This window comes from Bradyrhizobium glycinis (genome assembly GCF_016031655.1).
Taxonomy (GTDB): domain Bacteria; phylum Pseudomonadota; class Alphaproteobacteria; order Rhizobiales; family Xanthobacteraceae; genus Bradyrhizobium; species Bradyrhizobium glycinis.
Genome location: NZ_JACCHQ010000015.1, coordinates 110,330 through 164,727, shown reverse-complemented (window position 1 = coordinate 164,727; position 54,398 = coordinate 110,330). Strand labels below are relative to the sequence as shown.

General features: G+C 65.2%; 59 protein-coding genes and 1 pseudogene (2 of these 60 running past the window's edge). 31 read left to right on the top strand and 29 right to left on the bottom strand.

Annotated features, from left to right (window positions below; genetic code table 11):
- The 3 genes in view from HZZ16_RS21970 to HZZ16_RS21960 are tightly spaced (each overlapping or abutting the next) and all read right to left on the bottom strand, a layout consistent with a single transcriptional unit that may run on beyond the window.
- Positions 1-467: the 5' end (the start) of an ABC transporter ATP-binding protein gene (locus HZZ16_RS21970; RefSeq protein WP_197951598.1), read on the bottom strand. 472 nt of this gene lie to the left of the window's left edge; 467 of the gene's 939 nt are visible here — the first part of the coding sequence; its start codon is at positions 465-467; its stop codon lies beyond the left edge, outside the window.
- Positions 464-1,267: an HlyD family secretion protein gene (locus HZZ16_RS21965; protein WP_197951596.1), complete on the bottom strand. Its 804-nt coding sequence runs from the start codon at positions 1,265-1,267 to the stop codon at positions 464-466. The genes HZZ16_RS21970 and HZZ16_RS21965 overlap by 4 nt, the downstream gene beginning before the upstream one ends.
- Positions 1,264-1,959 carry a TetR/AcrR family transcriptional regulator gene (locus HZZ16_RS21960; protein ID WP_197951594.1) on the bottom strand — a complete coding sequence of 232 codons (696 nt, stop codon included), beginning with the start codon at positions 1,957-1,959 and terminating at the stop codon, positions 1,264-1,266. Before HZZ16_RS21960 ends, HZZ16_RS21965 begins: the two co-directional genes overlap by 4 nt.
- Before the next feature lie 110 nt (positions 1,960-2,069).
- Here HZZ16_RS21960 and HZZ16_RS21955 point away from each other — a divergent pair, with 110 nt between their 5' ends.
- From HZZ16_RS21955 to HZZ16_RS21945, 3 genes are read left to right on the top strand one after another with little or no spacing between them, the layout of a single operon-like run.
- Positions 2,070-2,405: an ArsR/SmtB family transcription factor gene (locus tag HZZ16_RS21955; protein ID WP_197951592.1), complete on the top strand. Its 336-nt coding sequence runs from the start codon at positions 2,070-2,072 to the stop codon at positions 2,403-2,405.
- Positions 2,402-2,863, top strand: a complete 462-nt coding sequence (locus tag HZZ16_RS21950; protein WP_197951590.1) for an SRPBCC family protein — start codon at positions 2,402-2,404, stop codon at positions 2,861-2,863. The genes HZZ16_RS21955 and HZZ16_RS21950 overlap by 4 nt, the downstream gene beginning before the upstream one ends.
- Before the next feature lie 15 nt (positions 2,864-2,878).
- Positions 2,879-3,292 (top strand): GFA family protein, encoded by a 414-nt coding sequence (locus tag HZZ16_RS21945; protein ID WP_197951588.1) that lies wholly within the window; start codon positions 2,879-2,881, stop codon positions 3,290-3,292.
- Positions 3,293-3,529: 237 nt separating this feature from the next.
- Here HZZ16_RS21945 and adhP read toward each other — a convergent pair whose 3' ends face one another.
- The 11 genes from adhP to HZZ16_RS21890 all read right to left on the bottom strand — a co-directional run bounded on the left by adhP (position 3,530) and on the right by HZZ16_RS21890 (position 12,716).
- Entirely contained in the window at positions 3,530-4,555 is a 1,026-nt protein-coding gene (gene adhP, locus HZZ16_RS21940; RefSeq protein WP_197951586.1) for an alcohol dehydrogenase AdhP, read from the bottom strand.
- 140 nt (positions 4,556-4,695) lie between these two features.
- Positions 4,696-5,106, bottom strand: a complete 411-nt coding sequence (locus HZZ16_RS21935; protein ID WP_197951584.1) for a DUF2000 family protein — start codon at positions 5,104-5,106, stop codon at positions 4,696-4,698.
- Positions 5,107-5,238: 132 nt separating this feature from the next.
- Entirely contained in the window at positions 5,239-5,628 is a 390-nt protein-coding gene (locus HZZ16_RS21930) for a DUF4189 domain-containing protein (RefSeq protein ID WP_197951582.1), read from the bottom strand.
- 202 nt (positions 5,629-5,830) lie between these two features.
- Positions 5,831-7,435 carry an NTP transferase domain-containing protein gene (locus HZZ16_RS21925; protein ID WP_197951580.1) on the bottom strand — a complete coding sequence of 535 codons (1,605 nt, stop codon included), beginning with the start codon at positions 7,433-7,435 and terminating at the stop codon, positions 5,831-5,833.
- Positions 7,432-8,133 (bottom strand): XdhC family protein, encoded by a 702-nt coding sequence (locus tag HZZ16_RS21920; protein ID WP_197951578.1) that lies wholly within the window; start codon positions 8,131-8,133, stop codon positions 7,432-7,434. Before HZZ16_RS21920 ends, HZZ16_RS21925 begins: the two co-directional genes overlap by 4 nt.
- Before the next feature lie 2 nt (positions 8,134-8,135).
- The gene (locus HZZ16_RS21915; RefSeq protein WP_025037240.1) at positions 8,136-8,459 is read right to left on the bottom strand and encodes an XdhC family protein; all 324 of its coding nucleotides are present in this window, start codon (positions 8,457-8,459) and stop codon (positions 8,136-8,138) included.
- A 10-nt stretch (positions 8,460-8,469) separates the two neighbouring features.
- Entirely contained in the window at positions 8,470-9,672 is a 1,203-nt protein-coding gene (locus tag HZZ16_RS21910; protein ID WP_197951576.1) for a vWA domain-containing protein, read from the bottom strand.
- Between the two features lie 130 nt (positions 9,673-9,802).
- A complete protein-coding gene (locus HZZ16_RS21905; protein ID WP_197951574.1) occupies positions 9,803-10,741 on the bottom strand; it encodes an AAA family ATPase in 939 nt (312 codons plus the stop codon).
- A gap of 59 nt (positions 10,742-10,800) precedes the next feature.
- Complete coding sequence (locus tag HZZ16_RS21900) at positions 10,801-11,607, bottom strand: FAD binding domain-containing protein (RefSeq protein ID WP_197951572.1); 807 nt, start codon at positions 11,605-11,607, stop codon at positions 10,801-10,803.
- Between the two features lie 27 nt (positions 11,608-11,634).
- On the bottom strand, positions 11,635-12,120 hold the full coding sequence (locus HZZ16_RS21895; protein ID WP_197951570.1) for a (2Fe-2S)-binding protein: 486 nt from the start codon (positions 12,118-12,120) through the stop codon (positions 11,635-11,637).
- A gap of 149 nt (positions 12,121-12,269) precedes the next feature.
- A complete protein-coding gene (locus tag HZZ16_RS21890; RefSeq protein WP_197951568.1) occupies positions 12,270-12,716 on the bottom strand; it encodes an SRPBCC family protein in 447 nt (148 codons plus the stop codon).
- A 172-nt stretch (positions 12,717-12,888) separates the two neighbouring features.
- Here HZZ16_RS21890 and HZZ16_RS21885 point away from each other — a divergent pair, with 172 nt between their 5' ends.
- From HZZ16_RS21885 to HZZ16_RS21875, 3 genes are all read left to right on the top strand, one after another.
- Positions 12,889-14,244: a 3-carboxy-cis,cis-muconate cycloisomerase gene (locus HZZ16_RS21885; RefSeq protein ID WP_197951566.1), complete on the top strand. Its 1,356-nt coding sequence runs from the start codon at positions 12,889-12,891 to the stop codon at positions 14,242-14,244.
- 98 nt (positions 14,245-14,342) lie between these two features.
- Positions 14,343-15,125, top strand: a complete 783-nt coding sequence (gene pcaD / locus HZZ16_RS21880; protein WP_197951564.1) for a 3-oxoadipate enol-lactonase — start codon at positions 14,343-14,345, stop codon at positions 15,123-15,125.
- A gap of 109 nt (positions 15,126-15,234) precedes the next feature.
- A complete protein-coding gene (locus HZZ16_RS21875; RefSeq protein ID WP_197951562.1) occupies positions 15,235-15,627 on the top strand; it encodes a carboxymuconolactone decarboxylase family protein in 393 nt (130 codons plus the stop codon).
- Here HZZ16_RS21875 and HZZ16_RS21870 read toward each other — a convergent pair.
- Positions 15,589-16,128, bottom strand: a complete 540-nt coding sequence (locus tag HZZ16_RS21870; RefSeq protein WP_197951560.1) for a hypothetical protein — start codon at positions 16,126-16,128, stop codon at positions 15,589-15,591. The genes HZZ16_RS21875 and HZZ16_RS21870 overlap by 39 nt on opposite strands.
- 261 nt (positions 16,129-16,389) lie before the next feature.
- Entirely contained in the window at positions 16,390-16,554 is a 165-nt protein-coding gene (locus tag HZZ16_RS21865) for a hypothetical protein (RefSeq protein ID WP_197951558.1), read from the bottom strand.
- 262 nt (positions 16,555-16,816) lie between these two features.
- Between HZZ16_RS21865 and HZZ16_RS21860 the strand changes: the two genes are divergently transcribed.
- The 5 genes from HZZ16_RS21860 to HZZ16_RS21840 all read left to right on the top strand — a co-directional run bounded on the left by HZZ16_RS21860 (position 16,817) and on the right by HZZ16_RS21840 (position 21,899).
- Positions 16,817-17,734, top strand: coding sequence for an ABC transporter permease subunit (locus HZZ16_RS21860; RefSeq protein ID WP_197951555.1), 918 nt, complete (start codon positions 16,817-16,819; stop codon positions 17,732-17,734).
- 10 nt (positions 17,735-17,744) lie between these two features.
- Positions 17,745-19,064 (top strand): high-affinity branched-chain amino acid ABC transporter permease LivM, encoded by a 1,320-nt coding sequence (gene livM / locus HZZ16_RS21855; protein WP_197951553.1) that lies wholly within the window; start codon positions 17,745-17,747, stop codon positions 19,062-19,064.
- Positions 19,061-19,894 carry an ABC transporter ATP-binding protein gene (locus HZZ16_RS21850; RefSeq protein WP_197951551.1) on the top strand — a complete coding sequence of 278 codons (834 nt, stop codon included), beginning with the start codon at positions 19,061-19,063 and terminating at the stop codon, positions 19,892-19,894. The genes livM and HZZ16_RS21850 overlap by 4 nt, the downstream gene beginning before the upstream one ends.
- The gene (locus tag HZZ16_RS21845; RefSeq protein WP_197951549.1) at positions 19,891-20,628 is read left to right on the top strand and encodes an ABC transporter ATP-binding protein; all 738 of its coding nucleotides are present in this window, start codon (positions 19,891-19,893) and stop codon (positions 20,626-20,628) included. The genes HZZ16_RS21850 and HZZ16_RS21845 overlap by 4 nt, the downstream gene beginning before the upstream one ends.
- A gap of 152 nt (positions 20,629-20,780) precedes the next feature.
- Positions 20,781-21,899, top strand: coding sequence for a branched-chain amino acid ABC transporter substrate-binding protein (locus HZZ16_RS21840; protein WP_025037254.1), 1,119 nt, complete (start codon positions 20,781-20,783; stop codon positions 21,897-21,899).
- 109 nt (positions 21,900-22,008) lie between these two features.
- Here HZZ16_RS21840 and HZZ16_RS21835 read toward each other — a convergent pair whose 3' ends face one another.
- Positions 22,009-22,395: a response regulator gene (locus tag HZZ16_RS21835; protein WP_197951660.1), complete on the bottom strand. Its 387-nt coding sequence runs from the start codon at positions 22,393-22,395 to the stop codon at positions 22,009-22,011.
- Between the two features lie 235 nt (positions 22,396-22,630).
- Between HZZ16_RS21835 and HZZ16_RS21830 the strand changes: the two genes are divergently transcribed.
- The 3 genes from HZZ16_RS21830 to HZZ16_RS21820 are packed head-to-tail and all read left to right on the top strand — an operon-like array spanning position 22,631 to position 26,764.
- Positions 22,631-25,444 carry a PAS domain S-box protein gene (locus HZZ16_RS21830; protein WP_197951547.1) on the top strand — a complete coding sequence of 938 codons (2,814 nt, stop codon included), beginning with the start codon at positions 22,631-22,633 and terminating at the stop codon, positions 25,442-25,444.
- Positions 25,445-25,499: 55 nt separating this feature from the next.
- Complete coding sequence (locus tag HZZ16_RS21825) at positions 25,500-26,498, top strand: P1 family peptidase (protein WP_197951545.1); 999 nt, start codon at positions 25,500-25,502, stop codon at positions 26,496-26,498.
- A gap of 53 nt (positions 26,499-26,551) precedes the next feature.
- Positions 26,552-26,764 (top strand): KTSC domain-containing protein, encoded by a 213-nt coding sequence (locus HZZ16_RS21820; protein ID WP_197951543.1) that lies wholly within the window; start codon positions 26,552-26,554, stop codon positions 26,762-26,764.
- 13 nt (positions 26,765-26,777) lie between these two features.
- Here HZZ16_RS21820 and HZZ16_RS21815 read toward each other — a convergent pair whose 3' ends face one another.
- Positions 26,778-27,533 (bottom strand): EF-hand domain-containing protein, encoded by a 756-nt coding sequence (locus HZZ16_RS21815; protein ID WP_197951541.1) that lies wholly within the window; start codon positions 27,531-27,533, stop codon positions 26,778-26,780.
- Positions 27,534-27,787: 254 nt separating this feature from the next.
- Here HZZ16_RS21815 and rpe point away from each other — a divergent pair, with 254 nt between their 5' ends.
- The 4 genes from rpe (at position 27,788) to HZZ16_RS21795 (ending at position 29,177) form a co-directional block, all read left to right on the top strand.
- Positions 27,788-28,489, top strand: a complete 702-nt coding sequence (rpe, locus tag HZZ16_RS21810; RefSeq protein WP_197951538.1) for a ribulose-phosphate 3-epimerase — start codon at positions 27,788-27,790, stop codon at positions 28,487-28,489.
- Positions 28,490-28,641: 152 nt separating this feature from the next.
- A complete protein-coding gene (locus tag HZZ16_RS21805; RefSeq protein ID WP_197951536.1) occupies positions 28,642-28,782 on the top strand; it encodes a hypothetical protein in 141 nt (46 codons plus the stop codon).
- 5 nt (positions 28,783-28,787) lie between these two features.
- Positions 28,788-28,967 (top strand): hypothetical protein, encoded by a 180-nt coding sequence (locus HZZ16_RS21800; RefSeq protein ID WP_197951534.1) that lies wholly within the window; start codon positions 28,788-28,790, stop codon positions 28,965-28,967.
- A gap of 21 nt (positions 28,968-28,988) precedes the next feature.
- The gene (locus HZZ16_RS21795; RefSeq protein ID WP_197951532.1) at positions 28,989-29,177 is read left to right on the top strand and encodes a hypothetical protein; all 189 of its coding nucleotides are present in this window, start codon (positions 28,989-28,991) and stop codon (positions 29,175-29,177) included.
- A 24-nt stretch (positions 29,178-29,201) separates the two neighbouring features.
- Here HZZ16_RS21795 and HZZ16_RS21790 read toward each other — a convergent pair whose 3' ends face one another.
- The 5 genes and pseudogenes from HZZ16_RS21790 to HZZ16_RS21770 form a co-directional block, all read right to left on the bottom strand.
- Complete coding sequence (locus HZZ16_RS21790; RefSeq protein WP_197951530.1) at positions 29,202-30,635, bottom strand: bifunctional serine/threonine-protein kinase/universal stress protein; 1,434 nt, start codon at positions 30,633-30,635, stop codon at positions 29,202-29,204.
- Positions 30,636-30,641: 6 nt separating this feature from the next.
- The gene (locus HZZ16_RS21785) at positions 30,642-31,382 is read right to left on the bottom strand and encodes a metallophosphoesterase family protein (RefSeq protein WP_197951528.1); all 741 of its coding nucleotides are present in this window, start codon (positions 31,380-31,382) and stop codon (positions 30,642-30,644) included.
- A gap of 117 nt (positions 31,383-31,499) precedes the next feature.
- A complete protein-coding gene (locus HZZ16_RS21780) occupies positions 31,500-32,105 on the bottom strand; it encodes a hypothetical protein (protein WP_197951526.1) in 606 nt (201 codons plus the stop codon).
- The gene (locus tag HZZ16_RS21775) at positions 32,098-32,784 is read right to left on the bottom strand and encodes a DUF2135 domain-containing protein (protein WP_197951524.1); all 687 of its coding nucleotides are present in this window, start codon (positions 32,782-32,784) and stop codon (positions 32,098-32,100) included. Before HZZ16_RS21775 ends, HZZ16_RS21780 begins: the two co-directional genes overlap by 8 nt.
- Positions 32,781-33,567, bottom strand: a pseudogene (locus tag HZZ16_RS21770) (MotA/TolQ/ExbB proton channel family protein). The gene HZZ16_RS21775 and the pseudogene HZZ16_RS21770 overlap by 4 nt, the downstream one beginning before the upstream one ends.
- Positions 33,568-33,762: 195 nt before the next feature.
- Here HZZ16_RS21770 and HZZ16_RS21765 point away from each other — a divergent pair.
- Together HZZ16_RS21765 and HZZ16_RS21760 are read left to right on the top strand one after the other, a co-directional pair.
- The gene (locus HZZ16_RS21765) at positions 33,763-35,142 is read left to right on the top strand and encodes a sensor histidine kinase (RefSeq protein WP_197951522.1); all 1,380 of its coding nucleotides are present in this window, start codon (positions 33,763-33,765) and stop codon (positions 35,140-35,142) included.
- Between the two features lie 7 nt (positions 35,143-35,149).
- Positions 35,150-35,803, top strand: a complete 654-nt coding sequence (locus tag HZZ16_RS21760) for a response regulator (protein ID WP_197951520.1) — start codon at positions 35,150-35,152, stop codon at positions 35,801-35,803.
- Positions 35,804-36,253: 450 nt separating this feature from the next.
- On the opposite strand, the gene HZZ16_RS21755 is transcribed toward HZZ16_RS21760, so the two are convergent.
- On the bottom strand, positions 36,254-36,841 hold the full coding sequence (locus tag HZZ16_RS21755; protein ID WP_197951518.1) for a TetR/AcrR family transcriptional regulator: 588 nt from the start codon (positions 36,839-36,841) through the stop codon (positions 36,254-36,256).
- A gap of 560 nt (positions 36,842-37,401) precedes the next feature.
- Between HZZ16_RS21755 and purB the strand changes: the two genes are divergently transcribed.
- Together purB and HZZ16_RS21745 are read left to right on the top strand one after the other, a co-directional pair.
- On the top strand, positions 37,402-38,709 hold the full coding sequence (purB, locus tag HZZ16_RS21750) for an adenylosuccinate lyase (RefSeq protein WP_197951516.1): 1,308 nt from the start codon (positions 37,402-37,404) through the stop codon (positions 38,707-38,709).
- A 151-nt stretch (positions 38,710-38,860) separates the two neighbouring features.
- The gene (locus HZZ16_RS21745) at positions 38,861-40,033 is read left to right on the top strand and encodes a M20 aminoacylase family protein (protein WP_197951514.1); all 1,173 of its coding nucleotides are present in this window, start codon (positions 38,861-38,863) and stop codon (positions 40,031-40,033) included.
- A gap of 17 nt (positions 40,034-40,050) precedes the next feature.
- Here the strand turns inward: HZZ16_RS21745 and HZZ16_RS21740 are convergent, their stop codons facing one another.
- Complete coding sequence (locus tag HZZ16_RS21740) at positions 40,051-41,907, bottom strand: caspase family protein (protein ID WP_197951512.1); 1,857 nt, start codon at positions 41,905-41,907, stop codon at positions 40,051-40,053.
- Positions 41,908-42,077: 170 nt separating this feature from the next.
- A complete protein-coding gene (locus HZZ16_RS21735) occupies positions 42,078-43,985 on the bottom strand; it encodes an acyl-CoA synthetase (protein ID WP_197951510.1) in 1,908 nt (635 codons plus the stop codon).
- Positions 43,986-44,207: 222 nt separating this feature from the next.
- Between HZZ16_RS21735 and HZZ16_RS21730 the strand changes: the two genes are divergently transcribed.
- On the top strand, positions 44,208-45,284 hold the full coding sequence (locus HZZ16_RS21730) for a SecDF P1 head subdomain-containing protein (protein ID WP_197951508.1): 1,077 nt from the start codon (positions 44,208-44,210) through the stop codon (positions 45,282-45,284).
- A 228-nt stretch (positions 45,285-45,512) separates the two neighbouring features.
- Entirely contained in the window at positions 45,513-46,319 is an 807-nt protein-coding gene (locus HZZ16_RS21725; protein WP_197951506.1) for a Crp/Fnr family transcriptional regulator, read from the top strand.
- Positions 46,320-46,328: 9 nt separating this feature from the next.
- Here the strand turns inward: HZZ16_RS21725 and HZZ16_RS21720 are convergent, their stop codons facing one another.
- Positions 46,329-46,970, bottom strand: a complete 642-nt coding sequence (locus HZZ16_RS21720) for a glutathione S-transferase family protein (protein WP_197951504.1) — start codon at positions 46,968-46,970, stop codon at positions 46,329-46,331.
- Between the two features lie 220 nt (positions 46,971-47,190).
- Between HZZ16_RS21720 and murI the strand changes: the two genes are divergently transcribed.
- The 7 genes from murI to HZZ16_RS21685 all read left to right on the top strand — a co-directional run bounded on the left by murI (position 47,191) and on the right by HZZ16_RS21685 (position 52,407).
- Positions 47,191-47,988 (top strand): glutamate racemase, encoded by a 798-nt coding sequence (murI, locus tag HZZ16_RS21715; RefSeq protein WP_197951502.1) that lies wholly within the window; start codon positions 47,191-47,193, stop codon positions 47,986-47,988.
- 59 nt (positions 47,989-48,047) lie between these two features.
- Positions 48,048-48,821 carry an HpcH/HpaI aldolase family protein gene (locus tag HZZ16_RS21710; RefSeq protein WP_197951499.1) on the top strand — a complete coding sequence of 258 codons (774 nt, stop codon included), beginning with the start codon at positions 48,048-48,050 and terminating at the stop codon, positions 48,819-48,821.
- Positions 48,822-48,885: 64 nt separating this feature from the next.
- A complete protein-coding gene (locus HZZ16_RS21705; RefSeq protein WP_197951497.1) occupies positions 48,886-49,269 on the top strand; it encodes a cupin domain-containing protein in 384 nt (127 codons plus the stop codon).
- Between the two features lie 107 nt (positions 49,270-49,376).
- Positions 49,377-50,144, top strand: coding sequence for an acyltransferase (locus tag HZZ16_RS21700; protein ID WP_197951495.1), 768 nt, complete (start codon positions 49,377-49,379; stop codon positions 50,142-50,144).
- Between the two features lie 298 nt (positions 50,145-50,442).
- On the top strand, positions 50,443-51,060 hold the full coding sequence (gene rpsD / locus HZZ16_RS21695; RefSeq protein WP_122402498.1) for a 30S ribosomal protein S4: 618 nt from the start codon (positions 50,443-50,445) through the stop codon (positions 51,058-51,060).
- A gap of 112 nt (positions 51,061-51,172) precedes the next feature.
- Positions 51,173-51,340, top strand: coding sequence for a hypothetical protein (locus HZZ16_RS21690; protein WP_197951493.1), 168 nt, complete (start codon positions 51,173-51,175; stop codon positions 51,338-51,340).
- Positions 51,340-52,407 (top strand): threonine aldolase family protein, encoded by a 1,068-nt coding sequence (locus HZZ16_RS21685; protein ID WP_197951491.1) that lies wholly within the window; start codon positions 51,340-51,342, stop codon positions 52,405-52,407. The genes HZZ16_RS21690 and HZZ16_RS21685 overlap by 1 nt, the downstream gene beginning before the upstream one ends.
- Positions 52,408-52,470: 63 nt before the next feature.
- Here the strand turns inward: HZZ16_RS21685 and HZZ16_RS21680 are convergent, their stop codons facing one another.
- Together HZZ16_RS21680 and HZZ16_RS21675 are read right to left on the bottom strand one after the other, a co-directional pair.
- Positions 52,471-53,730: a serine hydrolase domain-containing protein gene (locus HZZ16_RS21680; RefSeq protein ID WP_197951489.1), complete on the bottom strand. Its 1,260-nt coding sequence runs from the start codon at positions 53,728-53,730 to the stop codon at positions 52,471-52,473.
- 1 nt (position 53,731) lies between these two features.
- A protein-coding gene (locus HZZ16_RS21675; RefSeq protein ID WP_197951487.1) for a serine hydrolase domain-containing protein crosses the window boundary here: on the bottom strand, positions 53,732-54,398 show its 3' portion. The gene runs 620 nt beyond the window's last position; 667 of the gene's 1,287 nt are visible here — the last part of the coding sequence; the start codon falls outside the window, past its right edge — the gene reads right to left on this strand; the stop codon is at positions 53,732-53,734.

Sequence of the window (54,398 nt, the reverse complement as noted above, 5' to 3'; positions counted from 1 at the left end):
GGCAGCGTGCAGGCCCCCAGCGCCAGCCGCTGCTTCCAGCCGCCGGAGAGCTCGCCGGCGAGCTGCTCCTCGCGCCCCGAGAGCCCGAGCCGCTTGATCATGTCGCGCGCGGCACCGCGCGCGTCGGCGAGGCCGTAGAGCCGCGCCACGAACTCGAGGTTCTCGCGCACGGAGAGGTCCTGGTACAGGCTGAAGCGTTGCGTCATGTAGCCGACCTGGCGCTTGATCTTCTCGGCATCGCGGCGGATGTCGTAACCGAGGCAGGTGCCCTCGCCGCTATCGGGCGTGAGCAGGCCGCAGAGGATGCGGATGGTGGTGGTCTTGCCCGAGCCGTTGGGACCGAGGAAGCCATAGATCGAGCCGCGCTTCACCTGCATCGACAGATCGTGCACGACCTCGCGGCCGCCGAATGACTTCGTCAGGCCTTTGACGTCGATGGCGATGCCGTTGCCGTTGCCGTTGCTCATCGCTTGTCCGCCACCGGTGTCTTGGACTCAGGAGTTTTGGGATTGAGGTGGACGTCGATCGGCTGTCCGACGCGCAAGGCATCGGGCCGCGAGGGTCGCGCCTGGATCAAATAGACCAGCTTGTTGCGCTCATCGAGGCTGTAGATGACCGGCGGCGTGTATTCGGCCGAGGTCGCGATGAAATAGATCTTCGCGGTGAGGTCGGCTGCGCAATTGTCACAGGAGACGCGCACCGTGTCGCCGATCGCGAGCTTCGGCAACTCGCTCTCCGGCACGAAGAAACGCAGCTTCATGTTGCCGGGCGGCATGATCGAGAGCACCGGCCGCTGCGCCGCCACCATCTCGCCTTCGCGGAAATAGATCTGCTGGATGGTGCCGGCGACCGGCGCAAAGCCCTTGCGTCGCGCCATCCGCGTCTGCGAGGTCGCCACCCGCGCCTCCGCGACGCGCAAGGCGGACACCGCGGAATCGAGATTGGCCTGCGTGCCCGCACCGGTCTTGCTCAACGAGGCCGCACGGTCATAGGTCTGCTGCGCGTTCGCGAGCGTCGCCTTCTGCTGGTTGAGGTCGGCAAGCTGGAGATCGTCATCGACGGAATAGAGGTGATCGCCGACCTTGACCTCGTCGCCTTCGCGGACGTTGAGCTTGGTGACGCGCCCGGCTTCGTCCGGACTGACGAAGATCATGTCGGCCTCGACCCAACCCTGGAAGCCCGGGTCGCGCTTCTCCTTGCACCCGGCAAGCCCGGTTGCGAGCACAGCGAGCAATGCCAAGACAGAAATTGTTTGCGACGACCTCATGTCGTCCTCCGTTCGCCAAAAATCAAATCGAGATGAACGCGCAGCATCTCCTGCGCGTCGAGCGGCGCATGCCGCGCAAACAGGCTCTGCCAGATCACGGCGATCATCGCCGGCGCGACCAGAATCTGCGGATAGCGCGCGAGGTCCTTCTGCCGGATCTCGCCGCGGGCGATGCCGAGCTCGATCAGCGCGCGCATGGCAGTGATCCCGCGCGAGACCACCTCGCGGTAGTAGAAGTCGGCGACGGACGGAAAGCGCGGCCCCTCCGCCACGATCAGACGCACCAGATCGCCGCGCCTCGTGCCGATCACTTCCTTCAGGAAGTTGCCGGCGAACGTCTCGATGAGGTCGCGCACCGAGCCCGCGGGCGGCGGCAGCGTGGTCAGCCGTGCGACCACGGGAACGATGACGATGCGCACCAACTCCTCGAACATCGATTCCTTGTCCTTGAAGTGCAGGTAAATGGTGCCCTTGGCGACGCCGGCGCGCTTGGCGATGTCGTCGAGCCTGGTGGCGGCAAAGCCGCGCGCGATGAACTCCTCCATCGCCGCCTCCACGATCGCCGCACGCCGCTCCGCCGCGCGCGAGGCTCGGTTCGAGGCAGGCGCCGCAGCGGGGCTTGCAGCCACGGGGGCGCTTGCGCGGGTGGGAGCCGTAGAGGGCGAGGCGGCTTTGGTCTGCTTCTTCGTCATTCAAAATATATGACTGACTAGTCAGTCATAGTCAAGAGCCTACCAGACAACCCGAATGGCGTAGACGAATTAGCCTTGACTAATGTATTAGCATCCACTAATTTGACCTCATGATTGAAGCCACTCCAAACCCCGTCACCACCGTGATGCGCGCCCTTGCCGATCCGACCCGCCGCGCCGTGTTCGAGCGTGTGTTCGAGAGCAAGGAGATCAGTGTCGCCGAGCTGACGCGCGGCAGCGGCGTCACGCAAGGAGCCGTCTCGCAGCACCTGAAGTCGTTGAAGCAGGCGGGCCTCGTCGCCGAGCGCGCCGAGGGCCGCAATGTCTATTACCGCGCCGCGCCACAGGGACTCGAGCCGCTGGTCACCTGGTTGGACCATTACGGCGTCTTCTGGCGCGAGCGTTTCCAGACCCTGCGTGACCTCTTGAAGGAGATCGACCCGTGAGTGCTGCCGCGTTGAAAGCCGACACAAGAGACATCGTCATCGACGAGGTCTTCCCTCACACAGCCGAGACGATCTGGAAGGCGCTGACCAGCGCGCAGCTGATCGGGCGCTGGCTGATGCAGCCGACCGGCTTCGAAGCCGTCGAAGGCAAGGCCTTCACCTTCCAGACCAATCCGGGGGGCAATTGGGACGGCGTGATCCATTGCCGGGTTCTGGAGGTCGTGCCGCATCGCCGCCTCGTCTACGCCTGGAAAGGCGGCGACGAGCGCAACATAGGCTATGGCGCCCCGCTCGACACCGTCGTGACCTGGTCCCTCACTCCGGTCGAAGCCGGCACGCGGATCCGCCTCGTCCATGCGGGCTTCGTCCTGCCCAGGAACGAGTCGGCCTACACGGTGATGAGCGGCGGCTGGAAGAAGGTCGTCCGCAAGCTCGATGAGATCAGCGGCGAAGATTGAGTGGGAGATATTGCGATGGAGAAGCCCTATTCCGGCGGCTGCGCCTGCGGCGCGATCCGCTATTCGATCGAAGGGGAGCCCCTCTTCAGCAATCACTGCCAATGCCGCGACTGCCAGCGGGAAAGCGGCAGCGGCCATGGCTCGTACGCGACCTTCGCGCGCGCCGGCGTCACGCTGACGGGCGATGCCAGGCACTGGGACATGGTCGCCGACAGTGGCAAGGTGAAGACGCGCGGCTTCTGCATACAATGCGGCGTAGCTGTCTACATGACTTTCGCGGCGCAGCCTGACGTCTTCACGATCCGCGCGGCAAGCCTCGACGAGCCCGCCCGCTACAGGCCGCAGGCGGTGACCTTCGCCGCGCGCGGCCATGAGTGGGATCCTCTCGATCCTGGCCTGGTGAAATTCGACGGCATGCCGCCGGGGTGAGCAGCAGGAGAGTGACGCTTCTTTGCCAGAAGCCTTCGCCGCGAACTCGATTGACCTCTCCCGCTTGCGGGGGAGGTCGGCGCGGAGCGCCGGGTGGGGGCTCTCTCCGCGCTGGGATTTCTTCCGCACACTTCAGACAGTCCCGACGCGGAGAGAGCCCCCACCCCAGCCCTCCCCCGCAAGCGGGAGAGGGAGCGCACCTCCGTCTTGGAAGCACTTGAGCCTTCGCTCGCGATACTAGCCAAAATCCAGCACCATGCGGCCGTCGATCTTGCCGGCCTTCATGCGGTCGAAGACGTCGTTGATCCCTGCGAGCGGCACTTTCGTCACCTCGGCCTTGACCTTGCCGTCGGCGGCAAATGCGATGGCTTCGTCGAGGTCGCGGCGGGTGCCGACGATGGAGCCGCGCACGGTGATGCGCTTGAGCACGACGTCGAAGATCGGCGTCGGGAATTCGCCCGGCGGCAGACCAACGAGGCTGATGGTGCCCTTGCGGCGCACCATCTTGAGCGCCTGCGCGAAGGCCGGCGTCGAGACCGCGGTCACCAGCACGCCGTGGGCGCCGCCTCCGGTCGCCGCCAGCACCTTGTCCACAGCATTGGCTGCAAGCGCGTTCACGGCGAGATCGGCGCCGGTCTCACGAGCGAGCTCGAGCTTGTCTTCGGCGATGTCGATGCCCGCAACCTTCAGTCCCATCGCCTTGGCGTACTGGATCGCGACATGGCCGAGCCCGCCGATTCCGGAGATCACGACCCACTCGCCTGGCTTGGCCTCGGTTTCCTTCAATCCCTTGTAGGTGGTAACACCGGCGCAGAGGATCGGCGCGATGGTCGCGAAATCGATCGTCACCGGCAGCTTGGCGGCGAAGGCAGCCGAGGCGATGACATATTCGGCAAAGCCGCCGTTCACGCTGTAGCCGGTGTTGTGCTGGTGCTCGCACAGCGTCTCCCAGCCGGTCTCGCAATATTCGCACGACATGCAGGCGTCGTGCAGCCAGGCGACGCCGACCGCGTCGCCAACTGTCAGATTCTTCACGCCGGGCCCGAGCGCGGCGACGATGCCGGCGGCTTCATGCCCGGGGATGAATGGCGGCACCGGCTTCACCGGCCAGTCGCCGGAGGCGGCATGCAGATCGGTGTGACAGACGCCGCAGGCCTTGACCTTGACCAGAACCTCGCCCGGACCGGGCTGTGGCACCGGCACCTCCTCGATCACCAGCGGCTTGCCGAATTGCTTGACGATTGCGGCTTTCATGGTCGGCATCGGTCTGCTCCTCTGTGCTTTGTGAAGCAGAATAGCGACGCCGCCCGGCGCACCCTTGACGGGAGTCAAACAGCACAAAGTTTGCGCAAGGGCGGGTCCATCATGACACCCCGATGACGCCGCGCGGTGCTCTCGATCTGTCAGCTATGGAACTTGAGACCGTCGACGATCTTGTCGATCACCTTCCGCTCGGCGCGCATCGCAATGCCGACGAGATTGAGGTCGCTACGCGCAACCGCCCTCACCGCCTCACGGTTGGCGGCGTCGTGCGTGGTCTTGAACATGTCCTCGGTATAGACGGCCGGCGTAACGTTACGCGTCAGCGCGCGGTCCAGCGCGCGCGACAACGCCGGACCGTCGGCGCCATAGATCAGGATCGGCTGGCCGATCAGTGCATGATATTTCGTGCCTGAGGCGTCTTCATAGGCCTCGCCGATGCAGTCCGGAAAAGCCGCGGCGATGCCGCTGGTGAGAAAGGACGCGACGTTCAGCTTCTGCCAGGCCTGAAGATCGGTGCGGATCACAACGGCGATCTTGGTATCGAACTGCATGTGGTTCCTCAGATTGTCCTTCCGGGGCGCGCCACTCGGCGCGAGCCCGGAATCCATTCGTCCACCTACTCGGCAGCTCAATGGATTCCGGGCTCGATGCTACGCATCGCCCCAGAATGACGGCAAGAAAAATCAGCCCTTTGCGTCACAGGCCCAGGCGCGGATCACGCATTCCTTGCCGCCGTATTTGTAGCACTCGCGCGTGGCGGCATTGAGCGAGGCGGAAATCTTCGGCTTGACGGCATAGCCATAGGCGCCGCAGGGATTTGTCATATCGACCGACATCGCGGCACAGGCGCGCTTCATCGTCACGGTGGTGCAATCGCCTTTGCACTGCTTCTGCGCGGCGGCGCGGGCCTCGTGCTCGTGGCCATAATCATAGGCCTGGCCATAGGCACCGCACTTGCCGACCGCGATCGCGCCGGCGGCGTGGGCATCGGCGATGTAACGGGCACCGGCGACACAGATGGACAGTGCAAAGAAAAACATCGCGCAACGGCGCGCGACGGCATTCGAAGTCATGGAAGAACCCCTCCCCCCAAGGCAGGTCGGGGAAACTCTAAGCGGCGCTCGTTTCCAGATGGTGAACGGGTGGTTGAAATCGGCAGGCTTGGAGGATGCCGTAGTCCCGTAGGGCGGATTAGCAAAGCGTAATCCGCCTCCTTTTTTCCGCGGAGCAACACAGCGGCTGATTACGCCTTCGGCTAATCCGCCCTACGCACCTTCACCCCCGCCTTGCCGCCTCCAGCGCCTGCGGCGTGTCGATGTCGAGGAAGGCGCTCTCGCCGTCGACTGGCACTTCGGCGACGGCTTCGGTGTGCTTGGCGATCAGATGTCGCGCGCCGATGTCGCCGTCGAGCGTCATCAACTCCCCAAAGAAGCGGCGCGACCACAGCACCGGGTTGCCGCGGCGGCCCTCGCTGACGGGCACGACGATAAGATTGCCGCGGTCGGGCGCGAAACTGTCGATGAGCCGGTCGATCAGGCTGGCGTCGATCAGCGGCATGTCGCCGAGACACACCAATGCGCCGTCGCAGGTCTCCGGCACGGCCGCGATGCCGGCCTTCACAGAACTGGCGATGCCGCCGGCGAACTCCGGATTGCGGACGAACCTCACCTTGAGGCCTTGCAGCGCCTGCTCGACGAGCTCGGCCTGGTGGCCGGTGACGACGATCACCTCGGATGCTTTGGAGGCCAGCGCCTGCTCGGTCGCGAGGCGCACCAGCTTCTTGCCATCCAGCTCGGCGAGCAGCTTGTTCGGCCCGCCCATCCGGGTCGAACGGCCGGCCGCGAGCACGATGGCCGCGACCTGGCTGTTGCCCTCGGTTTCCGGCTTGGCGCGCGGCTGCGGCCGCGTCACGATCTCCATCAAGAGGCCGCCGACGCCCATGCCCATCAGCTCGGAGCGGGTCACCTTGATGCCGGCGAGAAGCCGCATCAAGACCCAGTCGAAACCGTTCTCGACCGGCGAGCGCGCGCAGCCGGGCGCGCCCAGCACTGGCACATCGCCGGCGCGGGCGATCAGCAGGAGATTGCCGGGGTCGACCGGCATGCCGAAATGCTCGATCTCACCGCCGATGCCGGCGACGGCCGCCGGAATCACGTCGCGGCGGTCGGCGATCGCAGACGCGCCGAACACGATCACGAGCTCGGCGCCGAGGCCGAGCAATTCCTTGATAGCGGCCGACAGCGCCTGCTCCTCGTGCGGCACCCGGCGCTCGGCGATGATGCCGGCGCCGGCCGGCGCCAGCCGTTCGGCGGTGACGCGCAACGTCTTGTCGATCACCTTTGAGGACAGGCCCGGCAGCAGCGTCGAGACCACGGCGACGCGCTTGATCACGTAAGGCGCGACCTTCAACACATCCTTGCCCGCCGCCTTCACCGCGGCATCGCGCAAACTCGCTTCGATGCCGAACGGGATGATCTTGACGGTGCCGACCATCTCGCCCTCGACCACCGGCTTGTAGGCGGGGAGCGTGGCAAAGGTGATGGTTTCGTCGATATTGTTGATGCGGTCGACCGCGGCGCGGTCGATCACCAGCACGCCCGCTCGCGCGGCGAACAGATTGGCGCGGCCGGTGAAGGCGCGCTCGACATGGATGCCCTCGCCGCCGATGGCGAGCGCGATGCTGGCGGCCGCAACGTCCTCGGAGACGTCGCCCGCCTCCATGCGCACCACGACGATGTCCTTGATGCCGGCGCGCTCCAGCGCCTCGACCTCGGCGGGTCCGATCGTCGTGCCCTTCTTCAGCACCAGCGCGCCCTGGCGCAGCGTGTGGACGGTTACCCCACCGATCGCATCCCTCGGGCTCGCCGGGCCGAACTTCATGCCGCTTCTTCTTTTTCCTTGGGAGGCAGCCGAAGCACGGCCGTGATCTCGGCCATGATCGCCACCGCGATCTCGGATGGCGAGACCGCGCCGATCGCTAGCCCAATGGGCGCGTGGATGCGCGCGATGTCGCTCTCCCTGGCGCCCTGCGCCCGCAACCGGTCGGCACGCTTGGCATGCGTCTTACGCGAGCCGAGCGCGCCGATGTAGAAGCAGTTGCGCTCGAAGGCGTGCAGCAGCGCGGGATCGTCGATCTTGGGATCGTGAGTCACCGCCACGAACGCCGTGTAGGCATCGACATTGAGCGGCGGCAGCGCGGTATCAGGCCATTCGGCGATCAGCGGAATGTCGGGAAAGCGCTCGGGGCTCGCAAAGGCCGTGCGCGGATCGACCACGGTGACGTCATAACCGAGCGAGCGCGCCAACGGCGCCAGCGCCTGGCTGATATGGACCGCGCCGATGATGACGAGCTTTGCCGTCGGCGCGTAGACGTTGAGGAACAGCTTCTTGCCGCCGGCCTCGACGCTGGCGCTCTTGCCCATGCGAAGCTGCTTCTCCAGTTCGGCGCGCAGCGGATCCTTGGCGAAATCCTTCGCCTTCACCAGCCGCTGCTCGCCGCTCTCGGTGTCCGTCACCAGAATGACCGGCCGTCGCGCGGCGCGCTCGGCATTGAGTTCGTGCAGGATATCGAGCTTCACGGCTAGCCGACCTTCTCGACGAAGACGCGGATGGTGCCGCCGCAGGACAGCCCGACGTTCCAGGCGGTCTCGTCGGCAACGCCGAACTCGAGCATTTTCGGCTTACCGCTCTGGATCACATCCATGGCCTCGGTGACCACGGCGCCCTCGACGCAGCCGCCGGACACGGAGCCCAGGAAGGTGCCCTCGTCGTTGATGACGAGGCTGGAGCCCGCCGGGCGCGGCGCCGAGCCCCAGGTCTCGACCACCGTCGCGAGCGCGACGCCACGGCCGGCCTTCTGCCAGTCCTCCGCCGCCTTCAGGATGTCCTCGTCGCGATCAAGCATGGCTGGCCTCTCAAGCTGCGGAGCGGATCAGGCTGCGGTGATGCGGCGGCAGCGGCTGGGAGAGCGTCGTGATCAGCTCCTGGATCGAACTCAAATTATGCACGGGCCGGAATTCGTCAACGTGGGGCAGCATCATTTTGATGCCCTGCGCCTTGGCCTCGAAGCCGCCAAACCGCAGCAGCGGGTTCAGCCAGATCAGCCGCCGGCAGGACCGGTGCAGCCGGTCCATCTCGAAGGCGAGCCTGGAATCGGCCTCCCGTTCCAGCCCGTCCGAGATCAGGAGCACGATGGCGCCCTGGCTCAGCACCCGGCGCGCCCACAATTTGTTGAAGTTGTGCAGCGAGGCCGAGATGCGGGTGCCGCCGGCCCAGTCCTCGACCGAGGCCGAGCAGCTCGCCAGCGCCTCGTCTGGATCGCGCTGGCGCAGCGCGCGGCTGACATTGGTGAGGCGCGTGCCGAACAGGAACACCGAGACGCGCTTGCGGGCATCCGTGATCGCATGCAGGAAATGCAGGAACAGGCGGGTGTATTCGCTCATCGAGCCCGAGATGTCGAGCAGCGCCACGATCGGCGCCGGCTTCTCGATCCGTCCGAGGCGATGGATGTCGATGATGTCGCCGCCGGTGCGTAAGGAGGCGCGCAGCGTGCGGCGGAGGTCGAGGCGCAGGCCGCGCGCATCGGGCCGGCGCCGGCGCGTCAAGAGCTCGGCCTGCGGCAGATGCATCTTCTCGATGGCACGGAGCGCCTCGGCGATCTCCGCCGCGCTCATCTGCGCAAAGTCCTTCTTCTGCAGGATCTCCTTATCGGAGACCGACAGGCGCAAATCCTGCTCCTGGTGCTGCGGCGTCTCGGTCATTCGGGGTTGCGCCATCGCCTCCTGGACGCGGCGGGCGCCGGCCTGGGGCTTCTTCTTGGCCTCGTCCGGCAGCGGCACCGAATCCAGCATGTGCTTCCATTCTTCGGAAGCGCGGAAGAACAGGTTGAAGGCTTGGCTGAAGATCAGCGCATGCTCGTGGCGCTTGACGAAGATCGCCTCCAGCGTGGTGAAGACGTCGGATCGGCTGCCGATGTCGATCACCTGCAGCGCGCTCATGGCATCGATCACCGCGCCCGGCCCGACCGGCAGGCCGGCGGCACGCAGCGCGCGAGCGAAGCCGACGATGTTGTCGGCGAATTGCTCGGTCTTTTCGGGGGCAAGGTGGTTGATGGCCATGCGTCCACACTCTCGGTCGTCATTCCGGGGCGCGCCCTCTTCGGCGCGAACCCGGAATCCATTCATCCACCAACTCTGCGGCCCGATGGATTCCGGGTTCGCGCTGCCGCGCGCCCCGGAATGACAGGAATCAATTCTCGCTCGTCGCGTCCTTCAGCACCTTCTGCAGCGTGTCGCCCTGCATGCGGGTGATGTCGTCCTGGTACTTGAGCAGCGCACCCAGCGTGTCGCCGACCACTTGCGGGGTCAGCGAGCGGGCATCTAGCTCGGACAGGGCGGTGGCCCAGTCGATGGTCTCGGCGACGCCTGGCGACTTGTAGAAGTCCTGGTTGCGCAGCGCCTGCACGAAGCGCACGACCTGCTGCGACAGCTTGGTGGAGATGCCGGGCACGCGCGTCTTGACGATCGCAAGCTCGCGCTCGGCGGCGGGATAATCGACCCAGTGATACAGGCAGCGCCGCTTCAGCGCGTCGTGGATCTCGCGGGTGCGGTTGGATGTGATGATGACGATCGGCGGATGCGGCGCCTTCACGGTGCCGAATTCGGGGATGGTCACCTGGAAGTCGCTGAGGATTTCGAGCAGGTACGCCTCGAACGCCTCGTCGGCGCGGTCGAGCTCGTCGATCAGCAGCACCGGTGGGCCGGCAACATCAGGCTCCAGCGCCTGGAGCAGCGGCCGCTTGATCATGTAGCGATCCGCGAAGATGTCGCTCGAGAGCTGATCGCGATCGGTGTCGCCGGCCGCTTCCGCCATCCGGATCGCGATCATCTGCGCGGCGCTGTTCCACTCGTAGACGGCCGAGGAGACGTCGAGGCCTTCATAGCATTGCAGGCGGATCAGCTTCCGCCCCAGCGCCGCCGAGAGCACCTTGGCGATTTCGGTCTTGCCGACGCCGGCCTCGCCTTCCAGGAACAGCGGCCGGCCCATGCGCAGGGACAGATACGTCACCGTCGCCAAGGAGCGTTCGGCGAGGTAGCCGCGTGCGGTCAGGAGTTCGACCATCGCATCGACCGATGCCGGCAATCCAACTGAAGTATTGGCACCGGAAGGTGTGGCCGCTGAAGTCATGAAAGGCCAGTCTCGTTTGCGCCCTCACCGGGCAAGTATCGGGCGAAGGCGTGAGCCCTTCATTGCTTGGCATTGGCGGCATCGACGGCGCGCCGCGTCAGCACGCCGATGAGATGCGCGCGGTATTCGGCGCTGCCGTGAATGTCGCTGTTGAGGCCTTCCGCCGGCACCGAGATGCCCTCCAGCGCCTTCGAGGCAAAGCGCTTCTTCAGGGCCTCCTCGAATGCGGTGACGCGGAACACGCCTTCGGAGCCCGCACCGGTGACGGCAACGCGCACGTCGGAAGGACGCCGCGCCACGAACACGCCGACCAGCGCATAGCGCGAGGCCTGGTTGCGGAACTTGATGTAGGCAGCCTTCTTCGGCAGCGGGAACATCACCTTGGTGATGATCTCATCCGCTTCGAGCGCGGTCGTGAACAGGCCCTGGAAGAATTCTTCCGCCTTGAGGCGGCGCTTGTTGGTGACAATGGTGGCGCCGAGCGCGAGCACCGCGGCCGGATAGTCGGCAGTCGGATCGTTGTTAGCGAGCGAGCCGCCGATCGTGCCCCTGTGACGCACGGCGGGATCGCCGATCCCGCCGGCAAGGTTCGCGAGCGCCGGGATCGCCTCGCCGACGATGGCGGAGGTCGCGACCTCGGCATGCTTGGCGGTGGCGCCGATCACCAGCGAGCGGCCCTTCATCTCGATCGCGTTGAGCCCCTCGATGTGGGAGAGATCGACCAGATGCGGCGGGCTGGCGAGGCGCTGCTTCATGACGGGAATCAGCGTGTGGCCGCCGGCGATCACCTTGGCGTCCTCGTTCTTCACCAAGAGGTTGGCCGCCTGGCGAACGGTCCCAGGGCGATGATATTTGAATTCGTACATCTGTATGTCCTGATCGCGGGGTGCGCGTTACGCGAGGTCGGATTTGGCCATCGCCTTGGCGCCGGCCGAGATCGAGGCGACGATGTTCTGGTAGCCCGTGCAGCGGCAGAGATTGCCTTCGAGCTCCTCGCGAATGGTGTGGTCGTCGAGCTCGTGGCCCCTGCGGTGCACGATGTCGATCGCGGTCATGATCATGCCGGGCGTGCAGAAGCCGCACTGCAGGCCATGGTGCTCGCGGAAGGCTTCCTGCATCGGATGCAGCGGCGCGCCGTCCGCAGCCAGTCCCTCGATCGTCTTGACCTCGTGGCCATCGGCCATCACCGCAAGCGTGGTGCAGGACTTCACGGCCTTGCCGTCGAGATGCACGACGCAGGCGCCGCACTGCGAGGTGTCGCAGCCGACATGGGTGCCCGTCAGCCGCAGATTCTCGCGCAGGAATTGCACCAGAAGCGTGCGGGGATCGATGTTCGCCGTCACAGGATTGCCGTTCACGATGAGGGAGATTTTTGCCATAAGCACTCTCTGTCAGCGCCCCGACGGGTCCCGTCGAAGCGGTTCTTATAATTATTCCAACCCATCATATGGGCCATTATCCCCCGGGGCAACATCGCCCCGGGCGCAAGGCGCCATGCCGAAGGCGCTACTCTAAAGGTATTGGACCTTCAGCTCTGTACGGCCTTGGCGAAGTTCGCGAAAAACTCGTCGGCCAGCTTCTTGGCGGCACCGTTGATAAGGCGCTGGCCGAGCTGCGCCAACTTGCCGCCGATCTGCGCCTCGACGTCGTAGGACAGCAGCGTGCCGCCGTCCTTCTCGGCGAGCTTGACCGCCGCGCCGCCCTTGGCGAATCCGGCCACCCCGCCCTCGCCCTCACCGGAAATCTTGTAGCCGTTCGGCGGGTCGAGATCGGACAGCGTGATCTTGCCCTTGAAGCGCGCCGACACCGGGCCGACCTTCATTTTCGCCGTCGCGCGGAAGCCGCCGTCGTCGGTCTTCTCCAGCTCCTCGCAGCCGGGGATGCAGGCCTTCAGCACCTCGGGATCGTTGAGCTTGGCCCACACGGCCTCGCGCGGCGCCGCAAGCTGGACTTCGCCGTTCATCGTCATGGCCATGAGGGTGCCTCCCGGATCGCGCAACTATAGTGCTGATCAAGTAACGCAGCGACGCGGCAAAGAAAAGGCCGGCGGCCGGTCACGTGCAATGCATATTCGCAACTGCAAAATGACGTGTGCAGGCTGTGGGGGATTGGCATGGCCGGGCCATGATGATTAGGTCGCGCGCAACATGAGCACATCCATCTCCCCCCTGCTCGCACCGATGCTGTCGAGCGCCGCCATGCGCGTGGTCTGCGACGACCGGTCTACCTTGCAGAACATGCTCGATTTCGAGGCAGCCTTGGCACGCGCCGAGGCGGCCAGCGCGGTGATTCCGGCATCCGCCGTCGGACCGATCGAGGCTGCGTGCAAGGCCGATGGCTTCGACATGGCTGCACTGGCCGACGCCGCGACGCGGTCGGGCAATCTCGCGATTCCCCTGGTCAAGATGCTGACCGCCAATGTCGGCAAGACTGACGCGGAGGCCGCACGCTACGTGCATTGGGGCGCGACCAGCCAGGACGTCATCGACACCGCCACCATGCTGATGCTTCGCGCCGGCATCGCGGCGCTGGATGCCGACCTCAGCCGCGCCATCAAGGGCTTTGCCGCGCTGGCGCGCAGCCATCGCAACACCGCGATGGTGGCGCGGACCTGGCTCCAGCACGCGCTGCCGATGCCGTTCGGGTTGAAGGCAGCCGAATACGCCTCGAGCCTGGCCCGCGCCCGCTGCCGCCTGCGGCGGCTCTCCCGCGAGGGCCTCGCGCTGCAATTCGGCGGCGCTGCCGGCACGCTCGCGGCCCTCGGCGACAAGGGGCTCGCGGTCGCCGAACGGCTGGCACAGGAGCTCGATCTGCCGCTGCCCGAGGCGCCCTGGCATACCCATCGCGACCGCATCGCCGAGGCCGCATCCTGCTTTGCCATTCTCGCCGGCAGCTGCGGCAAGATCGCGCGCGACGTCTCGCTGCTGATGCAGACCGACGTCGCCGAAGCGTTCGAGGCCGCCGGCGAAGGCCGCGGCGGCTCCTCGACCATGCCGCACAAGCGCAACCCGGTTGCCGCCGCAAGCGCGCTGGGCGCCGCGACCATGGCCCCGCAGCTCGCCGCGACCATCTTCGCCGCCCAAGTGCAGGACCACGAACGCAGTGCCGGTCCCTGGCACGCGGAATGGCCGACGCTGCCGCAATTGATGCTGGTCACATCAGGCGCGCTGGCTGCCGTCGTCGACATCGCCGAGGGTCTCGAGGTCGATGCGGCGCGCATGCGCAGCAATCTCGATGCGACGCACGGCTTGATCATGGCCGAGGCCGTCACCTTCGCGCTCGCCGAAGCCATCGGCAAGAGCGATGCACATCATCTGATCGAGGCCGCGAGCAAGCGCGCCGTCGCCGAGAAGAAGCATCTGCGCGAGGTGCTGTCTGCCGATTCGCAAGTCACCGCGCACCTGTCGCCGGAAAAAATTGCGGCATTGTTCGAGCCGATGGCCTATCAAGGCGCGTCACAGGCGCTGATCGACCGACTGCTGGATTCTCTGGATCTCTCCTGATGTCATTGCCGGGCTTGACCCGGCAATCCATCATCTGGGAAAGATTCTTTTTCTAAATGGATGCGCGGGTCAAGCCAGCGCATGACGAGGGACATGCCATGCCCATGATCGATGCCGACGGATGCCTGCTGAACGTCTCCGTCGAAGGCCGCGACGGCGGGCCGACCTTGATGCTGTCGAACTCGCTCGGCTGCACGCTGCAGATGTGGGAGCCGCAGATGAAGGCGCTGACGCAGGTGTTCCGCGTCATCCGCTACGACCGCCGCGGCCACGGCAAGTCCAACGTCCCGCCCGGCCCCTACACGATGGAGCGCTTCGGCCGCGACGTGCTCGCGATCCTCGACGATCTCAACATCGAGAAGGTGCATTGGTGCGGCCTGTCGATGGGCGGCATGGTCGGGCAATGGCTCGGCGCCAATGCGCCCGAAAGGTTCGGCAAGCTCATCCTCGCCAACACCTCCTGCTATTATCCCGATCCGACAAACTGGCACAACCGCATCAAGGCGGTGAAGGAGGGCGGCATTGCTGCCGTCGCCGATGCCGTGATCGCGGGCTGGCTCACCCAAGATTTCCGCGAGCGCGAGCCTGCGATCACCGCGAAGATGAAGTCGATGCTGCTGGCGTCCCCGGTTGAAGGATATCTCGCCTGCTGCGAGGCGCTGTCGACGCTGGACCAGCGCGCGCTGCTGCCGAAAATCAAGAGCCCGACGCTGGTGATCGCCGGCCGCCACGACGCGGCGACGCCGATCTCGGCGGCCGAATTGATCCGCTCCAGCATTCCCGGCGCCAGCATGACCATCATCGACGCCGCGCACATTTCGAACGTCGAGCAGCCGCATGCGTTCACGGATGCCGTGGTGGGGTTCCTGACGCAGCGTTAGCAACAGCCGTCATTGCGAGGAGCGTAGCGACGAAGCAATCCAGTCCGTCTCCGCGGACACATATTCTGGATTGCTTCGCTGCGCTCGCAATGAGGGAGAGGAGGATAGAATGGACGACCAGAAGCGCCGCGATGCCGGCATGGACGTGCGCCGCAAGGTGCTGGGCAATGCCTGGGTCGACAAGTCGATCGCGAACCGCAATGCCTTCAACACCGACTTCCAGGACCTGATCACCCGCTACGCCTGGGGCGAGATCTGGACGCGGCCGCATTTCGAGGAGCGCACGCGCCGGGTGCTGGTGATCGGCACCATGGTCGCGCTCGGGCAATGGGACGAATTCCGCCTGCACGTGCGTGCGGCGCTGGCCGAAGGCGGCTTCACGCCCGACGACATAAAGGAGATCCTGCTGCAGCAGGCGATCTATTGCGGCGTGCCGGCGGCGAACCACGCCGTCAAGGAAGCCTCAGCGATTGTGCAGGAGCTCGGCCTGCTCAAGACCTAAAGGCTGAAGATTCGGCGGCGCGGCGGCTTCGGCCGCCTTCGGCGCAGCCACCGGCTTCTCGATCACGAGCACGACCGCGGCGCCGAGCAGGAGCAGGAGTTCGGTGGCGTGCAGCCGAAGCGCGGCCAGCTCTCCGACCTTGGAGGCCATCACCATGCTGGCAAAGGAGATCAGGCTGCCGATCGCCAGCGCAATACCGAGCGCCTCGTCGCTGCCGCCGCCCTTGCGGGTGCGGGGAATGCAGAGCAGCACGAGGTAGATCGCGAAGAACGCCACCACGGTCAGCCGTCCGAGCGCCAGCAGCCAGGCGGCACGCACCGTGTCCATGCCGGCCATCTGCAGATGGTCGCTGAGGTACAGCGCCACCGCGACGCTCGGCCGCTCGTAGAGGCCGTGCACGGGCGCGACAATGATGTTGAAGACGACGAGGCTCCACACGGGAATGAAATAGGCCGCCAGCAGCGCGCCGTTGACCGAGCCGATCCGCCAATTCCTGAACATGCCGCTTCCCGCGTGGTTTACCGAGCCTCCGATGGAAGGCGACGGCCTGCCGGAGCTAACTCGCAACAGACTGCGGCGGCAATTTAAACCCTTTGTTTACCTTAACTGGGCCGGACCTAGCTCTGCATTCCGGGGCGGCTCGGAGAGCCGAACCCGGAATCTCGGGATTCCGGGTTCGATGCTTCGCATCGCCCCGGAACACACCAAGCACAAAAAAGGCCCCGCCTTATGGCGGGGCCCTCCTGCTCACGGGCTCCCAAACTATTCGTCCTGGCTGCGCTGGCCGCCTTGCTGGCCGGGCCGATCACCCTGGCGCGGGTCCTGCTGCTGCTGTCCGGGTTTCTGACCGCCACCCTGCTGCTGCGGGTTGCGCTGGCCGGGATTCTGACTCTGCTGACCGGGCTGCTGGTTCTGCTGCTTCGTCATTCGGGAAACTCCCTTGTTGGACGTCAGAACCAACATAACGACCGGCATTCGCTTTGGTTGCCTCGGGAACCGGGTTCCTCGCAGCGCGAGGAACCCGGCGGCAAAATGATCTCTGTACAAGCCTTAAGGCGGAGACCAGGCCAGTTGCAGCCGCCAGTTCCCTCCTGTTACAAAACCAGGTGAACGCTCAAGGGCTGCCGGGGCCCAAGAACTCTCTGCAAGAGCTCCCTTTGAGCCGCGTCAAGTTTGGGTACGGCAGCTTATGGATTATTTCGCCCAGCAGCTCATCAACGGCCTCGTGCTCGGCTCCATCTACGGCCTGATCGCGATCGGCTACACGATGGTCTACGGCATCGTCGGCATGATCAACTTCGCCCATGGCGACGTCTTCATGATCGGCGGCTTCATCGCCCTCATCACCTTCCTGATCCTGATCTCGCTCGGCCTCACGGCTATTCCGGTGATCCTGCTCGTGGTGCTGCTGGTGTCGATGGCGATCACGGCGCTCTATGGCTGGACCATCGAGCGCATCGCCTACCGGCCGCTGCGCCATTCGTTCCGCCTCGCCCCGATGCTGTCGGCCATCGGCATGTCGTTCGTGCTGACGAATTATTCGCAAGTGGCGCAAGGCGCCCGCGTCAAGCCGATCCCGCCCTTCATCACCGGCGGCTACACCCTGCATGAGAGCCAGGACGGCTTCGTGATCCAGCTCTCCAACATCCAGATCATGGTGGTCATCACCACCATCGTGCTGCTCGCGATCTTCACCTGGCTCGTGTCGCGCACCCGGCTCGGGCGCGACATGCGCGCGTGCGAGCAGGATCAGACCATGGCGGCTCTGCTCGGCGTCAACGTCGACCGCACCATCTCCATGACCTTCGTGATCGGCGCGGCGCTTGCCGCCGTCGCGGGCCTGATGTACCTGCTCTATTACGGCCTGGTCGATTTCTTCATGGGCTTCGTCGCCGGCATCAAGGCCTTCACCGCCGCCGTGCTCGGCGGCATCGGCTCGCTGCCCGGCGCCATGCTCGGCGGGCTTGCGATCGGCCTGATCGAGACGTTCTGGTCGGCTTATTTCTCGGTCGAGTACAAGGACGTTGCGGCATTCTCGATCCTGATCGTCGTGCTGATCTTCATGCCGACCGGCCTGCTCGGCCGTCCCGAAGTCGAAAAAGTCTGACGGAGCGCGCGTGACAGCTCCCTCGACCCAGACGACCAAAACTGCATCGGGCATCCCCGCTCTCCTCAAGACCGCCTTCATCAACGCAGTGATCGCGTTGGTGCTGTTCTCGCTGATGGTCGGCATCCGCACCGAGGCGGGTTCCGAGGGCCAGCTCACCTACTGGACGCGATTCGGCGAGCTCGCCTCCCTCGTCGCCGCGGTATTCGGCGGCTCGATCGTGATCGAGCTGCTCAGGCAATGGATCGGCCCGGCCGGCACCGAGAAGCTGGTGCCGCCAGCGTTGCAGAAGGGCATGTCGCTGGTCGGCCGCTACCTTGCGCCCGCTCTGCTGATCTTCACGCTGCTGGTGCCCGTCATCTTCTATAACCAGCGCTACATCCTCGACCTCGCCATTCTCGTGCTCACCTATGTGATGCTGGGCTGGGGCCTCAACGTCGTGGTCGGGCTCGCCGGCCTGCTCGATCTCGGCTACGTCGCATTCTATGCGGTCGGCGCCTATTCCTACGCGCTGCTCGCCACCAATTTCGGCTGGTCGTTCTGGATCTGCCTGCCGCTCGCCGGCATCCTCGCCGCATTCTGGGGCGTGCTGCTCGGCTTCCCCGTGCTGCGCCTGCGCGGCGACTATCTCGCCATCGTGACGCTCGCCTTCGGCGAGATCATCCGCCTCGTCCTGATCAACTGGCAGAGTCTGACCGGCGGACCGAACGGCGTATCCGGTATTCCGCGTCCGACCCTGTTCGGCATTCCGCTCAACAACAGCGACGATGGGCTGGCCGCCAAGCTCGGCATCGAGTTTTCGCCGACCCACCGCATCGTCTTCCTGTTCTATCTGATCCTGGCGCTGGCGCTGCTCACCAATTGGGTGACGATCCGCCTGCGCGGGCTGCCGATCGGGCGTGCCTGGGAAGCCTTGCGCGAGGACGAGGTCGCCTGCCGCGCGCTCGGCATCAACACCACGACGACCAAGCTCACCGCGTTCGCGACCGGCGCGATGTTTGGTGGCTTCGCCGGCGCCTTCTTCGCCACCCGCCAGGGCTTCATCAGCCCGGAATCCTTCACCTTCCAGGAATCGGCGCTGGTGCTCGCCATCGTCGTGCTCGGCGGCATGGGCTCGCAGCTCGGCGTCGCGCTCGCGGCGCTGACCATGATCGGCGGGTTTGAGCTGTTCCGCGGCCTCGAGACCTATCGTATGCTGGTGTTCGGCTGGGCGATGGTGCTGATCATGATCTGGCGGCCACGCGGCCTGGTCGGCCATCGCGCGCCGACCGTTTATCTGAAGAAGGCGCAGGCCATCTCCTCCGACCTCGTCAAGGAAGGCCACGGATGAGCGGCGAACGTATCCTCAACGTCGATCAGCTCACCATGCGCTTCGGTGGCATCGTCGCCGTGCAGGACCTGTCGTTCGCGGCGGAGCGGCGCAAGATTACGGCGCTGATCGGACCGAACGGTGCCGGCAAGACCACCGTGTTCAACTGCATCACCGGCTTCTACAAGCCGACCGGCGGCGCCATCCGCCTCACCCACGCCGACGGCAGGGAAATCGCGCTCGAGCGGCTCAACGACTTCCGTATCGCCAAGCAGGCCAAGGTCGCGCGCACGTTCCAGAATATCCGCCTGTTTCCCGGGATGACCGTGCTCGAAAACCTGATGGTGGCGCAGCACAACATGCTGATGCGCGCCTCGGGCTTCACCTTGCTCGGCCTTGTCGGCGCACCCACCTATCGCGACGCCGAAAAACGCGCGATTGATCTCGCCACCGACTGGCTGAAGCGGGTCAACCTGCTCGACCGCGCCGACGATGCGGCCGGCAATCTCGCCTATGGCGATCAACGCCGCCTCGAGATCGCGCGCGCGATGTGCACCGAGCCCGCACTCCTGTGCCTTGACGAGCCGGCTGCCGGCCTCAACGCGCGAGAGAGCGCCGCGTTGAACGAGCTCCTGCTTTCGATCCGCGACGACCTGGGAACGTCGATCCTCCTGATCGAGCATGACATGTCGGTCGTGATGGAGATCTCCGACCACATCGTGGTGATGGATCACGGCGTGAAGATCGCACAAGGCACGCCGCGCGAGGTGCGCGACGATCCCAAGGTGATCGCCGCCTATCTCGGCGCCGACGAGGAAGAGGCCATGGCCGTCATGGAGAGCGGATCGTGACGGCGGCATCCCCCCTGCTCGCGATCCGGGGCCTGCGCGCGGCCTACGGCAAGATCGAGGCCCTAAAGGGCGTCGACGTCGACATCAATGCCGGCGAGATCGTGGCGCTGATCGGCGCGAACGGCGCCGGCAAGTCGACGCTGATGATGACGATCTTCGGCAAGCCGCGCGCCCGCGCCGGGCAGATCCTGTACGAGGGCAAGGACATCACGGCCGTCCCGACCCACGAGATCGCCCATTTGCGCATCGCGCAGTCGCCCGAAGGCCGCCGCATCTTCCCGCGTATGAGCGTCGCCGAGAATCTCCAGATGGGGGCCGACGTCACCGAGAGCACGCCGGCGGAACGGGAGAGCACGCTCGAGCGCGTATTCGCCCTGTTTCCCCGCCTGAAGGAACGTTTCACCCAGCGCGGCGGAACCCTGTCCGGCGGCGAGCAGCAGATGCTCGCAATCGGCCGCGCCTTGATGAGCCGCCCCCGCCTGCTCCTGCTCGATGAACCCTCGCTGGGGCTCGCCCCGCTCATCGCGCGGCAGATTTTCGACGCCATCCGCACGCTGAACCGGCAGGACGGCCTGACCGTGCTGATCGTCGAGCAGAACGCCAACCACGCCCTCAAGCTCGCCCATCGCGGCTATGTCATGGTCAACGGCCTGATCACGCTGGCCGGCAGCGGCGCCGAATTGCTGCAGCGCCCCGAAATCCGCGCCGCTTATCTGGAAGGCGGCCGGCACTGACCGGCCCCGCCCTGCGCGAGAATGCGGCTAGATATCTTGACGTATGCCCGTATTTTGCCGGTGACTTCTCCTCGAATTCATTCAAGAATGGCGCCGGTTTGAACCGGGGCGTGCCCGGCAACTTCCACAGGCGACCACCCGCGAGGTATCTCATGAAATCACTGAAGCTCATCGGTCTGGCATTCGGCGCATCGCTCGCGCTGTCGAGCGCGGCATTTGCGCAGGATGTCACCGTCGCAGTCGCAGGCCCGATGACCGGCGGCGAGTCCGCCTTCGGCCGCCAAATGAAGAACGGCGCCGAGATGGCCGTCGCCGACATCAACGCCGCCGGCGGCGTCAACGGCAAGAAGCTCGCGCTCAACGCCGAGGACGACGCCTGCGATCCGAAACAGGCCCGCTCGGTGGCGGAAAAGATCGCCGGCGCCAAGATCCCGTTCGTCGCCGGCCATTTCTGCTCGTCGTCTTCGATCCCGGCCTCTGAAGCCTATGCGGACGGCAACGTCCTGCAAATCACCCCGGCTTCGACCAACCCGCTCTTCACCGAGCGCAAGCTGTGGAACGTGGCGCGGGTCTGCGGCCGCGACGACCAGCAGGGCCTGATCGCGGCGCAGTACATCGCCAAGAACTACAAGGGCAAGAACATCGCGATCCTCAACGACAAGACCACCTACGGCAAGGGTCTTGCCGACGAGACCAAGAAGGCGCTCAACAAGGCCGGCATCACCGAGAAGATGTACGAATCCTACAACAAGGGCGACAAGGACTTCAACGCGATCGTCTCGCGCCTGAAGAAGGAGAATGTCGAGCTCGTCTATGTCGGCGGTTACCATCAGGAAGCCGGCCTCATCCTGCGCCAGATGCGCGATCAGGGCATGAAGACGGTGCTGATGTCGGGCGACGCGCTCGCCGATAAGGAGTACGCCTCCATCACCGGTCCTGCCGGCGAAGGCACGCTGTTCACCTTCGGTCCCGATCCGCGCAACAAGCCGACCGCAAAGAAGATCGTCGAGGCGTTCAAGGCCAAGGGCATCGATCCGGAAGGCTATACGCTCTACACCTACGCTGCGCTGCAGGTCTGGACGCAGGCGGTCAAGAAGGCCGGCACCACCGACGCCAAGAAGGTCATGGAGACCATCAAGGCCGGCAAGTGGGACACGGTGCTCGGCCCGATCGAAATTGACGCCAAGGGCGACCTCAAGCAGATCGACTATGTCGTCTACAAGTGGGACGCCAAGGGCAATTACGCCGAGCTCGGCGCCAAGGGTTCCTGATCAAGGGTTCCTGATCCAGGATGCTCTTCGGGGATCCCGATCAGCGATATCCCGAAGGCTCCCGCCATCGCGACCACGCCCCGGCTTGCCGGGGCGTTCTTTTGCCCGGTCAGACCGCGGCCGAGATCTCGCCGCCGGCCGCGGCCTGGGCCTTCCGCAGGGCCTGCAGCAGATCGTTCGGCCGAAACGGCTTTTGCAGGCCGACCACGTTGGCGAGGTGGGGCGATTGGTCCATGAAATCGAGTGCCGTCATCCCGGAAACCGCAATCACTGGCAGCGCCGGCGCGCGTTCGCGCAAGGCGGTGATGACGTCGACGCCGCTGGTATCGCCGAGGAAGATGTCCACAATCGCCGCGTCAAAAGGGCTTTCCGCAAAGGCTTTCAGCCCCGCCGCGCCACTTTCGGCCTCCACGACCTCGAAATGGTTGACCCGAAGCACGATTGCCACCATCGCGCGGACGTCCTTCTGGTCGTCGATGATGAGAACGCGGGGCATGGGGCAAACTCCCGATCTCGAAATCAAAATCGCCTGTTTCAAGCCTGGAACCGGCCGCAGTGGCAAGGCATTATGACACCGCCCAGTAAAGCGCCCCTTACCAATCCCTGTTCCGTGCTCTCACCGAAATTAGGTAAGCTGTAACCCTCGGTTGAGTCGTAACCCGGTTCCGTTGACCACCCGCGCCCAGAACCCGCTACGATGAACGGACTGCCGGCGAATGAGACTAGCGGAGATGCTCAAGCCCACCGACTCGCGCGAAATGGACGTGCCTGCGCCGATCGACCGAAGCACATTTCTGTCGACCCTGCCGGCCACCTCGACCGATCGCACTGCAGCATTGACGATCGTCGGTGTGTCTTCGCTCCTGTTCGCCGTAGCCGTGCCATTCGCTGGTACCCCGCTGCTGCCGGTGCCAGCCTTCGTCGCCAGCTACCAATCGGCGCTGGCCGTGAGCGACATCGTCACGGCGGTGCTGCTGCTGTCGCAATTTGCGATTCTGCGGACCCGCGCGCTGCTGTGGCTCGCCGGCGGCTATCTCTTCACCGCCGCGGCGGCGCTGGTTCACGCCCTCACCTTCCCAGGGCTGTTCGCCCCGACCGGACTCCTGGGCGCGGGCCGGCAGACCACGGTGTGGCTCTACATGATCTGGCACGCCGGCTTCCCGCTCTGCGTGATGGCATATGCCTGGCTGAAGGAAAAGGACGGGGGGCCCCGGATCCGCGGCGCGGCAAGCAACGCGATCTATGCCTGCGGGCTCGGCGTCGTCGCCGCGATGGCGGTCTTCGCCTGGATCGTCACCGCGCAGCACGATCTGTTGCCGGTCCTGTTGAGCGAGGGCCGCTACACGCCGACCATGATCGGCGTCGTGTCCTTCGTGTGGTCGCTGAGCTTTGCCGCGCTGGTCTCGCTCTGGTTCCGCAGGCCGCATACGGTGATCGACATCTGGCTCATGGTGGTCATGTGCGCCTGGCTGTTCGACATCGCCCTGTCGGCGATCGTCAACGTCGCGCGCTTTGATCTCGGATTCTATGCCGGCCGGCTCTACGGGCTCGCCGCGGCGACCTTCGTGCTCGCGGTGCTTCTGATCGAGAATGTGCGCCTCCAGGCGCGTACAGTGGGCCTCGTCGGAAAGTTGCGCCAGCAATCGGCCTCGGAACGCGACTATTTCGGCAAGCGCCTCGCGCTTTACGGCGCCGTGGTCGAATCGTCCAATGACGCGATCATCACCAAGTCGCTCGACGGCATCATCACCAGCTGGAACAAGGCCGCCGAGAACCTGTTCGGCTACTCCGCCGCCGAGGCCGTCGGCAAGCCGATCGACATCATCGTGCCGCCAGATCGCAAGGGCGAAATCAGAAGCATCCTCAACCGGATCGCCAGCAACGAGTCGATCGCCCAGCACGAGACGGTCCGAATTCGGAAGGACGGCCGCCCTCTCGACGTCGTCCTGAACATCTCACCGCTGCGGACCGACGATGGAGAGATCATCGGCGTCTCCAAGATCGCCCATGACATCACGGAAGAAAAGCAGGCCAGAGAGAAGCTGCGCCGCGAGACCGAGGAACGCCAGCGCATCTTCGAGACATCGCAGGACCTGATCCTTGTCACCGACGGCTATGGCAATTTCATCCAGGTCAGCCCGAGCGTGCGGAACATTCTCGGCTACAGCCCCGAGGACATGGTCGGGCACAACGCGATCGAGTTCATCCATCCCGACGATCTCGAGAACACGCGGAACGAGATGCGCGCAGCCCGTCGCGGCGCGGTCAAGCGCAGCTTCGAGGCGCGCTACTACCATTACGACGGTCACGAGGTCACGCTGAACTGGATGGGCACGTGGTCGGAACCGGTGAAACGCCACTTCTTCATCGGCCGCGACCTCACCGACAAGCAGGCCGCCGAAGCCCAGCTCAGGCAGGTCCAGAAAATGGACTCGATCGGCCAATTGACCGGCGGCGTCGCCCACGACTTCAACAACGTGCTGACCGTGATCACGGGCACGATCGGCATTCTCAGCGACGCGGTCGCCGACCGGCCCGAGCTTGCCGCGATCACCAAGCTGATCGACGACGCCGCCGAGCGCGGCGCGCAGCTGACCAAGCATCTGCTCGCCTTCGCCCGCAAGCAGCCGCTCCAGCCGCGCGAGATCGACGTCAACGCACTGGTGCTCGAAGCCGCCAAGTTGCTGCATCCGACGCTCGGCGAGCAGATCACCATCATGCCGCAGCTCACCGAGGATGCCTGGCCGACGCTGGTCGACCCGGGCCAGCTCTCCACCGCGATCCTCAATCTCGCACTGAACGCGCGCGACGCCATGCCCGAGGGCGGCACCCTGGTGCTGGAGACGCGCAACATCTTTCTCGACGACGGCTATGCCAGCATGAACCCCGACGTGGTTGCCGGCAATTACGTGATGATCGCGGTCAGCGATACCGGCAGCGGAATTCCTGCCGAGCTGATCGACCGGGTGTTCGATCCGTTCTTCACGACCAAGGAGGTCGGCAAGGGCACTGGCCTTGGCCTCAGCATGGTGTTCGGCTTCGTCAAGCAGTCGGGCGGGCACATCAAGATCTACAGCGAGGAAGGCCACGGCACGAGCGTGAAGATCTACCTGCCGCGCTCGACCGGGGTGCAGGACACCGAGTTCGAATCGCTCCAGAACGCGCCAATCACCGGCGGTAGCGAGAAGATCCTGATCGTCGAGGACGATGCCTTGGTGCGGCAGTATGTCGTGACGCAGGTCAAGAGCCTCGGCTATACCGCGCTCGAGGCCGCCAACGGGGCCGAGGCGCTCAATATCATCGACAGCGACGAGACCATCGACCTGCTGTTCACCGACATCATCATGCCCGGCAACATGAACGGCCGCCAGCTGGCTGACGAAGCGCACAAGCGCCGCCCCGACCTGAAGACGCTGTTCACCTCTGGCTACACCGAGAACGCGATCGTCCATCATGGCCGGCTCGATTCCGGCGTGCTGCTGCTGGCCAAGCCCTACCGCAAGTCCGAGCTCGCCAAGATGCTGAGGACCGCGCTCGCCGGTTGAGCCTGCGGCATTGCTGCGCTATCGCAGATCGTGAATTCTCGACGACGAGGCCGCCTTGAAGAACCTTCTCACCGATATCGCCGGCGTCCGGGTCGGCCACGCCGAAGATCCGAGAGTGGGTTCCGGCGCGACCGCGATCATCTTCGATTCGCCTGCGATCGCCGCGATCGACGTGCGCGGCGGCGGCCCCGGCACGCGCGAGGATGCACTGCTCGATCTCGCCAACACGGTCGAGCGCATCGACGCCATCGCGCTGTCGGGCGGCTCGGCCTTCGGCCTCGACACCGGCGGCGGCGTGCAGGCCTGGCTCGCCGAGCAGGGCCGCGGCCATCGGGTGCGCGAAGCGCTGATCCCGATCGTACCGGGGGCGATCCTATTCGACCTGCTCAATGGCGGCGACAAGGCCTGGGGACGCTTCTCGCCCTATCGCGACCTCGGCTATGCCGCGGCGACCGCGGCCACCAGGGCGGATTTCGCGCTTGGCAGTGCCGGCGCCGGCTTCGGCGCCACCACCGCGACGTTCAAGGGCGGTCTCGGCTCCGCATCGGCGGTGACGCCGAGCGGAATCAAGGTCGCGGCGATCGTCGCCGTCAACGCCGTGGGCAGCGCCACCGTCGGCGATGGTCCGTGGTTCTGGGCGGCGCCGTTCGAGGTGCACGGCGAATTCGGTGGACGCGGCCTGCCGGACAAGTTCACCGAGGACATGCTCCGCATGCGTATCAAGGGCGGCCCTGCCGCGAGCGCGCGCGAGAACACCACCATCGGCGCCGTCGTGACCAACGCGGTGCTGACCAAACCCCAGGCCAAGCGGCTGGCGATGATCGCGCATACCGGCTTCGCCCGCGCGATCTATCCGGTGCATGCGCCGACCGACGGCGACGTTCTGTTCGCCGCCGCCACCTGCGAAAAGCCGATCGAGCCGCTGGTTGGCCTCACCGAGCTCGGCACGATCGCCGCAAACGTGGTCGCACGCGCGATCGCCCGCGGCGTCTACAGCGCGACGGCCCTGCCGTTTCCGGGCGCGCAGCCGGCTTGGCAGGACCGGTTCGGCTAGGAGAGAAACGAAACGGCCCCCAACGCGTTACCGGGCGGACAAGGTGCGCGACCATGCCCTCTTCCGTGATCCGGTTCTTTCGCTATGCGCCCGAGAAACGCGAGCTGAAGGTGACGTTCGTCAGCGGGCGCCTCTATGACTATGAGGATGTTCCGCCCGAGGTCGCTGCCGCGTTCAGGGATTCGCGCGCAAAAGGAACGTTCTTCAATCGCGAGATCCGCGACCGCTATGCCTGTCGTGACATCACGCACGAACCCGCCGGCTAGCTTCGGGATGCGCTCACACGCTGATCGACATCGATGAAGCTGCTGATCCCGCAGTGGCCTGCGCCTGGCGCTGCATCATCTGCCCGAACCAATCATAGGGCGAATTGCCGCCACCTTTCGCATTCGACGAGCTGGAGGCGCCCGGCACCGTGGTCGACATCTTGAAGCCGTCTGCATAGGTGACGGTGGTGGTGGTCGAGCCGTCGGCATTGGTCGTCGTGGTCGACGTCGAACCGCGGCTGGATTGCGACGAGGACTCCGAGCCATCGCCCGCGCCTTCCGCGTGATCACGGCCGTGACCGCCCCTCAGCGCCTTCGTCATCTCGCCGAGATTGATGCTGCCATCCGCATTCGCGTCCATCTTCGAGAACACGTCGTCGGCCTGGGCCAGGTTGGTGCCGCCCGCGCCGAGCGCGTCCTCGAACTCCGACTTGGTGATCTTGCCGTCGCCGTCCGCGTCGATCTGCGAGAACAGATCCTTCAGCGCAGCCTCCCGGCCCTTCGACGTCGAGGATGTCGCCCCCGCGGCTTCGTCCGATTGGCTCTGCGCCGCGAACAGCGCATTCATCGTCTCCGCCGATATCTGCGGATATTTACCTGCATTGACCGACGAGGTCGCGCCGGTCGTGCTGCCGCTATCGATCGCGAACGGATTGACCGGCGCGCTCTGCGAGGAGCCCGTTTTGTGCGCCGCCGACGACGATTTCGCGTTCGTCAGCGACTGGATCGCATCGAGTGCGCTCGATACCGCACTAAGGGCGAACAACATTGCACAACTCCAACGGAATGCGGCATGCCGCGACCAATGTTCTGCGGCTGAAGTCAGCAAGCGCCGTGCCACCGCGAAAAGCTCAACGAAATCCGCATCCGCACCGTCGTGCAGGCCGCGGGAACATCGGCAATTCATGCCGCCGGCGGCAGAAATTTCCGCCCACAGGAAGCCCGCCCCTCCTGCATTGCCCGGCACAAGAGCCCATGTTAGGCGAGGCCATTCGTCGTCGGTCCGCCCCGGGAAAACGCGCCATGACCCAAGCTTTCGTCCCTCGCCCCCTCGCCATCGCGCCTTCGATCCTGGCCTCGGACTTCTCGAAGCTCGGCGAGGAGGTGCGCAGCGTCGATGCCGCCGGCGCCGACTGGATCCATCTCGACGTGATGGACGGGCATTTCGTTCCGAACATCTCCTACGGTCCTGATGTCATCAGGGCGATGCGCCCGCACACCAAGAAGATCTTCGACGCGCATCTGATGATCTCGCCCTGCGATCCCTATCTCGAGGCCTTCGCGAAGGCCGGCTGCGACCACATCACCGTGCACGCGGAGGCAGGTCCCCACCTGCACCGCTCGCTCCAGGCCATTCGCGCGCTCGGCAAGAAGGCCGGCGTCTCGCTCAATCCGGCGACGCCGATCAGCGCGCTCGAATACGTCCTCGACCTCGTCGACCTCGTGCTGGTGATGTCGGTCAATCCCGGCTTCGGCGGCCAGGCCTTCATCCCCTCCGCGATCGGCAAGACCCGGGACATCCGCGCGATGGTTGCGGGCCGTCCGATCGACATCGAGGTCGACGGTGGCGTCGGGCCCGATGTTGCGGGCGCGCTCGCCGCGGCCGGCGCCAACGCTTTCGTCGCCGGCACGTCGGTGTTCAAGGGCGGCACGCAGGACACCTACAAGGCCAACATCGCCGCGATCCGCAACGCGGCACTTGGGGCACGCGGCGAGGCGATCTGACGGCTGCCTCGGCGCTCCGCAGCTGCGCGGTTGTTACGGGGTTGCGGCGCGCAATTGCTTAAAATTGCAACCTCGATCCGTACTCATCCGGGCTTCCCTGATTCGCGCAAATCACTGCAAGTGATTCCTGCCTGTTTTCGCGGGAGCACATCATGACGACGATCCTGGTTTGGACTGGCGTGGCGTTGTGGATCGGTTTCAGTGCGTTTGTCGTGTTCGGTCCGTCGGCCGGACCGGTCGAGGCCCCGGCACGTCCGGCCCGCAACATCCGTCGCGACCGCCACAGGGGCTGACGTCCATGCAGATCGCCCTCGTGAAGCGTCAGCAGAAGCGCCGGTGCCGTATTCCACGGCGCCCGCATCCGAGCCTCGACTATTTCTTCGGCCGCCTCGAGCGCGCCGATGGCACGCTGGACGACGATGCCGGGCTCGACAATTCGGACCTCGACCGTTCGCTCGGCTCGCCGCGCCGACACTGAGACTTCTCTTCCGGACCGCCCATGAAACCGCATTGCCCGAACTGCCTGAAGGAAATGACCAAGGCGTCCGCGTCGCGTAACCTGTTCAATTGCGAGCCCTGCCGCGAGATCATCCAGTATTTCGGCGGCAGCGCGGATCACGGCGAGCCGGGACCGCAATTCTCCTGGCCGATCCGCCGCAAGCGCGCTATTGCCGTCCACGCGGCCTGATCCGGCCCGCAAATCGTCCCGGGCCTAACCTTCGCCGGGCTCCGGGCCGCCGCCGTCCCCAGCCATCCGCGGCGGCCGCACCACTGTGACGGTGCAGCTCGCCTCCGAGGCCACCTTGGCCGAGACACTGCCGAGCAGCGTGCGCCGGAATGAGCTCTGCCGCGCGCCGATGATGACGTGGTCGACCTGATTGGCCTCGGCAAATTCCAGGATTGCGGCGGCGGGATCGACCGCCTCCAGCACATGAGCCGACAGCCGGCTCTCGTCCAGCTTGAGCGGCGTTGCCCAATGTCTGAGCGCGACCAGGCGATCGATATGCTTGTTGGAGCCCTGCTCGTCCAGTGTCCGATCGATCGCAATCCGGTTCAGCTTGAGCACGTTGACGCAGGCAAGCCGCGCCGAGGGCAAGGTGGCTAGGATGCGCTCGGTGGTCACGCGCAGCGCTTCGTTCAGCTCCGGAGCACCCTCCGCCGTGTCGAGCGCAACGGCAAGGATCGGGCTCGATGCAATCTGGGCTGCAACATCCGATTTCGCGCGCGGCGCCATGACGCCCTGGTTGAAGCGCCGGCGCCAGGCGACGCCGAGGGAATCGCGTTTCACCCGCTCCGAGCGCGCGGTGAGCTTGACCTGGTCCGGATAAGCGAGGTCGAAGGCGAGCTGGGATGCGGTCGGATAGCGCCACACCGGCTCGATCTCCAGACACCGCAACACCACCTCCTGAAGCCAGGGCGGATAATCCGCGCGGAGCTTCCGCGGCGGATGCGGATCGCGCCATAGCCGGCGCCGCATCGCCCGCAGCGTCTCGCCCTCGCCGAACGGCCGCTCGCCCGTGGTGAAGAAATAGAGCAGCACGCCGAGCGAAAACAGATCGCTGCGCGGATCGTCGCGCACCCCGAGCAGCCGCTCGGGTGCCATATAAGGCGCGGTGCCGTAAGGCAGGCGGAATTCCTCCTGCAGGAGGTCCGGCAGGTGGTTGTGATGCGACAAGCCGTAGTCGATCAGCACCGCCTCGCCGCTCTCGCGGAACATGATGCTGCTCGGCTTGATGTCATGGTGGATCACGTTTTGCCGGTGCAGATCGGCTAGCGCCGTTGCGATCCTGGCGACGAGCTGCCGCGCCTCCTCATAAGGCAGCGGCAGGTCGGGGAGCCACTTGTACAGCGTGGCACCCGGAATGCGCTCGATCACGACATAGGCTTGGCGGGCGAAATCGCCGGTGCCGAAGCAGGCCGGCACGTGCGGTCCCGCAAGCCGCGGCAGGATCATCATCTCCATCTCGAAGGAGACGATCGCGGCGGGGTCCTCGCCCTCCGACACCCGCGGGATCTTCATCAGTAAGGGCACGTCGATGCCGGGATGGGTGACGGTCCACAGCGTCGCCATGCCGCCAGCATGAACGCATTCGCCGATCGTAAAACCGTCGATCTCCGCGCCTGATTGAACCAGGGGTTTGGGCATCGGCCTCTAGCGCCCCTGCGAAAGCCGGTCGGCCAGCCAGGACGGCAGCCCGTTGTCGCGGATCCTGCCTGCCGCGGTCGCGACGTCGTAGGGCGCGCGGCAATAGGTGATCTGGCCCGAATCGGTGTCGAACAGCGCGAAGGCCGCCGACGGATCGCCGTCACGGGGCTGGCCGACCGAACCGAGCACGGCGAGCCATTGCCGTCCGCGCAGCAGCTGTACGGGGACGTCGGTCTTCGGCACGAAGCTCGTCATCTTTGCCGTCACCGACATCGAATAGAGCGCCGGCCTGTGGATGTGGCCGCAAAAGGTGACGTGGGCCCGTGTCGCAATCAGGCTCTTGGCGGCGTCCACGGTCGAGCGGACATAGTGCCAGCGCTGGGGATGCGAGGCTTCCGCATGCACGAACAGGCGGCCATCCTCCTCCACCTGCATCGGCAATTCAGCCAGAAACCGCCGCTGCGCGGTGTCGAGGCGGCCGCGGGTCCATTCGATCGCGATCTGCGCCTCGGCGTTCATGGTCTCGGCCGTGGAATTGATCGCCTGGTCATGATTGCCGCGCACCGCGACGGCGCCCTGTGCGACCAGCTCCATCGCGGTGTCCACCACCCATTCCGGATCGGCGCCATAGCCGACGAAGTCGCCGAGCAGGACGAAGCGCTCCGCGCCCTTCGCACGCGCGATCTTCAGGCAGGCCTCGAACGCCTGCCTGTTACCATGGATATCCGAGAAGACAGCGAGAAGCACGCACCCTCCACCCTCAAATTCTTATTGGAAGCCGATGAGGCCAAATTGAGGGAGGTCAACAGGATGCGCCAGCATTGGGCCGTTTGCCAGCGCTGCTCTGCGGTGATGGTGAAGGGCCTATTGCTCGTCTTTCGGCGGCATTCGGGGCGGTGGAATTGGGGTGAACACCGCGCCTTCCGCGCCGGCGGGCGGGGCATTGAATTCGCCGGTCGAGGAATCGCCGCCGCTGGTTTCCAGGATGGTCTTCGGGGTCACATATTCCCGGACCATGTCGATCAGGCTGCCGTCGCCGCCGCCGAAATCCGCCGCGCGTCCTCCTTGCGGATGGCCGGCCGCGATCTCGTTCTCGGCGGCGTGGGTCTTGTCGGCCAATCGGTCATTGTAGGGCACACGAAAGGCGCGCGGGATGCCGCTCGGGCGATTGTCCTCGTCCAGCGCCTCGACCCAGAGATAGATCGAGCCGGGATCGCCTTGAAGCGAATGCGGCTCGACGATGCGCGCTTTCAGGAGCTTGAACGTGGCCGGCAGCCGATCCGTGCTGGCCCAACCGAGCAGGCCGCGCATTTCGGTGAAGCTGACGATGTAGAAGCTGCTGGTCACGACCACGGCGACCGCTTTCAGCGACCAGTGCAGACGCGCATAGACCAGAACGACCAGCAGCAGCGCGCCGATGACGGCATAAGCGACCGACAGCGTCAGGATGACCGTTTGCGGGCTAGTCACGGCGTATCCTCGTTGCGTTCCTGCTCACGCCGGTCCTGGGATCGAGATCGCCGCCGTTGCGCCAGCTGCTGCGAAACGTCTCCAGCAGCGATTTCGGCCGCTGATCGACATTGACGACCTTGCCTTCGGCATCGATCCGGAATCGGACCGCGGTCTTCTCGTCGCCGGTGTGGTCGAGCGTGAACTTGTTGTCGAAGATCACCTGCGCCGTCGGATTGAGCTTCTGCACCTTCACGTTGGCGGTCACAGGCTCGCCCGTGGTGGCGACGAAATGCGAGACGTTGACGGTGTACTCGCCGGCGAGGATGCCACGCACGGTGACGATTTCCTCGCGGATGGGCGAGGCGATCTTCTTGCCGTTGACGATGATGAAATCGTTGGCCCCGCCGCGGTCGTCGCGGTCGAGCGTGAGGAAGCCGGCCTCGCGGTGGCGATACCAGGCGATGTTGCCGGCGGGATCCTGCACGAACAGGTCGAGATCGTCGGGGTGATTGTCCGGCCAGTCCAGCGTGATCATGAACTCCGCCTTGGAGTCGATCTTGCCGTCCTTCGCGTCTGGGGAAACCGCGAGCAGCGCCAGGAAGAACAGGAAGGCGATCACCTGGAGCGCCTTGAACAGCATCACGCCCAGCGGGTCGAATGGCTCCTCGCGTGGATAGAGACCGAAATCATCCATCATGACGGCGTTCCGGCGCCTTTAATTCCAGCGCCTTTGCGCTCCAGCACCGGCGTCACATAGGTCTCGGTCAGGACCACCGCATCCGAGAACACCCGCTGGGTTGCGGCATCCAGCGATGTAGTACTGGATGCGGACCAGGATCGAGCCGACGAGGCCGGCCAGCGTCGTGTACATCGCGACCGCCATGCCGTCGCTCATCAAGCCCATCGAGGAGCGCATCGCGACCTTGTCGGCGGCGTCCAGCCCCGCGATCGGCGCCAGCATGATGATGAAGCCGATGATGGTGCCGAGCAGACCGAGCTTCATCAGCGTATCGGAGACGAAGGCCCCGAATCCGTTGGAGCCGCGCAGGCGGTCGGCGAGCGTCCGCAGCAGCAGCGTCTGATCGACCGGGCGATAGTCCTGCGCGGCGGCCTTCGTCACCAAGCTTTCGATATGGTCGCGCACCAGGCCGCGCGGCAGCGCCGCGGCGCTCGCATCGAGCGCCTTGCTGCCCCCGGCTGCCGACAGCACCGCGCGGCAACGCCGCCCCGCCGCCCCTTCTCGCGCGATCGCCCGCGTCCGCAGGAAGCAGTGGCCGCAGGTGACGACATAAAGCGCCGCGATGACGCTCGAGATGTAGGTGCGGTCCGAGGTCAGCATCAGATGAATCAGGCCGAAACGCCACAGCAGCACGACGGCGAAGATCGAGAGGCCGGTGAAGATCATCCAGAACAACAGCGCGCTGCGCTCGGATGGATCGGCAGCCTGGCTCGCGATTGGTCCAATCGTCATCGAACTCATGCTGCACCGCTCCTTGCAAGCACCGGCCTGCAACGTGTCCTCACCGATTAGATCAAAGCCGCCGTTTCAGGTCCAAAGACCCATGCCCAATCCGGCTTGGGAAATTTGCCCGAGCTGCAATCCCGGCGTTCCCTGCGATTGGCAAGGCACGGCGGCGTTGTTAGGCTGACCTTAGCAAACGTCGGGGGTGATCGCATGCGCCTCGTGCTTCAGCTTGTAGCCCGCCTGCTTCTGATCGTGGCGCTGTGCCTGGGAGCCGCGACCGTATGGGCCACCTTCGACGCCTATCGCAGCGTCGATCGGGCGACGGCGGCGTCGGCGCAGCGGGTCGCGCAGGCGCTTCAGGCGCTGTATTGGCGCGAGCTGTTGTTGCGCAGCAGCAGGGCACGCGAGCATCTCCTGCCGGTTCCGGACTGGCGCACGCTGGAGACGATGAAGCTGATCTCGCCCGGCGTCTGCGTCGAGTTCCAGCCGGCCGCGGCCTTCGAGAAGCCGCTCTGCGGCCAGAGCGAGGGGCTGGGCAAGACGCCGCCGCGCTGGTTCGCCGCCATCGTGCCGACCTTCCTCGGCAGCCACGCCGAAGTGGTGCGGCCCGTCAGTCCCCGCGCCGCAGCCGCCGGCACCGTGGTTGCGACGCCCGATGCGGCCGCCGCAATCGCGCTCGCCTGGGACTACATCCTCAACGTCGTCGACGTCGCGCTGCTGATGGCGGCGGCGATCGCCCTGCTCGCTTCGCTCGCCATCGCGCATGCGCTGGCGCCGGCGCGCGCGATCGTCACTGCGCTTCAGCGCATGGCGCGCGGTCAATATCGCACCAGGCTGCCGCGCTTCCGCTCCATGGAGCTGGCGATGATCGGCAGCGCCGTCGGCGAGCTCGGCGGCCGGCTTGAGGAAGCGACCGAGCAGCGCGCCGCGCTGACGCGCCGCCTGATCGAGATCCGCGACGACGAGCGCCGCGCACTCGCCCGCGAGCTGCACGACGAGTTCGGACAGAATCTGTCTGCCATTCTCGCCTTCGCCAACACGATCGAGACGGCGAGCACGAAGCAGGACAAGGATAACAAGAATCTTGGGATCGCGCAGGACGCGCGCATGATCTCGCAGGCGACGCACCATCTGATGGCCTCGCTGCGCGACGCGCTGAACCGGCTGCGCAATCCGCTGCCGGAGGAGCTCGGGCTCGAGGCGAGCCTCGTCAATCTCGTCGACAGCTGGCGCTCGCACAGCACGGCGCGGCCGGCGATCCAGCTCGATCTCAGGGGCGACCTCACCGACATCAGCGGCCCGGCCGCCACCACGGCCTATCGCGTCGCACAGGAATGCCTGACCAACGCGCTGCGCCACAGTGCAGCGCGCGAGATCTCGCTCCGCGTCGAGCGGCGCGCCGGCGAGGACGATACGCTGCTGATCCGCGTCGAGGACGACGGCGGCGGCGATGCGGAGCGTGTCGCGCAATCGGCCGGCTTCGGCCTTACCGGTATCCGCGAGCGCGTCACGGCGGCCGGCGGCTCGCTGTCGATCCTGCCCGCCCGCGGCGGCCTCAGCGTTGCCGCGACCATCCCGCTCGCTGCGTGAGGCGGGAATGAGCGAGATTGCGGCAACAGGCATCTCCGTGCTGCTGGTCGACGACCATCCGATCGTCCGGCAAGGCTATCGCCGCGTGCTGGAGAGTCAGGGCGATCTGCATGTCGTGGCGGAAGCCGACAACGCCGCCGACGCCTACGGGGCGTTCAAGGCGCATGACCCCGACGTCGTCGTGCTCGACATTTCGATGCCCGGCGCGAGCGGGCTGGAGGCGATCCGCAACATCCGCGCCCGCAGCCCGCGAGCGCGCATTCTCGTTTTCACCATGCACAACGAGGCCGTGCTGGTGAAGTCAGCCTTTGCCGCCGGCGCCTCCGGCTTCGTCACCAAGAGCAGCGAGCCGTCCGCGGTCGTGAATGCCATCCGCAGCGTGGCGCGCGGCGAGCGCGCCATGAGCGACGACATCGCGCACGTGCTGGCGGAGGACAGCCTGTCACCGACCGGCTCGGTGCTGGACCAACTGGGTGAGCGCGAGATCGAGATTTTACGCCAGTTCGCCGGCGGCGCCACCACCGAGGAGATCGCGACGCACCTCAATCTCAGCGTCAAGACCGTGCAGAACTATCACTACCTGATCAAGTCGAAGACCGGCGCGCGCACCGATGCGCAGCTGGTGCGGCTCGCCGCGACCTGCGGGTTGACGAGGATCTAGCAGCAAAGCTGCCGCACGGCCTCATCCCTCGAGGTCCCTCAATCTGCCGAACGAAATTGGAACGGTTCCGATCCGGCTCCGGTTAGTACGGCAGAGAAGGAGTAAAGGGTCATGAGTAAGGGTCACCCCAAAGCAGTCGACCATCCCCCGATCATCACAGTAGGCGAGCTCATTGACGAACTTTGCCGCCTGCCGGACACCGCCATCGTCCACTTTCGCTGCCCGATGTTCGATCAGGAGCTGACATTCTACCGGCTTCGAAGGCGGTCGAAGGACGCCGTCGAAATCGCGGTCAACGCCTATCCGGATAGTCCGCCGGTCGTGCCATCGGCCGATTCTGCGTTCCACACGCGAAGACATTCGGCATCCGCGCCCTCGCCCCGCGACGGCGCCGCTCTCCAAAAAACGCGAGGTTGATTGACAGCACTCAGGGTGAACGAGTTCTGGGCCTCAGGCTGCCTTCAGCCCACGCAGCAGCAGCGCCAGCGTCGCATCGAGGCGCGCGGGGAGATCGGCGTCCTTCCATTCCTCGGCATGGGCCGGATGGTGGAAGCGGACGGTCGCATCGAAGATCGCGCGCGCCGTCGCCTTGACGTCGCCCACGGCGAACTCACCCTGCTTCACGCCGTCGGTCAGGATCGCCGCGATCTGGTCGATCATGGTGTCCTTGTGGCATTTGACCGCCGCGCAGGCCTCGCGTGCCAGGGTCAGATAGGTTTCGAACATCTCGGGGTCGTCGAGCACGCGCGAACGCTTGGCCGCGAACAGCGTGCGCAGCCAGCGGTCGAGCCTGTCGGGCGCCGGCCCCTGCTCCTTGGCGATCGCCAGCAGCGGGGCATCGATGCGGTCCAGCCAGCGCTTGGCAACGGCCTCGCGCAGCGAGGCCTTGCTGGGGAAATGGCGGTAGACGCTGCCGTGGCTCACATCGAGCGCGCGAGCAACGTCGACCACGGTGGCCTTGGCAAGTCCGTAGCGCCTGAGCACGTCCTCGGTGACTTCGAGGATCCGCTCCGGCGTCAAGACAACGGCTTCATTCATGCCAGCACCATGTTCCCGTTCGGGGCTCAGTTCCCCGGCAGTAGGGCTGCTTCCGAAGCGCCCTCGCCGGTCGTTCGGAAAGCCTATGCCTTAATGAGGCAGTTTTGCAGCCTGCGCCGCGATCTGGCGCGCCACCAGCAAATTGAGCCAATGCCCAATCACGCCGGTGAAATTGAGGATTTCGGTCGTCATTGTCCAAGTCTCCATTCGTCCGCGGTCCCCGTTCTTCAATCCGCCCTCCAATCCGACCCTTCGTCGGATGTCAGGCTCCCCGGGGCTGTCACGGGACACCCAATTGGGGCGTCCAGGAACGGATATACACGTCTCGCTGACAGATTTCAATATCTGTCATTCAATGATCCGTGATTGACAGTTAATATCTGCGACCAGGCGCCGCCACCCCGCCCTGCCGGCCCGGTGGAAAGGTCGGCGATCCCCCGCTCCGACCGGCCCAGATCGTTTGTTTCGCCCTGCCCGCTCTGTTAAATCACGGCGTAAAAAGCATTTTGGCCGGCGCCGCCCCCTTGAGGTCGCCCGCCCACCTTTCTGGAGCCCCCCCAATGATCCCCCGCTACACCCGCCCGGAAATGGCCTCGATCTGGGAGCCGCAGACCCGGTTCAAGATCTGGTTCGAGATCGAGGCGCATGCGGCGGACGCGCTCGCCGAGCTCGGGACCATCCCCAAGGAGGCCGCCCGGACGGTCTGGGCCAAGGCCAAGGACGCCGTCTTCGACGTCGCCCGCATCGATGAGATCGAACGCGAGACCAAGCACGACGTCATCGCCTTCCTCACCCACCTCGCAGAGATCGTCGGCCCCGAGGCGCGCTTCGTGCACCAGGGCATGACCTCCTCCGACGTGCTCGATACCTGCCTCAACGTCCAGCTCACCCGCGCCGCCGACCTTCTGCTCGCCGACCTCGACAAGGTGCTGGCTGCGCTGAAGAAGCGCGCCTTCGAGCACAAGATGACGCCGACCATCGGCCGCAGCCATGGCATCCATGCCGAGCCCGTGACCTTCGGCCTCAAGCTCGCTTATGCCTATGCCGAGTTCACCCGTGCCAAGGAGCGTCTGATCGCGGCACGCAAGGAAGTCGCGACCTGCGCGATCTCCGGCGCCGTCGGCACCTTCGCGCAGATCGACCCGCGTGTCGAAGAGCACGTCGCCAAGGCCATGGGCCTCGTCCCCGAGCCGATCTCGACCCAGGTGATCCCGCGCGACCGCCACGCCATGTATTTCTCGACCCTCGGCGTGATCGCCTCCTCGATCGAGCGCATCGCCGTGGAAATCCGCCACATGCAGCGCACCGAGGTGCTCGAGGCCGAAGAGTTCTTCTCGGAGGGGCAGAAGGGTTCCTCCGCCATGCCGCACAAGCGCAATCCGGTGCTGTCGGAGAACCTCACCGGCCTCTCCCGCATGGTGCGCGCCTATGTGACCCCCGCGCTGGAGAACGTCGTGCTCTGGCACGAGCGCGACATCTCGCATTCCTCGGCCGAGCGCATGATGGGCCCGGACGCCACCGTGACGCTCGACTTCGCGCTGGTGCGCCTCGCCGGCCTGATCGACAAGCTGCTGGTCTATCCGGCCAACATGCAGAAGAACCTCGACCGCCTCGGCGGCCTCGTGCATTCGCAGCGCGTGCTGCTGGCGCTGACCCAGAAGGGCGCCAGCCGCGAGGACGCCTACAAGCTCGTGCAGCGCAACGCCATGCCGGTCTGGCGCGGCGAAGGCGACTTCCTTCAGCTGCTGAAGAAGGATGCCGAGGTAAAGACATATCTCACCGACGCCGAGATCGAGGAGCAGTTCGACCTCGGCTATCACCTGAAGCACGTCGACACGATCTTCAAGCGCGTGTTCGGGGAGAGCTGAGTTTTCTCGTCATTCCGGGGCGATGCGGAGCGTGAACTAGGGTGCGCAATCGCGCACCTGAGAATCTCGCGCTACAATCTCCGGATTCCGGGTCCGATGCTGCGCATCGTCCCGGAATGACAAGAGACCCCACAAGAAACGGACCCACCTCATGCCCATCGTCAACCGCGTCGCCGCCCTCTCCGACGAAATGGCCGCCTGGCGCCATGACTTCCACGAGAACCCCGAGCTGCTCTACGAAGTCCACCGCACCGCCGGTATCGTGGCCGACCGCTTGCGCGAATTCGGCTGCGACGAGGTGGTGACGGGCATCGGCCGCACCGGCGTTGTCGGGGTGATCCGCGGCCGGAAGTCGGCCTCCGGCAAGACCATTGGCCTGCGCGCCGACATGGACGCGCTGCCGATCATGGAGACGTCGGGCGTGCCTTATGCCTCAAAGGTGCCCGGCAAGATGCACGCTTGCGGCCATGACGGCCACACCGCGATGCTGCTGGGCGCGGCCAAATATCTCGCCGAGACGCGCAATTTCGACGGCACGGCCGTGATGATCTTCCAGCCCGCCGAGGAAGGCGGCGGTGGCGGCAAGGCCATGGTCGAGGATGGGCTGATGACGCGCTGGAACATCCAGGAGGTCTACGGCATGCACAACATGCCGAACCTGCCCGAGGGCCATTTCGCCACCACGCCCGGCCCGATGCTCGCCTCCTCCGACAACATCCAGATCACCGTCCGTGGCAAGGGTGGCCACGCCGGCGCCGGCCCGCATAAGTCGGTCGACAGCGTGCTGATCGGCTCGCAGATCGTCAACGCGCTGCAATCGATCGTGGCGCGCAACGTCGATCCGTTGAAGTCCGCCGTCATCTCGATCACGCAATTCCACTCCGGCACCGCCTTCAACATCATCCCGGAGGTCGCCGAGCTCGCCGGCACCGTTCGCACGCTCGACCCCGAAGTGCGCGATCTCGTCGAACGCCGCATCGGCGAAGTCGCCGACAGCATCGCCCGCGCCTATGGCGGCTCGGCCGAAACGAAATACACGCGGATGTATCCGGTGACGATGAACCATGCCCGCGAGGCCGGCCTTGCCGCCGACGTCGCGCGCGACATCGTCGGCGCCGATCGCGTCAACGACAAATTCGTTCCGATGATGGGTGCCGAGGACTTCTCCTTCATGCTGGAAGCACGCCCCGGCGCGATGGTGCTAGTCGGCATGGGCGACGGCAACGAGTGCCACCACCCAGCCTACGTCTTCAACGACAACATTCTGGGTCACGGCGCGTCGTTCTGGGCCCGGCTGGTCGAGACGCGGATGCCGGCGGAATAGCGCGGCGCGTCACCAGTTCAGTGGCAGATCTCGATCATGCTGGTGCCGCCGCCGGCCATCAAGCCAGCAGTCCTGTTGCTGCCCGCCGTATCGAGCCGACAACCTTGCCGGACTGGTCGGCACCCTGCACTGTTGCAAAAGACCTGACCGGTCGCCTGCGGCTTTGACGGCGCGGACTCGCTTGCCTTGCGCTCATCGTCTCGCGATCTGGAATTCTCGCGCGTCGCAACAGGCTTCTTCTCCTGCACCTTTTCGCATTCGTTATCGTCGTTGACACGATAACCGGACCGGCAGGTGATCTTCACGCATTGGTCGCCGTCGGCCTTGAATCCAAAATTGCACACCAGCGGGCAGACCCGTCCCGGCTTGGCCTTCAGCGCGTCGAGTGCGTCGATGCTGGCAAGCTTCACGTCGAACTGGGTGCCGGCATATTTGTTGAACAGCGTCAGCGAACGCTGCGCTGCCGAACTCCACTCGCCGTCCGCCGCCGACGTCAGACAGCCGACTCGGCGCAATTCGCTCTGCACGGATTTCGTGAGTTCGGCCGCGGATAAGGTCGTCTTCGGCCCGGGCGAGAGAGCGGCCACTTTCTGGTTCTCCACCTCGGGCATCTGCCGATCGGCGGCCGGCTTCGCGCCTTGCTCCGCTTTCTCGGCGGCCTGCTTGGCCGCCAGCTCGGCCTTGGCCTTCTCTGCCGCCTGTTTCTCGGCCAGCGCTTTCGCGGCCGCCGCCTCGGCAGCCTTGCGCTGCTGCTCGGCCGCTTCCGCCCTGGCCTGTTCGATCTGCTTTTGCTTCTCCGCAGCGATTCGCGCCTCTTCGGCGGCCTTCGCCGCAGCAGCCGCCTTCTCCTGCTCGGCTTTCTGGGCGCGCTCGGCGATAAGCCTTGCCTTTTCCTGCTCGGCCGCCTTGGCCTTTTGCTCGGCAGCCACGCGCGCCTCTTCGGCGCCGATCTTGTTCAACTGTCCCTTGGCGAGGTTGGCATAGAAGCCGTCCGGATAGGCCGCCAAAAAGGCTTCCCAGGCATCGCGCGTCGCAAGCTGGAGCGCGAGCTCGTAGTCCCTGCGAACCGCGTCCTGCGGGTTTGCCTGCGGACCTGTTGCGGTCGGCTTCACCACGAGCGGCACGTCGTCGCCGCCGAGCGAGCCATAGACATAGGGCTCCTGCTTGTAGCCGGTCGTCTTGAGCACGTCGTCGCGCACGAAGCCGAACGCCTTGCGCAGATCGAGGCCCGGCTTCGGCAGGTGCTCGACCAGCGCGGTAGCAAACGGACTGTTGCGAGAATCGCCGTCGGATGCGGTCGAGCCGGCCTTCGCAGCGAAGGCAATCATCGTATTCGGGCTGGTTGGCTCGACCTTGGCGAGGCCCCGTCCGATCGCTCGCGAGGCCAGCGTGCGCTTCATCGTCTTCGCAAAGGGGTTATCGCGGCAGGCATCGAGGATGATCAGGCGGAGCTGCTTGGCCGGCTCGACTGCGAATAATGCGCGCTCGACAGGGATGGTTTCGTCGAGGACGTCGCCATCCGTCTCCAGCGTCGCGTCAGTCGGAATGAGATAGTTATTGCCGTCGAGCTCGATGCCATGGCCGGCATAGTAGATCACCGCCATGTCCGCATCGCGCGACCTGCCGGCGAACTCGCGCAACATGCGCCGCATCTCGCTCGCACTGAGATCCAGCCTGACGTCGACGGAATCGAAGCCCGCCTTCTTGAACATGCCGCCGATCAGCGTGGCATCGTTCGCGGGATTGGTGAGCTTGGGCGCGCTCTTGTAGGCGGAATTGCCCATAACGAGCGCGACCCGCCGATCGGCGTGTGCCGATCCGCAGGCCAGCAAGGTCGCAAAAATCAATAAACCAAACAGCCGAACCGGAATCATTGCGTCCCCCCGGATGCAATTCCCTGAGACTATTCGGAGCGTCGATGAAAGCCAAATTTTTCTATGTGAGGTCCATCACACAAACTCCTCGATCGCGACTTATAGCTATGCAGTCAACCCTCGCGCCGCACGCGCGGCGCGAGCTTGGTCGATCCGACGTGCCATCATACCTATCCGTGCACCACTTCGTGGCGCATCACGAACGGGGCGAGCAGTGCGTGCACCTCTGTCTCCACCGCTTCGCGCTGCCCTGCCGGCAGGCCCGTCAGCGTCACGGTCGCGATCGAGCCGTGGCTGCCGTGCGGACCGACCTTCACCTTGCAATCGATGCCGCGCTCGACCAGCGGCGCCAGCACCTTGGTGAACACGCGCGCGGCCGCGTCCCAGCGCAGCTGCGGCTTGAACACCTTGCCGACGCCCGTCACCGGCATCGGATCGATCGGGATGACCTGCACCGGAACGGCGGCGCGCTCGGGCGTGCGCTCGCGAACCCAGGCTTCCAGCTCGCCCGGCTCGACCTTCGCGCCGGGCTTCAACTGCACGTAGCCCACCGGTAGTTCGCCGGCGTAAGCGTCGGGCTGGCCGACCACCGCGGCGAAGCCGACGGCGGGATGGCGGAACATGATCTCCTCGATCGGCGCCGGATCGATGTTGTGGCCGCCGCGGATCACGAGATCCTTGGCTCGGCCGGTGATCCACAGATAGCCGTCGGCATCGAGCCGGCCGAGATCGCCGGAATTGACCCAGACCCCGTCGATGAAGGCACCTTTGTTGTGCTCGTCGTTGAGATAGCCGCTGAACACGCCGGGCCCGGCCATGATGACGACCCCGATCTCGTCCGGCTTGCAATCGCGGATCAGGCGGCCGTCGGCGTCGAGCTGCACGATGCGCACCCGCGAATAGGGCATGGGAAGGCCGACCGAGCCGAGCCGGATCGGCCGGCCCGGATACGCGAGCGTATGCACGCTCGAGGTCTCGGTCATGCCGTAGACCTCGACCACCGGCAGCTTCAGCTTCTCCTGAATCGCCGAACCGACGGCAACCGGAATCGCCGAGCCGCCGCCGGCGGCATATTTCAGGCTCGATATATCCGCATTCGCCGGCGGCACCGCGAGCGTCGCGGCGAGCACGGTCGGCACGCTCGACAGCGCCTCTGGCTTGAAGCGCTCGACGAGCTGCCAGATGTTCTTCACCGCATTCGGGTTGCGCCAGCCGCTCGGCGACAGCACGACCAGCGAGCCCCCGCTCGACTGCGTCGTCAGCACCTGTGTCAGCGATCCACCGACATGAAACAGCGGCATGCCGAACAGCAGGTTGGCGCCGGGCTTCCCCTTCAGCAGCAGATTGAGTGCCCAGGCCTGATAGACCTGGTTGGCATGGGTGTGCCGAACCAGCTTCGGCGTGCCCGTGGTGCCGCCGGTGTGGAAATAAGCGGCGATGTCGCTGCCGCGAATCTGGCGTCCGCTGACGAGCCGGTCCGACGGCTGTTGCTTGATCAGGTCGCTGAAGGCGAAGATGCCATTGGCCGGATCGCCGCCGCCGAACACCTGCACGATGGCTTTGAGATGCTTCAGCTGCGGGCGGATCTGCTCGACCTTCTGCCAGATGTCGGTGCCCGGCATCGGCCCGAGCGCCACCAGGATCTTGGTGTTCGCGGCTTCCAGGATTTCGGCGATCTGGTGCGGCTCGAGCAGCGGATTGACGGGATTGGCGATGCCGGCGGCTTCGGCGCCGAACAGCGTGACGAACGCATCCGGCACCAAGGGCAACATGAAGCTGATGACGTCTTCCTTCTCGGCGTCGAGCGCGTGAAACATGTTGGCGGCCTGCGTGACGCGCGCGATGAAATCGCGGTGCGTCACGACCAAAGGCGCGTCAGCGGGATCGGCATTTTGCAGGAACTGGATCGCCGCCCCGTCGGGATTGCGCTCGGCACCAAGCCTGATGGCGTCATAGGTGCTCTCCGCTGCGACGCGGTCGGCGTAGGGGACCTGCTCGAACGCCCGGACCTCCTCGTCCGTCAACAGTTCCGGATAGTCATTGCCGATCAACCGATCGAGCGCGTGGATGCCCGCCATGAAATTCCGTCCTCCCTCAGATGCATGTCCCCGCCCGTATCTTTTGAGATTTGGTTCGGCGAGGGGCCTCGGCCGATGACCGGCCGACCCGGACCAGAATGATGGATGATTTCGCTTTCGTCCATCGCCTAGGGCAGTGGCGCTTGAACCTCTGCGCCTGATCCGGGGACCAAGAACTGGCACTGGATGCGCTCGCCAGCGCCCTGCCGACACGAGGTCATCATGACGACGCCCCTGCGGAACCGGATGACACGGCTGATCGCTGCGTTCGCGACGTTATCTGCAATCGCCCTGCCCGGTGTCGCGCTTGCCGATAGCCAGCTCGACAAGGTGCGTGTCAAGGTCGCGGCCTTGATCGCCGACAAGATGGAGAAGCTGGGCGGATCGCGCATCGTCTACAGGGTGGACACCGATGCCTTGCGGGAGGCGGTCGTCACGGATTTGCGCGACGACGTCTACAAGATCGTGCGCGAGGGCCGGATCGCGTTCTCCGGACTTGCGATCCGCGACGGCGGCGTCGACGTGAAGATCGCTGACGCCAAAGGCCGCGAACAGCTCACGCGCAAGCTCGCCGCGGCGGCGGAGGGGTTGCCCACACACGCGCTCAACGTCACCGACGCCGGCGACGGGCTGCTCAGGCTCGCGCCGACCGATGCCGCCTCAGCCGCGCGGCTGCGCGATCTCGTCGAAGATTCCATCGCCATGATCGAGCAGCGCCTCAAGGACGCGGGCGTCAAGCTCGCCGGCGTCCGGCCCGAGGGGATGGACCGCATCCGCATCTTCCTGCCCGGCGTGATGGAGCCCGAGCAAGTCACCGCGATCTTCGCCAGGAAGGTCAAGGTCGGCTTCCGCCTGATCGACCTCTCGATGTCCGCGGAGCAGGCGCAATCGGGACCGCCGGCGGGCACGGAAGTCCTGCTCGGCTTCAAGGACCAGCTCCCTTATCTCGTCGCCAAGGACAACGCGATCGAGGGCGGCGATATCAGCCATGCCGGCCCGGGATTGACCGGCGAAAGCAAGGAGCCGATCGCATCGTTCCGCTTCAACGGCCGCGGCACGCGGCGCTTTGCCCATATCACGGCAGAGAATGTCGGAAAGCCCTTTGCCATCGTGCTCGACGACAAGGTGATCTCCGCTCCCGTGATCCGCGAGCCCATCACCGGCGGCTCCGGCCAGATTTCCGGCAACTTCTCCCTGGAAGAGGCCAACAGCATCGCCATGCTGCTCCGCGCCGGCTCGCTGCCGGGGCGCCTTGGCCTCGTCGAGCAGCAGGTCGTGCAACCCGGCGCCAAGCCGTAAACGAAGGTCGCTCCGGCCCGTCCGCGACGCCCAAGCCCGCATGGCTGGCCCGAATCACGGCCCTGCGGGGCCGGAGGCGCAACCATCGGGCAATTGCCGAAACGCCCGATCAGGTTAAAATTTGCCTCTTGCGGCACGATGGCCGGAAGCGTCATTCAAGCGGTCGTCATTTGATTTCGGCTATACGGGTGCCGACCAGGACTGAATGCCTTACGTGGGGTTAGTACCATGCCGTCCGGCAGCGCAGACGTTTCGTCGATCCTCGACCGCATCCTCGAGGCGGCCACGGACAACCTCAGGATCGCTAAAATCCTGGTCCAGATGGGCCTCGATCCCGACAACGTCACCTACGAGGCGATCTTCAACCGGCTCCTGGAGATCGTCGTCCACAACATCACGCTTGCCAATCTGTTCGCCGTGGTCGGGGCGATCTTCTTCGTTGCCACGCTCTTGATGCGGACGATGGTCCCCCTGCGCGTCGCCAACATGATCGGCTGCGCGTTCTTTGCTCTGTTCGGCGCGCTCTCCGCCAACGTCGCGACGTTCCTGCTCTATCTGCTGATGCTGCCGATCAATGCGCTGCGCCTGCGGCAGATGCTCAAGCTGGTCAAGAAGGCGCGGCATGCGACCGAAGGCGACATGTCGATCGAATGGCTCAAGCCGTTCATGACCGAACGCAGATATCGCCGCGGCGACATCCTCTTCAAGCTGCGCGATCCGGCGCAGGAAATGTTCCTCACCGTCACCGGCAAGTTCCTGGTCAAGGAAATCAACGTCGAGATTGGGCCCGGAGCGCTGATGGGCGAGCTCGGCTTCCTCACACCGGACAACCGGCGCACCGGTACGGTCGAGTGCATCGAGGACGGTCACGTGCTGACCATCACCTATGACCGGCTGCTCGAGATCTACTTCCAGGATCCGCAATTCGGCTATTACTTCCTGGTGCTGACCAGCCAGCGCCTGTTGCAGAACATCGATCGCCTGCAGAAGCAGCTGGCATCGGAGCGCGCGGCCACCACGAACAGGATCGCGTGAGCGCCCCGCTCAGCTCAAGAGCAGCGCCATGCCGGGATCGCCCTTCTCCATCGCGCGACGGTATGCCGGACGGGCGCCGATGCGGCTGAGATATTTGACCACGTTCTGACAGCGCGCGAGATCATAGGGCTGGAAATAGCGCATCGTCGTAAGCGAGAACACCGTCATAATGTCGGCCGTGGTGAAGGCGCTGCCCGCCAGATATTCGGACTGGCGAAGCCGTGCGTCGAGAAGATCGTAGGCGCGGTCGAGGCGTCCCTTCATGGCGAGCAGGGTCGGGTTGTCCCTGGCGAGATCGAGCCGGCTTAGGATCATCATCCGCCCCATGCCGGGCTGCAAGGTGCCGTTGGCGAAATGAAGCCAATACAGAAATTGCGCGAAGGCGGGATCATTGGGACCGAGCACCAGCCGGCCGTTGCCGTATTTTGCAACGATGTAGTCGACGACGGCGCCGGATTCCGCAAGCACCAGCTCGCCGTCGGTGATGACCGGCGCCGTGCCGGCTGGATGCAGCGCCTTGTACTCGGCCGGCGCCAGCATGGTCGTGGCATCGCGCGCGTAGCGCTTCATCTCATAAGAAATTTCGAGCTCCTCGCAGAGCCAGACAATGCGTTCGGATTGCGATTTGCCGAGATGGTGGACTGTGAGCATGTTGCCTTCTCTGCGAGATCGCCTAGCGGCGAAACGCCGTCTTGTTCCGCGGTTTGTGTGAGCTGTCAACGTACGAGCGTATGCCCCTTGCCGCTGCGGCCGACCCGATGGTGCACATCGCACAAGCCGGAAATTCGGCCTTCCGACCTGCGGTCCCAGCCCTCCGCCGCAAAACCGCCCCAAAAACCGAATGGTAACCATGCCGGGCTAGGGTGGCGACGTGACCAATTCTCCGACGATCCTCGTGTTCGATTCCGGCCTTGGCGGGCTCACGGTGCTCCGCGAGGTCGTGGCGGCGCGGCCCGACGCGCATTACGTCTACGTCGCCGACGACGCCTTCTTCCCCTATGGCCACCACAGCGAGGACGAGATCATCGCCCGCGTCGTGCCGCTGATCGGGGAGCTGATCGGCCGCCATCATCCAGACCTTGTCGTCATCGCCTGCAACACGGCGTCCACCCTGGTCCTGTCTCACTTGCGTGCCGCCTATTCGGTAGCCTTCGTCGGCACGGTGCCGGCGATCAAGCCGGCCTGCGCGCAGTCCAGGACCCGCCGTGTCTCGGTGCTCGGCACCAAGGGCACGGTGAAGCGCGAGTACACCAAGGCGCTGATCCGCGATTTCGCGCAAGGATGCGAGGTGACGCTGGTCGGCTCGCCCGAGCTCGCTTCGCTGGCCGAAGCCGAGCTCAGCGGGGCTCCGATCAGCGACGAAGCCATCCTCGCCGAGCTTGCTCCTTGCTTCGTCGGCGACGCTTCCGATGCGAGCGCGCGCACCGACACTGTGGTGCTCGCCTGCACGCATTTTCCGCTGCTGCTCGATCGGATGAAGAAGCTCGCGCCCTGGCCGGTCGACTGGATCGATCCGGCGCCCGCGATCGCCCGCCGCGTCTCCGACCTGCTCGGTCAGCGGATCGGCGGCATCGCGCAGTCCGGCGCCGAAATGATTTTTACATCGAACCGCGTGCATGGCCTTTCGGCCACGCTGATGCCGTTCTTCGGGGGGCGCGCAGTCGCCTGAGCTTGCGCCTCGGCGGCGCGCTGCTAGGTTTTGCCGTCATCACCTAGCGGCAGGCCCCCATGTCGGTACCGTCCACGCCACTCAACCGTCTCCGCCAGCTCTGGCGCGAGGGGCGCCCCGCCTTCGGTGCGATCGCGACCATCCCGAGCGTGCAGATGGTGCAGATCATGGCGCGCTCGCTCGACTGGATCATCGTCGATCTTGAGCATGGACCGATCGGGTTGACCGAAGCACACGCGATGATCGCCGCGACCACGGGCACGCCGTGCACGCCCTTGGTGCGGATCGCCGCCAACGAGCCGTGGCTGGCGAAAGCGCCGATGGACATCGGTGCATTCGGCATCAACTTCCCCATGATCACGAGCCGCGCCGATGCCGAGAAAGCGGTGCGCAGCGTGCGCTACCCGCCGCGTGGCGACCGGCTCTGGGGTCCCTTCCACGCGCCGTTCCGCTGGGGCCAGTCAATGCCTGATTACATGGCCTCTGCCGACGACGAGATGATCTGCATGATCACGATCGAGCACGTCGACGCGGTCGATCGCATCGACGAGATCATGGCAACACCCGGCATCGACGTCGCGGTGATCGGTCCCGGCGATCTCGCCACCTCCATCAACAAGCGCGGCCAGATGGACGATCCGCAATTGCTGGACCTGATCGCGCGCGCCGAGGCCGGCATCCTCAAAAGCGGCGTGCCGATCGGCGGTGTGGCGCGCAGCGCCGACCAGGCCAACGCGCTGATCGACCGCGGCTACCGCGCGATCGCGCTGGGCTTCGACTGGTCGCTGTTCCAGCGCGGCATCATGTCCGCGTTCGACGGTATCAAGCGCTAGATCACGCATCGCCTTGCCCGGACCTGCGACGCTGCTAGGGTCAGCGGCTCCAGGGAGGAAAATCATGCTGAAAAAGACGTTGCTCGCCGTTGCGTTCACCAGCCTTGCCGTTGCCGCCTTGGCCCAGCAGCCCGGCATCAAGCGCACCCCGCTCCAGAAGGTCGAATTTCCAGATGGCTACAATACCATCACGGCCATCGCGGAAATCCCGGCGGGCGGCTCGGCCGGACGCCACACCCATCCGGGAATCGAGACCGGCTACGTTCTCGAAGGCGAGCTGAATCTGCTCATCGAGGGGCAGCCGGAGAAAACCCTGAAAGCCGGCGATTCCTACCAGATCCCGGCGGGCGTCGTGCACGACGCCAAGGCTCACGGCGACAAGGCTATGAAAGTGCTTGGGATTTACGTGGTCGACAAGACCAAGCCGCTGGCCTCACCGGCGCCCTGATGCGGCGAACCGACCGGCCCCAAGCGGGTTGGTTCATGCTAGAGCGAGCGGGCGGGCCCCCGGCTCGCTGCACATATTTTCATCTTCGATTTTGGAACCGGAGGCTTATGCGCGGGACGCCCAAGACCATTTCGCTGCGGCGCCGTCTGATCTGCGACCTCATGCACGCCTCGATGGGCGTACCTTTCGTTTCACTGGCCCGTTCGCTCAATATCCGCCCCCTGCTGGAGGCCCGCGCGGACGCGGCCGCGCCAGCCGGCTGGGCCGCGACGTTCGTCAAGGCTTTCGCCCTGGTTGCAAAGGACGAGCCGATCCTTCGGACCGTTTACAGCAAATGGCCCTGGCCGGCCCTTTATGAGCTGCCGAAGAGCGTGGCGACGGTCGCGATCGCGCGGGTCGATGATGGTGAGGAATGCGTTCTGCCGCAGCGGATCGCAGGTCCCGAGGCCCTTTCGCTTGCAGCCGTCGATGCAGAAATCCGACGCGGCAAGACGGCTCCGATCGAGGACGTCCCGATGTTCCGCAAGATCATGCGGGCGACCCGCCTGCCGCTGCCATTGCGGCGCCTGTCCTGGGCCGTCGGTCTGAATTTCGGCCGTCAGCGCGGCAACTGGTTCGGCAGCTTCGGGGTGAGCTCGGTGGCTGCCTACGGCGGCGGCGAGCTCCACCCGATCACGCCGGGCCCCTTTGTCCTGAGCTATGGGCTGGTCGAGCCGGACCAGACCATTCATGTCGTGATCCGCTGGGACCACCGCGTCACCGACGCCGCCCCGATCGCGCGGGTCCTGACCCGGCTGGAACAGGTCCTGAACACTGAAATTGCTGCCGAATTGCGGGCGGCGGGGTCAAAGCCGGTCCGGGCGGTCAGGCCGTAAGCACGGTCATTCCGGGATGGTCCGAAGGACCAGACCCCGAACCTCGAGATTCTCAGGTGCGCAACAGCGCACCATGGTTCGGTGCTCCGCACCGCCCCGGAATGACAGGCTAAAGAATTGACAGCCAACCCCAAACTCCCCTAAAAGCCGCCTGCTCGCGGGCCGGTTTCGGCCCGCGAAGCGTTTCGCGACCCGTGGTCCTCTCCCTTAAGCTTTGGGGATCGGACCTGTCGGTGGCGGGATCATCCCGTCACACAGGAGGGCGCGTTTCCTCAAACCATGACCTGAAGAGGACGCGATGACTAAGCGCAGTGAGGCGAAGTACAAGATCGATCGCCGTATGGGCCAGAACATCTGGGGCCGCCCGAAGAGCCCCGTCAACCGCAGGGAGTACGGCCCTGGCCAGCATGGCCAGCGCCGCAAGGGCAAGCTCTCCGACTTCGGCGTGCAGCTGCGCGCCAAGCAGAAGCTGAAGGGCTATTACGCCAACATCAGCGAGCGTCAGTTCCACGGCATCTATGTCGAGGCGAGCCGCCTCAAGGGCGACACCGGCGAGAACCTGATCGGCCTGCTGGAGCGTCGTCTCGACGCGGTCGTGTACCGCGCCAAGTTCGTCTCCACGATCTTCGCCGCACGCCAGTTCATCAACCACGGCCACGTCAAGGTGAACGGCCGCAAGGTCAACATCTCGAGCTATCAGCTCAAGGTCGGCGACGTTGTCGAGGTCAAGGAAAGCTCCAAGCAGCTCGCCCACGTCCTCGAAGCCAGCCAGCTGCCCGAGCGCGAGGTCCCGGACTATCTCGAAGTCGACCACGGCAAGATGACCGCGAAGTACACCCGCATCCCCGGCCTCTCCGACGTGCCGTTCCCGGTGCAGATGGAGCCGCATCTGGTCGTCGAATTCTATTCGCGCTGATAAGCTCCACAATCCAAGCTCAAAGGCCCCGGTTTTCCGGGGCCTTTTTGTTTGAGCCGGCGATTCCCAAGTCGCGATCCAGTTGTGCTATAATCGCATCTTGGAGCTGATCATGACGCGTCTTCTCTGCGACCCCCTCAACGAGATTGATGATCGGCCTCCCTTCCAGCTAACACCAACAGAAGAGGCCGACCTGGCAGAAGCAGAGGCTGAAATCGCCCGCGGCGAATTAGCCACTGCCGATGAAGTTCGCGCCATGTGGAAAAAGCACGGTCTGTGATGCTCTACACCCCTCCCCCTCTCGATCCCAAGGCGCCACCTGTCCGCATCAATCTGCTCTCGGACACGCAGACCAAGCCGACGGCAGGGATGCGCGAGGCGATGGCGCGGGCGGAGGTCGGGGACGAGCAGGTCGGCGACGATCCGACCGTGAACGCGCTGTGCGAACGCGTGGCCGATCTGCTCGGCAAGGAGGCTGCGGTCTACATGCCCTCCGGCACGATGTGCAACGTCACCGCGACGCTGGTGCATTGCCGCCCCGGCGACGAGATCCTCGCGCATGAGACCGCGCACATCATCGCGCGCGAAGGCGGCGCGCATGCAGCGATCGGCGGCTTCCAGGTCACCCAGCTCAAGGGCCCCGATGGCCAGTTCACGCCGGAGACTCTTCGCAAGGCGCTGCATCCGCGCACGCGCTACCAGCCGCCGCAGACCGTCGTCAGCGTCGAGCAGACCGCCAATATCGGCGGCGGCACGATCTGGAAGAAGGCGGTGCTCGACGAGATCGTCGCGATCGCCAGGCAGCACGGCCTCGTCACCCATATGGACGGCGCGCGCCTGCTCAACGCCACGGTTGCGAGCGGCATCTCGCCACGCGACATGACCGCGGGCTGGGACTCGGCCTGGATCGACTTCTCCAAGGGCCTGGGCGCGCCGATCGGCGGCGTGCTTGCAGGCTCGCGCGCCTTCATCGACGCGGTCTGGCAGTGGAAGCAGCGGCTCGGCGGCTCGATGCGGCAGGCCGGCATCTGCGCCGCGGCCTGCATCTACGCGCTCGACCACAACGTCGAGCGCCTGGCCGACGACCACGCCAATGCGCGTGCGCTCGCCCGCGGATTGTCGCAGATCTCAGGCATCGAGGTGCAGGAGCCCGAGACCAATCTCGTGTTCTTCAACCCCGACGGCGCCGGCATTCCCGGCGACAAGATGGTCTCAGCCCTCCGTCAGCGCGGCGTGACGCTCGCGATGATGGACGGCCGCATCCGCGCCTGCACCCATCTGGACGTCAATGCGAGCCAGATCGAGGAGACGATCGGATACGTGCGCGAGATCGTGCGCGGGGCGTAATCAGAGCGTTTTCGAGCGAAGTGGTTACCGGTTCGCGTAAAGAAAACGCGTCAAAACGAGAGTCTACCGCCCCATCGCCTGATAGATCAGCGTCTTCAGCTCGAGCTGGATCCGGCCGCGCTGGGATGGGGTCTGCACCATGAAGATTCCGAACAGGTCGTCTTCAGGATCGATGAAGAAGAAGGTGCCGGCAACGCCGTCCCAGCGATATTCGCCAAGCGGCCATTTCGTGCCCGGCGGCACCGAGGTACGTACGGCGAAGCCGAGGCCGTAGCCGCTGGTCTCACCCGGATAGTAGTGCTTGTCGCGCTCGACGCGGGTTTGGGGGCCGATATGATCCGACGCCATCAAGGCGATGGTTTCCGGCTTCAGGTAGCGTCGACCTTCAAGCGTGCCGCCATTGAGCAGCATTTGTGAGAAGCGCGCATAGTCGCCGACCGTGCCGACGAGGCCGCCGCCGCCCGACTCCCATCGCAGCGGCTTCCTGATATCGCGAACCTGCGTGATCGGGCTGATCGCCCGATCGTGCGGCATCGGCTCGGCGATGCGCGGCCATTTGGCGGGATCGGCGACGTAGAACGCCGTGTCCTTCATCCCGAGTGGGTCGAGCAGCCGCTTCTTCGCGAACTCGAACAGCGATGTCCCTGAGATCACCTCGATGATGCGCCCGAGCACGTCGGTGGAATGGCCGTAGTCCCAGATCGTGCCGGGCTGCTCGGCGAGCGGCAGCGCGGTGATCTTCGCGACGAGTTCGGCATTGGTCGAATTCTTGTCGAATAGTCCGGCATCGGCATAGAGCTTGTTCACCAGGTCCCCGCCATAATAGCCGTAAGGAATCCCCGCGGTATGCCGCATCAAATCCTCGATCGTCACCGGGCGTTTGAGCGGGTCAAGCTCCAGCGAGACCTTGTTGTCCTCGGCCTTCTTCTCGACGCCGACCTTCATGCCGGCAAAGGCCGGAATGTATTTCGAGACAGGATCGCTGATCGCAAGCTTACCCTCCTCGACCAGCATCATCGCCAGGACTGAGGTGATCGGCTTGGTCATCGAATAGAGGCGGAAGATCGTATCCGCGCTCATCGAAAGTTCGGTCGCGACATCGCGGACGCCGAAATTCTCGTAGTAGACCGGCTTGCCGTGTTGCTGGAGCAGCAATATCGCCCCCGGAAATTTGCCGGTCGCGATCTCGTTCCTGATGTAGTCGGAGACTTTTGCCAGGCCTTCGGGCGTGAAGCTGTGCGCGCGGCCCTCTGAGCCCGCCCGCGCACCTACGATGCCGAACAAAAGGACGAGCGCCGCGAAGAGCGCGCGGCGCCCGTTCATGTCACTTCTCCATGGCTTCATAAACCAGCTGCTTCAATGTCCGCTGCACGCGCTGGCGCTCGCTCGGGGTCTGCTCCAGCAGCACGAAGAACATGTCCTGCTTGGGATCGATCACGAAATAGCAGCCGGAGGCGCCGTCCCACTTGAGTTCGCCGAGGTTGCCGGGCGGCGGCGGCTTGGCGTTGCCGGGATCGGTGCGGACCGCAAGCCCGAGGCCGAAGCCGAAACCGTCGCCGGGGAAATAGAAATAGTCGCGCTCGACGCCGGAGTCGGGGCCGACCTGATCGGTCGTCATCAACTTGAACGTCTCGGGCTTGAGGATGGTCTTGCCGTCGAGACTGCCGCCATTGAGCAGCATCTGCGAAAAGCGCTTGTAATCCGCCATGGTCGTGAACATGCCGCCGCTGGCGAACTGGATTTTCTTGACGACCGTCGGATCATTGATGCGGCCGACGCGGAAATCCGAATCGTTCGGCAGCGGTTGGGCCAGAAGCTTCTGCTTCTCGGGGTCCGTGACCAAGAAGCCGGTGTCGACCATGCCGAGAGGATCGAGCAGCTTCTCGCGCATGATGTCGATCAGCGGCTTGCCGGCGGCGACCTCCATCACACGCGCCAGCACGTCGGTCGAGTGGCCGTATTGCCAGAGCGCGCCAGGCTGGTTGTGCAAC

Excerpts from the sequence above, each read along its gene's own strand:
- HZZ16_RS21865 (WP_197951558.1), bottom strand. The coding sequence starts at position 16,554 with ATGACGAAGCAGCAGAACCAGCAGCCCGGTCAGCAGAGTCAGAATCCC.
- HZZ16_RS21685 (WP_197951491.1), top strand. The coding sequence starts at position 51,340 with ATGCTCTACACCCCTCCCCCTCTCGATCCCAAGGCGCCACCTGTCCGC.
- HZZ16_RS21870 (WP_197951560.1), bottom strand. The coding sequence starts at position 16,128 with ATGTTCAGGAATTGGCGGATCGGCTCGGTCAACGGCGCGCTGCTGGCG.
- HZZ16_RS21965 (WP_197951596.1), bottom strand. The coding sequence starts at position 1,267 with ATGAGGTCGTCGCAAACAATTTCTGTCTTGGCATTGCTCGCTGTGCTC.
- HZZ16_RS21820 (WP_197951543.1), top strand. The coding sequence starts at position 26,552 with ATGCCCTCTTCCGTGATCCGGTTCTTTCGCTATGCGCCCGAGAAACGC.
- HZZ16_RS21895 (WP_197951570.1), bottom strand. The coding sequence starts at position 12,120 with ATGGCAAAAATCTCCCTCATCGTGAACGGCAATCCTGTGACGGCGAAC.
- HZZ16_RS21875 (WP_197951562.1), top strand. The coding sequence starts at position 15,235 with ATGGACGACCAGAAGCGCCGCGATGCCGGCATGGACGTGCGCCGCAAG.
- purB (WP_197951516.1), top strand. The coding sequence starts at position 37,402 with ATGATCCCCCGCTACACCCGCCCGGAAATGGCCTCGATCTGGGAGCCG.
- HZZ16_RS21755 (WP_197951518.1), bottom strand. The coding sequence starts at position 36,841 with ATGAATGAAGCCGTTGTCTTGACGCCGGAGCGGATCCTCGAAGTCACC.
- HZZ16_RS21760 (WP_197951520.1), top strand. The coding sequence starts at position 35,150 with ATGAGCGAGATTGCGGCAACAGGCATCTCCGTGCTGCTGGTCGACGAC.
- HZZ16_RS21735 (WP_197951510.1), bottom strand. The coding sequence starts at position 43,985 with ATGGCGGGCATCCACGCGCTCGATCGGTTGATCGGCAATGACTATCCG.
- HZZ16_RS21850 (WP_197951551.1), top strand. The coding sequence starts at position 19,061 with ATGAGCGGCGAACGTATCCTCAACGTCGATCAGCTCACCATGCGCTTC.
- adhP (WP_197951586.1), bottom strand. The coding sequence starts at position 4,555 with ATGCCGACCATGAAAGCCGCAATCGTCAAGCAATTCGGCAAGCCGCTG.
- HZZ16_RS21885 (WP_197951566.1), top strand. The coding sequence starts at position 12,889 with ATGAGCACATCCATCTCCCCCCTGCTCGCACCGATGCTGTCGAGCGCC.
- HZZ16_RS21700 (WP_197951495.1), top strand. The coding sequence starts at position 49,377 with ATGCGCGGGACGCCCAAGACCATTTCGCTGCGGCGCCGTCTGATCTGC.
- HZZ16_RS21730 (WP_197951508.1), top strand. The coding sequence starts at position 44,208 with ATGACGACGCCCCTGCGGAACCGGATGACACGGCTGATCGCTGCGTTC.
- HZZ16_RS21680 (WP_197951489.1), bottom strand. The coding sequence starts at position 53,730 with ATGAACGGGCGCCGCGCGCTCTTCGCGGCGCTCGTCCTTTTGTTCGGC.
- HZZ16_RS21925 (WP_197951580.1), bottom strand. The coding sequence starts at position 7,435 with ATGAAGTTCGGCCCGGCGAGCCCGAGGGATGCGATCGGTGGGGTAACC.
- HZZ16_RS21890 (WP_197951568.1), bottom strand. The coding sequence starts at position 12,716 with ATGGCCATGACGATGAACGGCGAAGTCCAGCTTGCGGCGCCGCGCGAG.
- HZZ16_RS21860 (WP_197951555.1), top strand. The coding sequence starts at position 16,817 with ATGGATTATTTCGCCCAGCAGCTCATCAACGGCCTCGTGCTCGGCTCC.
- HZZ16_RS21745 (WP_197951514.1), top strand. The coding sequence starts at position 38,861 with ATGCCCATCGTCAACCGCGTCGCCGCCCTCTCCGACGAAATGGCCGCC.
- HZZ16_RS21765 (WP_197951522.1), top strand. The coding sequence starts at position 33,763 with ATGCGCCTCGTGCTTCAGCTTGTAGCCCGCCTGCTTCTGATCGTGGCG.
- HZZ16_RS21915 (WP_025037240.1), bottom strand. The coding sequence starts at position 8,459 with ATGCTTGATCGCGACGAGGACATCCTGAAGGCGGCGGAGGACTGGCAG.
- HZZ16_RS21720 (WP_197951504.1), bottom strand. The coding sequence starts at position 46,970 with ATGCTCACAGTCCACCATCTCGGCAAATCGCAATCCGAACGCATTGTC.
- pcaD (WP_197951564.1), top strand. The coding sequence starts at position 14,343 with ATGCCCATGATCGATGCCGACGGATGCCTGCTGAACGTCTCCGTCGAA.
- HZZ16_RS21790 (WP_197951530.1), bottom strand. The coding sequence starts at position 30,635 with ATGCCCAAACCCCTGGTTCAATCAGGCGCGGAGATCGACGGTTTTACG.
- HZZ16_RS21905 (WP_197951574.1), bottom strand. The coding sequence starts at position 10,741 with ATGACTTCAGCGGCCACACCTTCCGGTGCCAATACTTCAGTTGGATTG.
- HZZ16_RS21815 (WP_197951541.1), bottom strand. The coding sequence starts at position 27,533 with ATGTTGTTCGCCCTTAGTGCGGTATCGAGCGCACTCGATGCGATCCAG.
- HZZ16_RS21955 (WP_197951592.1), top strand. The coding sequence starts at position 2,070 with ATGATTGAAGCCACTCCAAACCCCGTCACCACCGTGATGCGCGCCCTT.
- HZZ16_RS21705 (WP_197951497.1), top strand. The coding sequence starts at position 48,886 with ATGCTGAAAAAGACGTTGCTCGCCGTTGCGTTCACCAGCCTTGCCGTT.
- HZZ16_RS21835 (WP_197951660.1), bottom strand. The coding sequence starts at position 22,395 with ATGCCCCGCGTTCTCATCATCGACGACCAGAAGGACGTCCGCGCGATG.
- HZZ16_RS21900 (WP_197951572.1), bottom strand. The coding sequence starts at position 11,607 with ATGTACGAATTCAAATATCATCGCCCTGGGACCGTTCGCCAGGCGGCC.
- HZZ16_RS21960 (WP_197951594.1), bottom strand. The coding sequence starts at position 1,959 with ATGACGAAGAAGCAGACCAAAGCCGCCTCGCCCTCTACGGCTCCCACC.
- HZZ16_RS21910 (WP_197951576.1), bottom strand. The coding sequence starts at position 9,672 with ATGGCCATCAACCACCTTGCCCCCGAAAAGACCGAGCAATTCGCCGAC.
- HZZ16_RS21930 (WP_197951582.1), bottom strand. The coding sequence starts at position 5,628 with ATGACTTCGAATGCCGTCGCGCGCCGTTGCGCGATGTTTTTCTTTGCA.
- rpe (WP_197951538.1), top strand. The coding sequence starts at position 27,788 with ATGACCCAAGCTTTCGTCCCTCGCCCCCTCGCCATCGCGCCTTCGATC.
- HZZ16_RS21795 (WP_197951532.1), top strand. The coding sequence starts at position 28,989 with ATGAAACCGCATTGCCCGAACTGCCTGAAGGAAATGACCAAGGCGTCC.
- HZZ16_RS21945 (WP_197951588.1), top strand. The coding sequence starts at position 2,879 with ATGGAGAAGCCCTATTCCGGCGGCTGCGCCTGCGGCGCGATCCGCTAT.
- HZZ16_RS21775 (WP_197951524.1), bottom strand. The coding sequence starts at position 32,784 with ATGATGGATGATTTCGGTCTCTATCCACGCGAGGAGCCATTCGACCCG.
- HZZ16_RS21830 (WP_197951547.1), top strand. The coding sequence starts at position 22,631 with ATGCTCAAGCCCACCGACTCGCGCGAAATGGACGTGCCTGCGCCGATC.
- HZZ16_RS21740 (WP_197951512.1), bottom strand. The coding sequence starts at position 41,907 with ATGATTCCGGTTCGGCTGTTTGGTTTATTGATTTTTGCGACCTTGCTG.
- HZZ16_RS21805 (WP_197951536.1), top strand. The coding sequence starts at position 28,642 with ATGACGACGATCCTGGTTTGGACTGGCGTGGCGTTGTGGATCGGTTTC.
- HZZ16_RS21710 (WP_197951499.1), top strand. The coding sequence starts at position 48,048 with ATGTCGGTACCGTCCACGCCACTCAACCGTCTCCGCCAGCTCTGGCGC.
- rpsD (WP_122402498.1), top strand. The coding sequence starts at position 50,443 with ATGACTAAGCGCAGTGAGGCGAAGTACAAGATCGATCGCCGTATGGGC.
- HZZ16_RS21690 (WP_197951493.1), top strand. The coding sequence starts at position 51,173 with ATGACGCGTCTTCTCTGCGACCCCCTCAACGAGATTGATGATCGGCCT.
- HZZ16_RS21935 (WP_197951584.1), bottom strand. The coding sequence starts at position 5,106 with ATGCAGTTCGATACCAAGATCGCCGTTGTGATCCGCACCGATCTTCAG.
- HZZ16_RS21800 (WP_197951534.1), top strand. The coding sequence starts at position 28,788 with ATGCAGATCGCCCTCGTGAAGCGTCAGCAGAAGCGCCGGTGCCGTATT.
- HZZ16_RS21725 (WP_197951506.1), top strand. The coding sequence starts at position 45,513 with ATGCCGTCCGGCAGCGCAGACGTTTCGTCGATCCTCGACCGCATCCTC.
- HZZ16_RS21840 (WP_025037254.1), top strand. The coding sequence starts at position 20,781 with ATGAAATCACTGAAGCTCATCGGTCTGGCATTCGGCGCATCGCTCGCG.